At 34.2% G+C, this 57,671-nt stretch carries 47 protein-coding genes and 1 tRNA gene (1 of these 48 only partly in view); 14 read left to right on the top strand and 34 right to left on the bottom strand.

The window, feature by feature from the left end; all coding sequences use genetic code 11:
• Positions 1–397: 397 nt before the first annotated feature.
• The 3 genes from VB796_RS00450 to VB796_RS00440 all read right to left on the bottom strand — a co-directional run bounded on the left by VB796_RS00450 (position 398) and on the right by VB796_RS00440 (position 3,733).
• Complete coding sequence (locus VB796_RS00450) at positions 398–2,209, bottom strand: hypothetical protein (RefSeq protein WP_323344538.1); 1,812 nt, start codon at positions 2,207–2,209, stop codon at positions 398–400.
• A gap of 63 nt (positions 2,210–2,272) precedes the next feature.
• Positions 2,273–2,356 (bottom strand) — tRNA-Leu (locus tag VB796_RS00445).
• Positions 2,357–2,491: 135 nt separating this feature from the next.
• The gene (locus VB796_RS00440) at positions 2,492–3,733 is read right to left on the bottom strand and encodes an ABC transporter permease (RefSeq protein ID WP_323344537.1); all 1,242 of its coding nucleotides are present in this window, start codon (positions 3,731–3,733) and stop codon (positions 2,492–2,494) included.
• A 213-nt stretch (positions 3,734–3,946) separates the two neighbouring features.
• On the opposite strand from VB796_RS00440, the gene VB796_RS00435 reads away from it, so the two are divergent.
• Entirely contained in the window at positions 3,947–5,212 is a 1,266-nt protein-coding gene (locus VB796_RS00435) for an asparagine synthetase B (protein ID WP_323344536.1), read from the top strand.
• A 40-nt stretch (positions 5,213–5,252) separates the two neighbouring features.
• Here the strand turns inward: VB796_RS00435 and VB796_RS00430 are convergent, their stop codons facing one another.
• The 13 genes from VB796_RS00430 to VB796_RS00370 form a co-directional block, all read right to left on the bottom strand.
• Positions 5,253–6,224, bottom strand: a complete 972-nt coding sequence (locus VB796_RS00430) for a glycosyltransferase family 2 protein (RefSeq protein ID WP_323344535.1) — start codon at positions 6,222–6,224, stop codon at positions 5,253–5,255.
• A gap of 6 nt (positions 6,225–6,230) precedes the next feature.
• Complete coding sequence (locus VB796_RS00425) at positions 6,231–7,091, bottom strand: alpha/beta hydrolase (protein WP_323344534.1); 861 nt, start codon at positions 7,089–7,091, stop codon at positions 6,231–6,233.
• Between the two features lie 186 nt (positions 7,092–7,277).
• The gene (locus tag VB796_RS00420) at positions 7,278–8,093 is read right to left on the bottom strand and encodes a phytanoyl-CoA dioxygenase family protein (protein WP_323344533.1); all 816 of its coding nucleotides are present in this window, start codon (positions 8,091–8,093) and stop codon (positions 7,278–7,280) included.
• A gap of 81 nt (positions 8,094–8,174) precedes the next feature.
• Positions 8,175–9,107, bottom strand: coding sequence for a hypothetical protein (locus tag VB796_RS00415; RefSeq protein WP_323344532.1), 933 nt, complete (start codon positions 9,105–9,107; stop codon positions 8,175–8,177).
• A 68-nt stretch (positions 9,108–9,175) separates the two neighbouring features.
• The gene (locus VB796_RS00410) at positions 9,176–10,045 is read right to left on the bottom strand and encodes a class I SAM-dependent methyltransferase (RefSeq protein WP_323344531.1); all 870 of its coding nucleotides are present in this window, start codon (positions 10,043–10,045) and stop codon (positions 9,176–9,178) included.
• Positions 10,046–10,079: 34 nt separating this feature from the next.
• A complete protein-coding gene (locus VB796_RS00405) occupies positions 10,080–10,739 on the bottom strand; it encodes an acetyltransferase (protein WP_323344530.1) in 660 nt (219 codons plus the stop codon).
• Between the two features lie 31 nt (positions 10,740–10,770).
• Positions 10,771–11,469 carry a WbqC family protein gene (locus VB796_RS00400; protein ID WP_323344529.1) on the bottom strand — a complete coding sequence of 233 codons (699 nt, stop codon included), beginning with the start codon at positions 11,467–11,469 and terminating at the stop codon, positions 10,771–10,773.
• 36 nt (positions 11,470–11,505) lie between these two features.
• Complete coding sequence (locus tag VB796_RS00395) at positions 11,506–13,620, bottom strand: hypothetical protein (RefSeq protein ID WP_323344528.1); 2,115 nt, start codon at positions 13,618–13,620, stop codon at positions 11,506–11,508.
• 48 nt (positions 13,621–13,668) lie between these two features.
• Positions 13,669–14,742 carry a DegT/DnrJ/EryC1/StrS family aminotransferase gene (locus VB796_RS00390; protein ID WP_323344527.1) on the bottom strand — a complete coding sequence of 358 codons (1,074 nt, stop codon included), beginning with the start codon at positions 14,740–14,742 and terminating at the stop codon, positions 13,669–13,671.
• Between the two features lie 71 nt (positions 14,743–14,813).
• Complete coding sequence (locus tag VB796_RS00385) at positions 14,814–16,070, bottom strand: ABC transporter ATP-binding protein (protein WP_323344526.1); 1,257 nt, start codon at positions 16,068–16,070, stop codon at positions 14,814–14,816.
• A 68-nt stretch (positions 16,071–16,138) separates the two neighbouring features.
• A complete protein-coding gene (locus VB796_RS00380) occupies positions 16,139–16,966 on the bottom strand; it encodes an ABC transporter permease (RefSeq protein ID WP_323344525.1) in 828 nt (275 codons plus the stop codon).
• A 14-nt stretch (positions 16,967–16,980) separates the two neighbouring features.
• Entirely contained in the window at positions 16,981–18,063 is a 1,083-nt protein-coding gene (locus VB796_RS00375; protein WP_323344524.1) for a hypothetical protein, read from the bottom strand.
• 22 nt (positions 18,064–18,085) lie between these two features.
• Positions 18,086–20,632, bottom strand: coding sequence for a polysaccharide biosynthesis/export family protein (locus VB796_RS00370; protein ID WP_323344523.1), 2,547 nt, complete (start codon positions 20,630–20,632; stop codon positions 18,086–18,088).
• A gap of 339 nt (positions 20,633–20,971) precedes the next feature.
• Between VB796_RS00370 and VB796_RS00365 the strand changes: the two genes are divergently transcribed.
• Both VB796_RS00365 and pheA read left to right on the top strand, forming a co-directional pair.
• On the top strand, positions 20,972–22,846 hold the full coding sequence (locus VB796_RS00365) for a DNA topoisomerase IV subunit B (protein WP_323344522.1): 1,875 nt from the start codon (positions 20,972–20,974) through the stop codon (positions 22,844–22,846).
• A 181-nt stretch (positions 22,847–23,027) separates the two neighbouring features.
• Positions 23,028–24,104, top strand: coding sequence for a prephenate dehydratase (gene pheA, locus VB796_RS00360; protein WP_323344521.1), 1,077 nt, complete (start codon positions 23,028–23,030; stop codon positions 24,102–24,104).
• Here the strand turns inward: pheA and VB796_RS00355 are convergent, their stop codons facing one another.
• The 5 genes from VB796_RS00355 to VB796_RS00340 form a co-directional block, all read right to left on the bottom strand.
• The gene (locus VB796_RS00355) at positions 24,105–25,031 is read right to left on the bottom strand and encodes a bifunctional riboflavin kinase/FAD synthetase (RefSeq protein ID WP_323344520.1); all 927 of its coding nucleotides are present in this window, start codon (positions 25,029–25,031) and stop codon (positions 24,105–24,107) included.
• A gap of 30 nt (positions 25,032–25,061) precedes the next feature.
• Positions 25,062–25,778: a tRNA pseudouridine(55) synthase TruB gene (truB, locus tag VB796_RS00350; RefSeq protein WP_323344519.1), complete on the bottom strand. Its 717-nt coding sequence runs from the start codon at positions 25,776–25,778 to the stop codon at positions 25,062–25,064.
• A gap of 3 nt (positions 25,779–25,781) precedes the next feature.
• On the bottom strand, positions 25,782–26,570 hold the full coding sequence (locus VB796_RS00345; protein ID WP_323344518.1) for an undecaprenyl-diphosphate phosphatase: 789 nt from the start codon (positions 26,568–26,570) through the stop codon (positions 25,782–25,784).
• Between the two features lie 24 nt (positions 26,571–26,594).
• A complete protein-coding gene (locus VB796_RS23760) occupies positions 26,595–26,705 on the bottom strand; it encodes a T9SS type A sorting domain-containing protein (protein ID WP_416233505.1) in 111 nt (36 codons plus the stop codon).
• A 161-nt stretch (positions 26,706–26,866) separates the two neighbouring features.
• Positions 26,867–28,351, bottom strand: a complete 1,485-nt coding sequence (locus VB796_RS00340; protein ID WP_323344517.1) for a xylulokinase — start codon at positions 28,349–28,351, stop codon at positions 26,867–26,869.
• A 226-nt stretch (positions 28,352–28,577) separates the two neighbouring features.
• On the opposite strand from VB796_RS00340, the gene VB796_RS00335 reads away from it, so the two are divergent.
• Positions 28,578–29,348: an ABC transporter ATP-binding protein gene (locus VB796_RS00335; RefSeq protein ID WP_323344516.1), complete on the top strand. Its 771-nt coding sequence runs from the start codon at positions 28,578–28,580 to the stop codon at positions 29,346–29,348.
• Between the two features lie 76 nt (positions 29,349–29,424).
• On the opposite strand, the gene VB796_RS00330 is transcribed toward VB796_RS00335, so the two are convergent.
• From VB796_RS00330 to VB796_RS00305, 6 genes are all read right to left on the bottom strand, one after another.
• Complete coding sequence (locus VB796_RS00330) at positions 29,425–30,120, bottom strand: SanA/YdcF family protein (RefSeq protein WP_323344515.1); 696 nt, start codon at positions 30,118–30,120, stop codon at positions 29,425–29,427.
• Positions 30,121–30,190: 70 nt separating this feature from the next.
• Positions 30,191–32,857 carry a DNA gyrase/topoisomerase IV subunit A gene (locus VB796_RS00325; protein ID WP_323344514.1) on the bottom strand — a complete coding sequence of 889 codons (2,667 nt, stop codon included), beginning with the start codon at positions 32,855–32,857 and terminating at the stop codon, positions 30,191–30,193.
• Positions 32,858–33,028: 171 nt separating this feature from the next.
• On the bottom strand, positions 33,029–34,747 hold the full coding sequence (locus tag VB796_RS00320) for a hypothetical protein (RefSeq protein WP_323344513.1): 1,719 nt from the start codon (positions 34,745–34,747) through the stop codon (positions 33,029–33,031).
• Between the two features lie 93 nt (positions 34,748–34,840).
• A complete protein-coding gene (locus VB796_RS00315; RefSeq protein ID WP_323344512.1) occupies positions 34,841–35,473 on the bottom strand; it encodes a CoA pyrophosphatase in 633 nt (210 codons plus the stop codon).
• Between the two features lie 57 nt (positions 35,474–35,530).
• A complete protein-coding gene (locus VB796_RS00310; protein WP_323344511.1) occupies positions 35,531–37,099 on the bottom strand; it encodes an NAD(P)/FAD-dependent oxidoreductase in 1,569 nt (522 codons plus the stop codon).
• A gap of 68 nt (positions 37,100–37,167) precedes the next feature.
• Positions 37,168–37,611: a hypothetical protein gene (locus VB796_RS00305; RefSeq protein WP_323344510.1), complete on the bottom strand. Its 444-nt coding sequence runs from the start codon at positions 37,609–37,611 to the stop codon at positions 37,168–37,170.
• 198 nt (positions 37,612–37,809) lie between these two features.
• Between VB796_RS00305 and VB796_RS00300 the strand changes: the two genes are divergently transcribed.
• Positions 37,810–39,345, top strand: coding sequence for a T9SS type A sorting domain-containing protein (locus tag VB796_RS00300; RefSeq protein WP_323344509.1), 1,536 nt, complete (start codon positions 37,810–37,812; stop codon positions 39,343–39,345).
• A 227-nt stretch (positions 39,346–39,572) separates the two neighbouring features.
• On the opposite strand, the gene VB796_RS00295 is transcribed toward VB796_RS00300, so the two are convergent.
• The gene (locus tag VB796_RS00295) at positions 39,573–40,901 is read right to left on the bottom strand and encodes a DEAD/DEAH box helicase (RefSeq protein WP_323344508.1); all 1,329 of its coding nucleotides are present in this window, start codon (positions 40,899–40,901) and stop codon (positions 39,573–39,575) included.
• Between the two features lie 145 nt (positions 40,902–41,046).
• On the opposite strand from VB796_RS00295, the gene VB796_RS00290 reads away from it, so the two are divergent.
• Both VB796_RS00290 and VB796_RS00285 read left to right on the top strand, forming a co-directional pair.
• On the top strand, positions 41,047–42,063 hold the full coding sequence (locus VB796_RS00290; protein WP_323344507.1) for a hypothetical protein: 1,017 nt from the start codon (positions 41,047–41,049) through the stop codon (positions 42,061–42,063).
• A gap of 4 nt (positions 42,064–42,067) precedes the next feature.
• On the top strand, positions 42,068–44,416 hold the full coding sequence (locus VB796_RS00285; protein ID WP_323344506.1) for a hypothetical protein: 2,349 nt from the start codon (positions 42,068–42,070) through the stop codon (positions 44,414–44,416).
• A 103-nt stretch (positions 44,417–44,519) separates the two neighbouring features.
• Here VB796_RS00285 and VB796_RS00280 read toward each other — a convergent pair whose 3' ends face one another.
• Complete coding sequence (locus tag VB796_RS00280; RefSeq protein ID WP_323344505.1) at positions 44,520–45,398, bottom strand: pirin family protein; 879 nt, start codon at positions 45,396–45,398, stop codon at positions 44,520–44,522.
• 231 nt (positions 45,399–45,629) lie between these two features.
• Complete coding sequence (locus VB796_RS00275; protein ID WP_323344504.1) at positions 45,630–46,019, bottom strand: DUF1398 domain-containing protein; 390 nt, start codon at positions 46,017–46,019, stop codon at positions 45,630–45,632.
• A 153-nt stretch (positions 46,020–46,172) separates the two neighbouring features.
• Here VB796_RS00275 and VB796_RS00270 point away from each other — a divergent pair, with 153 nt between their 5' ends.
• Positions 46,173–48,137 (top strand): thioredoxin domain-containing protein, encoded by a 1,965-nt coding sequence (locus VB796_RS00270; protein ID WP_323344503.1) that lies wholly within the window; start codon positions 46,173–46,175, stop codon positions 48,135–48,137.
• A 49-nt stretch (positions 48,138–48,186) separates the two neighbouring features.
• Here the strand turns inward: VB796_RS00270 and VB796_RS00265 are convergent, their stop codons facing one another.
• Positions 48,187–49,440 (bottom strand): hypothetical protein, encoded by a 1,254-nt coding sequence (locus VB796_RS00265; RefSeq protein WP_323344502.1) that lies wholly within the window; start codon positions 49,438–49,440, stop codon positions 48,187–48,189.
• A gap of 109 nt (positions 49,441–49,549) precedes the next feature.
• Complete coding sequence (gene ruvC / locus VB796_RS00260) at positions 49,550–50,113, bottom strand: crossover junction endodeoxyribonuclease RuvC (RefSeq protein ID WP_323344501.1); 564 nt, start codon at positions 50,111–50,113, stop codon at positions 49,550–49,552.
• A 1-nt stretch (position 50,114) separates the two neighbouring features.
• Here ruvC and VB796_RS00255 point away from each other — a divergent pair, with 1 nt between their 5' ends.
• The 6 genes from VB796_RS00255 (at position 50,115) to VB796_RS00230 (ending at position 56,155) form a co-directional block, all read left to right on the top strand.
• Complete coding sequence (locus tag VB796_RS00255; protein ID WP_323344500.1) at positions 50,115–51,092, top strand: lysylphosphatidylglycerol synthase transmembrane domain-containing protein; 978 nt, start codon at positions 50,115–50,117, stop codon at positions 51,090–51,092.
• A 72-nt stretch (positions 51,093–51,164) separates the two neighbouring features.
• Complete coding sequence (locus VB796_RS00250; protein WP_323344499.1) at positions 51,165–52,262, top strand: glycosyltransferase family 2 protein; 1,098 nt, start codon at positions 51,165–51,167, stop codon at positions 52,260–52,262.
• A 30-nt stretch (positions 52,263–52,292) separates the two neighbouring features.
• A complete protein-coding gene (locus VB796_RS00245; protein ID WP_323344498.1) occupies positions 52,293–52,892 on the top strand; it encodes a polysaccharide deacetylase family protein in 600 nt (199 codons plus the stop codon).
• Between the two features lie 46 nt (positions 52,893–52,938).
• A complete protein-coding gene (locus tag VB796_RS00240; protein WP_323344497.1) occupies positions 52,939–53,937 on the top strand; it encodes a glycosyltransferase in 999 nt (332 codons plus the stop codon).
• Positions 53,938–54,199: 262 nt separating this feature from the next.
• Positions 54,200–54,970 (top strand): TatD family hydrolase, encoded by a 771-nt coding sequence (locus VB796_RS00235; RefSeq protein ID WP_323344496.1) that lies wholly within the window; start codon positions 54,200–54,202, stop codon positions 54,968–54,970.
• A 123-nt stretch (positions 54,971–55,093) separates the two neighbouring features.
• On the top strand, positions 55,094–56,155 hold the full coding sequence (locus VB796_RS00230) for an asparaginase (RefSeq protein WP_323344495.1): 1,062 nt from the start codon (positions 55,094–55,096) through the stop codon (positions 56,153–56,155).
• Positions 56,156–56,185: 30 nt separating this feature from the next.
• Here the strand turns inward: VB796_RS00230 and VB796_RS00225 are convergent, their stop codons facing one another.
• Positions 56,186–57,019 (bottom strand): flavin reductase family protein, encoded by an 834-nt coding sequence (locus tag VB796_RS00225; protein ID WP_323344494.1) that lies wholly within the window; start codon positions 57,017–57,019, stop codon positions 56,186–56,188.
• Positions 57,020–57,030: 11 nt separating this feature from the next.
• Positions 57,031–57,671, bottom strand: partial view of a fumarylacetoacetase gene (gene fahA, locus VB796_RS00220; protein ID WP_323344493.1) — the 3' portion only. The gene runs 616 nt beyond the window's last position; 641 of the gene's 1,257 nt are visible here — the last part of the coding sequence; the start codon falls outside the window, past its right edge; the stop codon is at positions 57,031–57,033.

Below are 57,671 nucleotides of genomic sequence, written 5' to 3'. Positions count from 1 at the left end.
ATTTATTATTGTATAGTTAGGTATAAGGTTTCGGAAGTATGTACTTAATGTCGCAAAACCTCACCCCCGACCCCTCTCCATCGGAGAGGGGAGAAAAATGGGGTCGAATGCTCCCCTCTCCATCGGAGAGGGGTTGGGGGTGAGGTTTTTTCGACTCAAATTTAACTTGCGACATTAAGTATATATGATGGCGGTGGTTCATAAACTTTTAAAACAAGTTTTTGCCGTTGTCAAAAATGAAGTACCATTTGATAATTTATATGCAATAGCGAAATAATATTTGGTCTAAAATTAGTTTTTTAACACAGTTCATTCCGTAAGGTTTAATAAATACTTAGTAGTCAAAAGGTTATAAAAAAGGCTTCTCAATTTTTTGAGAAGCCTTTTTTATAACCTTTTAAAGTTGAATTATCTTATTACTAAATTTAGCTTTGTATGAATGCCTTTCCTCACTGATTAGCCAAATTTCGTACCTTTCGGAAGGTATTTTACCTTGCCATATATCATAATAAAATTTAGAACTATAATAAGATTGAGTTATTAAACAATCTTGAATATTATTTGGAATCGATATGACAGGGAAAATAAACGAATTTGTTGCTGATTTTAGACCAATATATTTAACAACTTGACTATTTTGCGAATTTACTCCGACAAACGAAACTCTTGGTCTTTTCTCCAAAGAAATTGTAGTACCAATTGACATAACCGTATCTATTGTCCCTTCAAAAAGTTCTGATTTATGAGTAGAAGAGTTTTTCAAAATAGTAAATATTGGATTAATCTCCTTGTCTGAAAGTTTATATATGCCTAAGGAATCTACATTTTTAATAATATTTATCTGATAAGTTGGGTGATTGTAACCAAATTTTTCTTTGTATTTTTCTCCGAAGCTAAGAAGCATCGTATCTTTTTTCCAAAAATGTCCATCCAATCTTAACTCTTGTTGTTGGCGGTAAATACTTGGAATACTTTTGTAATAACTATTTATGTTTATGAAAACACCCATTGTAAGGAATGTATGAAATCCCCAATTGAGTTTTTGTGTTTTTTGTTGAATAAGGTATAAATAAGATAAATATCCAACACACGCAAAAGCGGCTCCAAATATCATATATCGCCTTGATAGGAATTCGCCTCCGTGATAGGTTTTTATCTCCAATGGACGGCTCAGCATGAGCATTAAACCTGTAATTGCTAAAAAACCTAACCAGCCGAATAATTGTAAAGTTTGAGGTTTAGGTTTTTCTTTCATTTCTTGAAATAACTTCCACAAAACACCTATTATAATTGTAAAGAGAAAGCATCCCAAAAGGATACAAGCTACGATATCTCCATAAATAGGAATTACGTATGGATGAGGAATATTTTGAAAGAAAACATTTCCAAAAAACGTTAGTAAAAATAGAATATTTAAGAGAGGATGTTTTATCAAAAAAGACCTGTCGCTTTGTATAATTGTATAGTCAAAATAGAAATAGAATATTATTAAAAATATGGCAAAAGATGACCATATTAATAATTCTTTTTTGCGATTTTGTAAGACTAAAATAGTTAATCCTATTGGCCAAATTGATAAACCATTTCCTGAAGTAAACATGGTTAATGTTGCGGTAGCAATGGCAAAATAAAATGGAATAGAGAATGGTTTTGAAAGTAGATAGACCGTTAAGAAAGAAAAAAAGATTATTGGTGTATTTTGAATTGCCGCTATTCCCCAGTTTGCATTTTCAAAGTAGGTTAAATTAAATAATAGTAGAGGAATGGGCGTAAAATATATAATAGATAAGTTTAACTTCTTGAAAAAGTGAAACAATAGAAAAGCTATTCCGAGTAGAAAGCAATCACCCAAAATTATTTGAGCCTTAATATTTTCATTTCCCCAAATTTCATCAATAATAATAAAAACGATTCTTTCAAATCCAAAACGATGTTGATTTACTTGGAGAAAAAATGCTTTGCAAAACTCAGAAAAACTTGATGCTACTTTTATTTGATACAGCGAATCCAACAAAACCCAATCATCCTGAAAGGGAATATTATCGGTATGTGTATAAATTATAAAGAAAAAAAATAAAATTGGTAGGCAAATAATCAAGTACGATAAGGTCGATTGACCTATGGATTTTTTTTTATTCTTAAAAATTAAAGATAAAGTACTTAATAGTACAATGATTTCCGCATAAATGACGGGTTGATGTATATTCATAAAAGCAGTAGAATTTTAAAGCAAAAACCCTACAATTAAAAAAATAATTGTAGGGTTTAAATGTACCCGGAGCCGGAGTCGAACCGGCATGCCAGTGAAGACACTGGTGTTTGAGACCAGCGCGTCTACCAATTCCGCCATCCGGGCATTTGTTTTTCTCAAACTTGATGCAAATATAGAGGATAGAATTGGACTACACAACCTCAATTTGGTAAAAAAATGAACTTTTATTTTACAAATCTTCTAATCTTCTGATAACTAAGGAGTTCTAAAAAAAATAATTTATTCATAACGTAAAGATTCTATTGGGTCGAGCTTGGATGCTTTATAAGCTGGGTAAATTCCTGAAAATAATCCGACTGCTACACAAACTGTTATTCCCAATGTCATCCAAACCCAAGAAATAATAAAACTGGCAGAATCTCCCATGATGATTTTAGAAAATAAGTTGCCGATGATGATGGCAAAAATTATTCCTCCAAAACCACCTAATAAACAAATTACAATGGCTTCCATTAGAAATTGTAATCTTATTAAAAATGGTGTAGCTCCTAATGATTTACGAATACCAATTTCTTGTGTTCTTTCGGTTACTGAAACAAGCATAATATTCATCAAAGCAATTGCTGCACCCAGTAGGGTGATAAATCCTATGCCAAAGCCTGCCATTCTGAGAATATCGGTAATACTTTCTGATTGTTTAGCTAATGAATCTGAGCGTTCGATTGAAAATGAATCGGGAAAGCCAAGTTCATCTTGTCTTACTGTTCTCATAACTCCTCTTGCTTCTTCTACCACGTTCTCAATATCTTTTATATTTGGAACAGATGTGACGATATCGTACGTTAAGTTTCTGCCAACTGCCATTTTTCGGCCTGCTTCTAAGGGAACAAAAATAACTCGGTCATCACCGCCACCCATCATGCTTCCTTTTTTCTCTAAAAGACCGATAACTTTCATTTTTTGACCCAAAATCGTAATCTCCTTATCAAGAGGGTTGGTATTTTTATCAAATAATTGACTTATTACATCTACGCCGATAATACAAACATTCGTGCCTTTTTCGAGGTCACTGTTTGAAAATACTCTACCAGAATTAATTTTAAAGCCTTTTATATCAAAAAAGTTCTCATCGGTACCCATAACTCGTGTATTTGGGTTTGTCTGTTTAGACTCATATTTTACTTCTGCATTGAAGGTTACATTAATCTTTAGACCAATAATGGCAGACCTTCCAAATTTTTCTTTATAAAGTTTTGCTTCTCTGTAATCAATATTTGGGTATCTTTTCTCTTTTTCGCCTTGTTTTCTGATTTTATAAATATCTCTATTTCTAACATCGAAAGCATTGGCTCCAAGACCTGCAAAGCTATTATTCACGGAGCTTTGAATACCGTCAATTACCGTCAGACAGCCAACTAATGCCGTTACACCAATGGCAATAATTAGAGCCGTCAGGATAGTTCTTAACAGATTGCCTTTAATTGAACGGAGAGCTTCTCTTGTATTTTCTAATATATTCATTGCTTTGTGATTTGTAATGCTTGGTCTTGAAACTTATAATCCACGAACATTTGCAAGATAATCCAATACTTCATGTGGCTTCGATGAAGTTTTGCACTATTTTTGTTTTACATTCGTTAATCTATTTAATATTATTGAGCGAAGATTTGTGTGGCTTCATTAGCCTATATTTTGTTAACAAATTTAATTGAGTTCTTAAAAATTACTACTCCAATGAAAAGGTTAATCTTTCCGTTTATCATATTTTTCCTAATGTCTGGGCGTTTGTGGGCTTCACAAATACTAATTCCAATGGATGAATCACAAAAAAATCACCTAAAGTCTTATGGAATAGCCTATTGGATTTTAAAGAATAATGATACAGAAGTCGAATGGCTTTTAAATTATAGAGGAGGGGCATTTATGTTTCCTCAAACTCAGAAATTTGAGAATGAATTAGTCATTAGAGGGGTTAGTTATCAGGTAATATCTGAGGGTGAGGCTGCTCAAATTAGAGTTGAAGTAAGTAGCCCTGATGTTAATATGGACGTTGTGAAGTTGCAAAAACCACCGAGAATTGCCGTATATTCTCCCAAAACGCTTCAACCTTGGGACGATGCAGTAACCTTAGCAATGACTTACGCCGAGATTCCTTATGATTTGGTGTTTGATGAGGAAGTTATGAATAGTAAATTGCCAGAATATGATTGGTTACACCTTCATCATGAGGACTTTACAGGGCAAATGGGTAAATTTTGGAACCAAAGTTCACAGCCTTGGTATCAAGCACAACTACGAGAAGATAAGAAAAATGCGGCAAAATTTGGTTTCGATAAAGTGTCTAAACTAAAATTAGGGGTTGCTAAAAAGATTAAAGAGTTTGTAGCAGGTGGTGGATATATGTTTGCTATGTGTACTGCTACGGATACGTATGATATTGCTTTAGCAGCTGAGGGTCACGATATTGTGGATGCTTATTATGATGGCGATGGTTACGATAATGCAGCAGATTCTAAATTAGATTTTTCTAATACATTTGCTTTTCAAAACTTTAATTTAATTTATCATCCACAAGTTATTGAGTTTTCAAATATTGAGGCTTATCCAAATGAATCAAGACCAGTGCAAGAGGAGAATGATTTTTTTAATCTCTTTCAATTTTCTGCTAAGTGGGACCCCATTCCAACAATGTTAACTCAGAATCACGAGACGACAATTCATGGTTTTATGGGACAAACTACTTCGTTCAAAAAACAGGTGTTGAAACCCGAAGTGACGGTATTAGGTGAAAATCGTTCTTTGAATGAAGCTCGATATATTCATGGTACATTTTTGAAAGGATTTTTTAGCTTTTATGCAGGACATGACCCAGAAGATTATCGACATTTTGTAAATGAAGAACCTACTGATTTGAATCTTCATCCTAATTCTCCTGGTTATCGTTTAATTCTCAATAACGTACTTTTCCCAGCCGCTAAAAAGAAGAAACAAAAAACCTAACAAAAAAGGCTCTCAAAGTTATTTTGAGAGCCTTTTTTGTTTAAAATATTTTTTCAATTTGCCATTTCACATTGGCATATATTTTCATGAAACTTTTAGGAATTATATATTGCTGTAATACTTCTTTCAGATGATTATTGGCATTTGGTCTTGAAAGATACAATGATTTTAGTGCGTAAAAACGACTTAGAAAGAAATTATCTCCGTATTGAATAGAATTGGCGAGCATTAAATAATATCGTGCGATATTTTTATTAAGTGTTTTATGAAACCTAAAGTTCAATTCACCATCAATTCCTCTGTACATTCCAATTCTATTGAAAAGAAAATCTGCATCTTGTTTTCCATCGGTGAAACTCATTCCGCCACCATTTTTACGATAGACTGACATTACCTCATCAATGTAATAGAAATTTCCGTGTTTTCCCAAAAGGATATATCTCGGAATATCACCACTCTTAGATTCATGAAACCATTTTGGATAATGTGTCATAATTCCGTTTCTGAACATCACGGCAGAGGTTGCCATGTACCAAACTTCGTCTTCGCCAACTAAATCTTCAATACTCGTAACAACCCGTTGGTTTTCATCATTTACATAGGAATCTGGATGAGAGCCGTCTTCAAAGTGAATAAGAGCATTATGAAAACAAGCCACAAAATCAGGATTTTTATCCAAAAAATCTACCTGTTTTTGTAATTTATGAGGGTTTATCCAATAATCGTCACCATCCATTGCAGCAATGTATTGTCCTTTACAAACAGAAAGTGTTGCTAATGTATTATTTTTCCCAAAACCTCCTAAATTTTTAGGATGAAGCATAGGTTTGATAATTTCTGGAAATTTTTGTTGATACTCTTTAATAATTTGAGGTGTCGAATCGGGAGAAGCATCATCGCCAACAATTACTTCATATTCAAAATTAACTTCCTGATTTAGAATGCTATCCAATGTTTGACGAATGAAGTTTTCATGGTTATATGTGTGTACAATTACGCTAACTTTAATCATTTTGGGCTATAAGTTTTTTTCTGCAAATTTAATAATTTTATCAATTGGTTCGTTCCAATTATTCCATTCATGTGGTTGTTCAGCATAAAAATTGAATTCACTTTTTGCTCTGCTTGATGAAAGAACCTGCTTGCATAAATTGGCTTGTTCTACTGGAACGGTTTCGTCTTTACCACCAAAAAATACAATTGTTGGTGGACTTGCAAGATTATATTGAAAGATTGGACTTGCTTTAATATATTCATTGGGTGCTTCTGCATAAGTTTTGCCAATCAATTTTGTAATATCTGTGCCAATATTACCTTCTCTCATTGTTTTGGACGATAGATTTATTGGAGGTACAATTCCTGCCACACCTTTTGCCAATTTATTACCTAATGGACTATTTCCATATAGCATAGCCAAATGTCCTCCTGCACTCAAGCCAACGATAAAAAAGTTGGTTGAAATTTTAAGTGTTTTAGCTTCTCGTTTTATTTTTAGTAGTAAAGTATTGATGTCTTCTAATTGTTCAACATAAGTAACTCCTGCGGTAGATGTCAGACGGTAATTCATATTGACAATGGCACAATTCACACGTTTGCTAATGAGGGATTTTACGATTGAATTTACAAAAGTTTTATCGCCTATTCTCCATGCTCCTGGATGTAGGAGAATGATTACAGGGTTTCGTTCATTTCGTGTATTAGGCAGATACAAATCATAATTTTGAGATAGACTTTTGCCATAAGCTATATCAAGTTTTTCTTCATAAACTAAAGGAACATCATTGACAATACCGGGAGGAGTTTCAGGAACAATAAGTTCAATTTCGTTTTTACAGGAAATGATAGTAAACCACACAATTAGCAAGGATAGATATTTCATTTGAAGATTTTAGGGTCTATTTAATGGTCAAATTTTTATTGTATTTACGTAGAAAACTATGCCAAAGTTTTCATGATTGTATAAACGGTAGATTTATGAGAATATTGAAGTGTTTTTAATAAAACTAAAATAAAAAGACCTACAAGGTGGCTTGTAGGTCTGTAAAGATACTGAATATTGTATTGTTTATGCAAAAACTTGTTCTAACTGTTCCTTTTGTGGGAAGTTAGGAGTTACCAAATTTTCTTCTGGTTTATAAATATATGGCATTGGAAAACCTCTTTCTCTGAAAGTTGATTCGGCAATGTTATTATATCTCAACTGAATCGACCAACGAATATTTTTTGTGATATTTTCTCCTGACCTATGAATCAAAAATGCCGAGAATATTAATAAATCTCCAACTTCAAATTCTGTTTGTACATATTTTTCTTCTTCGATTTCTTCTTGGATACTTCCTGTATAGCCAGAAGTATCTGCTTTCATCAAACCGTCTGTATGACTTGCAGGAATAATTTGTAATGAACCCAATTCTGCTTTGCATTCAACCAGTGGGAACCATAAAACAACGCTATCTAACGAACCTTGTCCAGTTCTCCAGTCTTGGTGAGCTCCTAATTTCCAATGACTTCCACCTTTAGAAAGGTATCGGCTATTAAACTGCATGGCGGGTCTTACTGCAATAGTTGGGAACTCGTAACCGAGGTCTTTCAACAAAGAAATAATATGTTCGTCAGTACCCAAGCGATGCATCGAAATAAGATGTTGCGTTTGTTTTCCTGTGTTTACAAAAGCCGTGAAATCTTTCTCAAAGAATTCAAACATAGCTTGTTCAAATTCGTCTTTGTTATTAATATCAACGTCTTTACCTAAAATCTGCTTGATTTGAATAGCAAATAATTGACGAGCATCAGTGTAAATTTTTTGTATTTCTTCTTGGTTAAAGAAGTTTTTCAATATCAGAAATCCATCTTTATTGAATTGTTCTTTTGAGTATCCCATAAATAAATTGATTAACGTTTATAATTGTTAAAGGTAGGTAACTATAAAACGCTGTTAAATGATAATTATCAGCTTGATTTATTATCTTTCCCACTTAGCATAAGCAAAGCCAGATGTACCAAAACCATTTCCGTTATACAACAAATATTTATCACCATTATGTTCATAATTATGAGCATAATTAATCATTTGGTAGTCAAAATCAGCAGGATTCTCTGATTTTGCGATACCTACTAAGTTATCCTTACGCTCCCAATCAAGGCCATCTTTTGACTCGGCATAGCCTAATCTGTAACTCTGATTACGGTCAGTACGGTAATCTACCGTATGACGATATGAGTAGTACATTTTGTAAATACCATCTTCTTTATATACACTCGGGCGACCAACTGCATGAAGAAAATCATCAAAAGGCAATACGGGTTTATCACTTGATACCCAATGAATTCCATCTTTTGATTCCGCATAACGGCAATCATAAAATGGTTCTGGAATACCGTTGATATATTCGCATTTTTGTCCAGAAATGTGCCACATTCTCCAAACGCCATTATCGTACATCACCGAAGGTTGAGCTGCCCAAATAGGATTATAAATTGACCTATCCATAATTGGCCCTCTAAACATTTTTTTGAATGTCAAACCGCCATCTGTGCTTACAGAAAGTCCCATTGAAAGTCTATACGAATTGTGACTTCTGTTCCAGCCTGTGTAGTACAACCAAATGTCTCCATTGGGCATATCCACAAACCATGCAGGCATAGCACCTGTTTCGTCATATTCACCAGGTCCGCCCAATTCTAAAACGGGTTTATCGTGAACGTATAATATTTTTGTAGGGTCTTCGTAATCAACATCAATAAATGTTGGGCGTGATTGTCCCTGTGCGTCTCTCGACGAAAAATATACTCTTAAAAAATCTTTGTGTTTGTAAGCAAATGGTACTTGTGCGTGCGAAATACTATGTGCCAACGAACCATCTGGTTTATAAACTACTCCTTTTTTAACCCACATTTTTTTTAACTTTATGCTAAAAGTGATGAGTTTAACTTTTACATTATCACTTACCACTCAAAAGCTATTTATTTCTTCTCTGCTCTTAAACGCCAGTTATCTTCAAAATCCTTTCCTGGAATTTGTAAATTAACATCAACTTCAGGTTTTGCTTCAGTTTTTTTATATGCCATAACGTAATACCCAAAACCAAAAATCCAGTGTAATTCAAAGTTATTGATGTTTTTTGGTAAATCTTGTAAAGGCACTTCGTCAGCAAACATTGGGTTTGCCTTCATCAATGTTTTGTAAGTTGGTTCTTCTCTCAACCATGCAGGAACACTTTCGTCGCCGACAACAATTCTTGCACCTACTTTCGCAACACGATTAAATTCTTCAAATGCTTCTTTACGTTCAGCAAAAGTGTTGATTCCTCCGAAGTGAAAAACGGCATCAAAAGTATTGTCTTCAAAAGGTAAATACGTTCCGTTGGCAATGAAATAATTAACCGTTACTCCATCTGGTTGAAGACGCTGTTTTGCTAATTGCAACATTTTTGGCGATAAATCTGAAAGGAAAGCTTCTCCGTTTGGTGCAATTCCTTTAATAATTAATTCAGAATCTTTACCTGTACCCGCACCAACTTCCAAAACCTTCATACCTGGTTTTAGATTTAAGAGAGAACACATTTTCTCACGGTTCTCTTGTTCATCTGCATTTAATGACTCAAAAACCCAAGTTACCCCTCGGTCATATCTCTGGAAAGCGTCATCGTATGCAACACGTTCTTTTCTGTCTTGTTCAAAAAGCTCTTTAGGGAATGTCAAATCAACAATTTCGTCGATTTCATAACTAAGAGGTTCTGACTCTGAGGTATTTGTTAACATTTTGCCATCTTCTGATAAAACAAGTTTAGTTTTTGTTTTAGGGCAAATAAAATTTTGTTCGTAATTATTCATTTTTATTCACGATTTTTTGTTTCGTGTTATGTTTTTACAAATTAATATCTTTACTTGAAATTTTGGCTTTTTCGGCTGGATTACCTTTATAGATACTCCATTCATCGGATTTTTTACCTGTGAAGTTTGTTCCCATTGCAATTAATGTACCTTCTGCCAAATGTACCCCGTCTCTGATGGTTGCATTTACACCGATAAAACAGTAGGGTTCAACGATACAACGACCCGATAAAACGATATGGGAGGTAAAATAAACGTGGTCTTTAATAACACTATGGTGTCCGATATGATTACCCGACCAAAGTACCACATCGTTGCCAATCGTTACAAAAGGTTGAATGGTATTATCTTCTAAAATGAAACAATTTTCTCCAATTTTATCAGTTAAAACGGTTGCTTTCGAACTGATATATGAGATAAATTCGTAGCCTTTATCCTTTGCTTCTTGATAAACTTTTGCTCGTACTTGATTCATTTTTCGTTCTGAAAGTGGAGCGAAAAATTTATATTCAGTAGGAGGGAAGAGCGTGGTAACTTCTTCAAAAGGAACAACTTGAATCCCACAAAAAGTAGGTTCTTTTATATATTCTTGATTGACTGTAAAAGCAACGATTTCATGTTCTGAATCATTGGTCAGATAATAATGTGCTAATTCAGCAACTAATTCGGTTCCGAATACTACTACTTTTGCCATTTTATTGAAATTTTAGCTTTAATCTGTTGTACTAAACGAGTTCGTACTCATTTAAAAATCCTTGTATTGTTTCTTTAGAATTAAACATCAAAACGTCAATCATCGAAAGCCAAGGCACAAATTCATTTTTGAATTGTGGATAAAAAATGGGCTTTGCTTTGATGAAATTGAGTTTCAAATCTTTCGATTCAAAATAAGATTTATCATATAATTCTAAACCGCCAATTGGATTAATATAATGATTGGCTTTTTCTTGTAAACAAATATCTAAAATCCTTTCTTGAGCCTTTAAATCTGTATTTTGATAAATGGCTGAAGAAGGAATAAGCTCAGTTGTGATGTCTAAATATTCGCAAATGACTTTTAAATTATTGAAAATAACATTTGAAGTATTAAGGTCTTCGATATTGAGCGTTTTTTCTATGATTTCAAGTCCTTCTTTGTAAAATGGAGCTTTTTTATAGCTTTGTTCAATGGTTTTTAGGAATTTATTTTTCCAAGCTGCATCCCAATTTATATCAATTTCATTTATCAATTTATTCTGACTTGCATCTTTCAATGGAATGGTAAATAAGCTATCTTTTCCATTGACTAAAATTCTATTTCTGTTTATCCAACCTCTATTAATAAAATTCACATCGTCGTATATCACAAATTTATCAACGGCATTGATTAATTGAAAATACCCAATATACGGAAAAATATAGGGTTGCATAATGGCAAGTTTCATAGATTTCAACTCGATTTCGGAGAATCGAAGAACTTTTTAGTTTAATTTTCTTAAATAATAATCTTCACCTTTCACAATTAGATTAGTTAGTGTTGTATCTGTTCCTAATCGAATATCCCCTTTTAACGGTTTGATTACACTTTTTGCAAAAAACAAATATTGTGTATTTTTAGGCATTGGTTGCACACCCTTTTCAAAAGGATTAACTACGATTAATTTACGAGTCAATTTATTTCCCCAAAGCGGATATTCGTAGTCATCGTTAATAGTCGCAACTGCTACTGTGGCATTTTGAGGCACAATCTCATTAAATTTCTGATAAGCAGGCGTAATATCTGGTCTTGCCCATGTTTGGAATGCCACTCTTTCAGTGTCAAAGGCTGCAGTTCTACCCATTGCTGCGAGTGGCAAACAACGTTCATTGAGATAAACGGCCAATATTGCAGAGAGTGTTCCTACAAAAACAACAATCCCAACGTAAACTTTTTGGAAACTAAATTTTAAACTGGAAAAATTCCAATTGGTAAACAATAAGGATAAAAAAGGAACAGCATATACGGCGGTACTAATCATATAGCGACCTTTCCAGGGGTCATAAGCTGCGGTGAAAGAAAGGGCAAGGAAGTGTAATAAAAATGCAATTCCTAAAATGTAATACCCAATTCCTTTACGGATAAAACCAATTAGCACTAAAAAAATCAAGGGTAGTATAAAAGCAAATCCAAATACTCCCCATGAAGGATTCGCATTGAAAAATTCAAATCGTTTGTGGTAAGTAAATGGAATTATTGTAAAATCTGTTGTTTCTTCTAATCTCAAGGGCGTTTTTTTCTCTAATTTAATGAGAGGTTTTTTCATTAAATCGTTAATTGCTTCGCCTGTATTCCAGTTTCTTAAACCATCTAAATTAACTATGTCGATAGTATAACGAATGACATTTCTTGAACCTTGAATGATTAAATTTTTTATTGTTCCTGCTCGTTCAACTGATTGATGCTTCAATGCTGTTGGAGGGCCAATTGGATGTTTGTAAACTTGAATGTTTTTCAAATAACCCGTTGGAAGTGTGAATAAACAAACTCCAATCAATAAACCAACAAAAAGGTGTTTGAAACGAGCAAATATCAACCAAAATATAGAAGTGTTATCAGTAATTTTTACGTATTGTTTCTGCGGATTAAAACTTGGGTTCTTAATATTGATGACTTTATTCCAATTTTCTTCATAAAATACGGTATAAAGTACAATAAAAAACAGTGGAGGAAAGGAAAATAAGAACGTGATTTTATGTCCCAAAGCAATACCAAAGGTCATCCCTGCTAAATATAAATATCTTCGCCAAAGTTTTTCTCGGTACGTAAACAAAAAGTAAACCAAACAAGTTAGATATGACGCTAATACAATATCAGTTTCGGTCGTTACAGATTGCATTAATACGTTTGGAAGAAGCCAAATTACCAATGCACAAAATACACCTGCCGAAAAATTATTACTTAAACTTCGAGCAATTCCGAAAGCTCCAAAACCAACAATTAAATAAGCAGAATGATGAATGGCTTTAAACCAGTTCTCAATTTTACCAGACATCAAATAATTATAAATCTGGATGGTACAAATGCTTTTCGGATAGGTGTCGATGTTCCAGTTTGTTCCTCCAAAATGAGCCATTGTACCATGGTCTAAGTAATATAAAAGGCGGTTCAAATGCCCTGTCATACTATCCCATTCGTTAGGAGGTGTATAAAATATTAATAATAAATTTGTTATCTCAACAATGGCAAATGTTAAGAATAATCCTCCAAAAACGAATTTCAAGAATAATGAAAGTCCCCCAAACCAATTCCAAACTAATTGTATTCTACTACCAATTATTTCAAAGAACGTGAAATTTTCTCGCCTATCTCTGGCAAAAAACTTGGCAAACAAAATATAAAATATAAATGTTGGAATAAATACACCCCACGCCCAAAAGCGTCTATCATTAATTTTGTTGACTTCAGAAAGTACAAAACCAGTAAAAATGACACTTCCACAAAACACAACGTATGCGGTAATAATGATATCAATTAACGATTTTTTGCATACCCGAGCAGCAACACGGATAACAAAACCGATAAATATTAAGAAAATTATTGGATAGAAAAATACCATTTATTGTATAATGCTGAATATTTATGAGTTAGCTAATTTGAGAAGAGATTACAAACAATCATTGACAATGCCAGCAATTATTCTAACATCTTCGTGACTCAAATCATAGTATAAAGGAAGAGCTAAGGCTCTTTTTGCGTAATCGTCAGAAATGGGACAGTTACTTTCTTCTGTAACAAATTTTAGACTACTCAAAGATGGATAGAAGTATCTTCGTGGAAAGATGTCTTTAGCTTCTAAATTTGATTTTACTTTTAATAGCGTAGTTTCTGAATCAAAAAATATTGGATAGTAAGCATAGTTTGTTTCGGTTGGTATTGAAACAACTGGTTTTACTAATTTCGACCAATTAAGTAAAGAATCATAAAGAGCAAAAATTTGACGACGTGCTTCAATAATTTCGCCAACTCTTGGAAGAACACATAAACCCATTGCTGCATGAAACTCTGAGTTTTTACCGTTAATTCCGATTGTCAAATAATTGTCGCCGATATGTCCAAAACTTCTATAACGGTCAATTAAATAGGCATAATCGTCATTATCTGTAAAAATTGCACCCCCTTCTGTACTATGAAAAACTTTAGTTGAGTGGAAACTACACGTACTTATATCTCCATAATTAAAAATCGAAGTTCCATTAACATTTACACCAAAACAATGAGCAGCGTCATAAATAAGTTTTAAATTATTATCGTCTGCAATTTTGGCTAATTTGTCAACATCACAAGGATTTCCATATACGTGAGTGGCTAAAATGGCTTGAGTATTCTCCGTTATTTGCTCTTTTACCTTCTCTGGGTCAATACAAAAATCTGATGTAAGAATGTCTGCAAAAACTGGAGTACAGTTTTCCCAAATCAAAGAATGGGTAGTTGCACAATAAGAGAAAGGCGTAGTAATAACTTCTTTAGAAATTCCTAAAACCTTCAATGCTATCTGAATGGCAATAGTACCGTTGCTAACGAACAAACAATGTTTAACTCCCAAAAAGTCTTTTAGTTTTTGTTCTAATTCTTTCACCATCGGGCCATTATTGGTCAGTTGGTTGCTTTTAAAGATTTTCTCAACATACTGTTGAAATTCAGCTAAGGGAGGTAAATATGTTTTAGTTACGTTTATCATTAGATGTTTAGTCAGATTGTGAAGTATTCTATTTTGGCAAAATATTCCCAAAACACCATATTAATCATCTTCTAACTAATACTTTCAAGTTCAAGTTGAGTAATAGGGAAATTGATTTTTGGTCTAACATAACCAGGCCATTTGCCATACCATGCAGTTCCTTCACGATAATCTTCAATTTCAAAAATAAGTGATTCTTCAAAGTTATAGACGGCAGATGCAGTATCCTTTACTACCATAAACGAAATAGCATAAGATCCATCGTTTAAGAAATCAGCAGGAATTTCACATTCAGCATAAACGATACCTTTGTCAAATGCTTTTGATTCTGTTCCAATATTGAAAATACACTCGCCTGTTAGTGAATTGAGGTGGAGACTAACGTTTAGGTTAGCATTTTCCATCATATTCCAAAACTCAATTTTGATTTTGAAAGATGTCCTTACATCAAGGTGCTTTTGATTATCTAAATAATTGGGAACTAATTTTATGCTTTTTAAACGAACCCTATCATTTCCTGGTGCTTCTTCTGGAGTATCCCACCAAGATTCTAAAGCTGTTTTTTGAACGTGACTCAAATAGGTTGCCAATACTTGATTGGTTTCTCCCATCTCAATCAATTGTCCCTTTTGCATGAACATCGCTTTATTACAAAGCCCTTGCACAGCAGTAAGGTTATGACTTACAAAAAGAATTGTTCTACCAGAAGTAGAAGCATCTTTCATTTTTCCTAAACATTTTCTTTGGAAATCGGCATCACCTACGGCTAATACCTCATCGACAATCAAAATTTCTGGTTCAAGGTGAGCAGAAATAGCAAATCCTAAACGGACGTACATTCCCGAAGAATATCTTTTTACGGGCGTATCTAAAAACTTTTCAACCCCTGCAAAATCAACGATGGCATCAAATTGATTTTTAATATCTTGACGTTTCATACCCAAGACTGCACCATTCAAGAAAATGTTTTCACGTCCAGATAATTCAGGGTGAAAACCTGTGCCAACTTCTAATAAACTGGCAACTCTACCTTTTATGGTGATTTTGCCTTCTGTTGGTTCAGTAATTCTACTTAATACTTTCAGCAGGGTTGACTTTCCAGCACCATTTGAGCCAATAATACCAACTCTATCACCTTGGTTAATATTAAAACTTACGCCTTTTAATGCCCAAAAATCTTCGTGACTTACTTGATTATCATCTTTTTTGGTAAAAAGGTTTTTTAGGTTATCAGTTACAATTTCACGAAGTGTATTTCCTTTCGCATTGCCTTTAATATGGTCAATGATATACCTTTTACTTATATTTTCTGCTTCAATTACTGTCATTTTACAAAGGAGTTGTCCTCCATTTCTTCAATTTTGTTAATATGAATTTTATAACAAAAACAATTTAATTAAATGTAATCCACAAATGAATTTTCTTTTTTACGGAAGAATATTACAGATAAAATAGTCGTGATTGTTACAAATATTACTGATGGAATAATGGTATCCCATTGGAAATATTGGTAATTAGGAATTAAACACCATCTGAAACCTTCAATAATTCCAGCTAATGGATTTATCCATTGATAAATCGGATACCATGATAATTCTTGAATGGTTGCTATTGGATAAGCGATAGGACAAACAAAAAATCCGTACTGAACAATCAATGGTGCGATTTGTTGAAAATCTCTAAATTGAACATTAAGGGATGCAAAAATTACACCTAAACTAAATGCTGCAAAAAAAGCTAATACCAAAAAGAAAGGAACAAATAAAATATTAAATGTAGGAGTATAACCCATATATATTAAAAATGGAATCATGACCACAAACCCTACTAAAAAGTCTAATAATGGTACTGCTACTGAACTTAATGGCATTAATAGTCTTGGAAAATATACTTTTGAAACCAAGTTGGCATTTCCTGTTATACTATTACTTACTTGTTGGAAAGACATGGCAAAGAAATTCCAAAAAATTACGCCTGTGAAAATAATTATTTGTAACGGAATATCTGATTTATTCTCAATTTTAGCAACTTTGTCAAATGCAAATACAAAAACGGCTACTGTTAAAACGGGACGGAAAATTGCCCAAGCTACTCCTACAAATGTTTGCTTATATTTTACGGTAATATCACGAATTGCCAAAATGAATAACAATTCTTTAAATCTCCACAAGTCTTGCCAATAATACTTTTCTGACCTTCCTGACTCAATGACTGTTTCGTGCATAAATTTATCTTTTACTAATTTGTTTTGATTTCACTTAGGGTCTCTTTAAAAGCCACGTAAATGATTGCTAATAATAAACCAAGAATTGAACCGATGACAAGCCCTTTCTTTGTTGGGTCTGGTTCTGGAGAAATTGGTAATTCAGCGTCATCAATGCGTGTTAATAATGGTGTTTCTTTAGCCATTGAAAAATTAAGGTTATCTAAGTTTTTCAATGCTTCAAAATACATACCTTGCAATTGACCACTATTTGTTTGCAGTCTCTGTTGCTGAATTAATCCTTCTTGAACAATGATTTGCTGATTTTGGTCAGCGTAACGTGCCGCTGCATTTTGGGTATAATAAAGCTCTTTTTTTAACGAATCTACACGATGTTTAATCAAGTCTCTTAATTCACGAGTTTTTTGAGTTTTAGTCTCTTTGTAAAAATCGGTTACTACTTTTAAATACAGATTTGCCCAAATATATGACAACGTATCATTGCGACTTGTTACAGCAAGCGTTAAGAATGACGCTTTTTTACTATCATTTGCTACAACCGTGTTAGGCATCAAGTAAGCTTGAACAAGTCTTACTCTGGATTTTTCGTTTGGGGTAGCAGTTTCATAACTATCGTGCTCAAACTTAAACGTCTGGATTGCTTGGTCGTTTTCTAATTCTTCTTCTAAAATGCCGCTCTTTTTGAGGTAATAATTCCCGAAAATTACATTTTTTCCATTAACATTTACTTTCGTCAAAACTGCACGATTGTACAAGTTTTTAGTTTTCAATAATTCAAGAAAGTTATCTCCGCTAAATAAGTTTGCTCCTGATGAACTTCCTGCACTAATTCCAAAAGCACTTGCTAAATCTTGAAGACCTCCTCCGCCTCCTCCGCCTCCTCCATTTTCCATATTGAAAACAATTTTGGCAATGTATAGGGGTGGCTCTTTTGTGAATTTTTCAAACAGGTATCCTGTACCTGTTCCTACAATAATCGCTAAAATAAGGATTTTCCAATTTCGTAATATTAAATCCTTAAAAGAAACCAATTTTAGAACAATATCTTTGAATGAAAATTGGTCTTCTGGTAATATATTATGTTGATTGTCTGACATTCTAATTAATATGAGTTGATTCTTATTGGAATTGACGAATTGTTACTAACATCAAACTTAAACTTGATACAATACCTGTTATCATTTGAATCGAAGCAAGTGTTTTTTGAGAAAGAGCTTCTTTGGCATTCATGCGTGGAATAACGATTTCAGAGCCTGGTTCTACTTTAGGATAGATATTAAAAACGCCTAATAACTTACGTGTTCTATCAACTGAACCATTTGCATAAATTACGTATGAACGTTTTCTGGCTGATAGTTCTGTAAATCCACCTGCTTCAGAGATATAATGTTTGAAATTCATTCCATTTAAGAAACGAGTTGAAGTCGGGTATAAAACTTCTCCTTGCATTCTTACTGTTTGTGGTTCTTTCGGAATTCTAATAATATCTCCATCTTGCAAAAGCATATCAGCAATACTACCAGGCGACTCTATCGCTTTCGCCAAATCAATTCCTATAGATTCTTCTGTTTCTTCTTTTACCTCTTGAACTTTAACAGAAACTCCCGTGCTATTATCGCTTAGGTCATTTAATTGAGATCTTTTTCTGTCAGCTTCTTGTTTTGAAATTTTAAACTTACGAATTAAAGTGGCACCTCTTGGATAAGCTTGTGCATTTAACCCACCAACTCTTTTTAAAATTTCAGAAATTTTTTCATCTTTTCTTTCTAAAGCATAAACACCTGGAAAAATCACTTGACCTTCAATTGAAACAAATTGTTGTTTCTCATAATTTGGTGAAGAACGAACAAATACTTCATCGAATGGTTCAAGAATGAACTTAGAAGCACTTTCGTTGATTGATAAATTATTGTTTATCGAGAAATTGAATTTTTCTCCAATCGTTGAAGTAATTTGAGAAGGGTCATCTTTCCCGATATTCTTCTTTCTTCTAATAACTTCAATTCTACCTGTTGCCGCCGATTCTTTCAAACCACCTGCTTTTTGAATCAAATCTTCAACGGTCATATTCTTTATATAAGGAAATGAACCCATTGGAGTTTCACTGGCTGCCGTTGTTTTTGGAGTTTCGGATACACCTGTGCTTCCCGAAGTTGCTACTGGTGCAAGAGGTGCAGTTCCTTTGAGATTAATTTCACCCTGAATACGTACTGTGTAGGTTTCCATTAAGTCAAGAACTGAATAAACGGTAATAATATCTTCTCGTTGAAGAACAATATCAGGTGTTTTTCCTGAGGTAATATCATTGTAATTGACAGAGATATTTTCTTTTGTTAAATCGTCTCTCAATCTTGTAATAGAGATTCTATTTAAAAAAGCATCTTGCTTGAAGCCTTCTGCACGCTTGATTAACTTCGTCAATGTCGGATTGTCACTGATTGAATATTTACCGCCTCTAAAAACTGCTCCATCCAAAGTAACAGCATTTTCAATACGGTTTGTCAAGATTTGTTCAACTGTAATTACATCACCTGATTTTGGATAAAAAGATGATAATAAATCAGTATTAAGATCAATTAATTTGATTTCTTTATCTGTAAAACGTTGAACTTTTAGAACTTGACGATAGGCATCAGGAAGGAATCCATTACCATATTCTGCAATAATTCTTTCTAAACTTTCATTGGGGAGGTTTTCGAAAATTGAAGGCTTTTTGATTTGTCCTTTGATTTCTACTCTTGACTTGTAAGGACCAACTTGAATAATATCTTGGTCTTGCAAAGAAACATTTTGACGAAGATTGCCAGTCGTTAATAAATCGTACAAATCAACTTGTGCAATTAACTTTTTATCTCTGATGACTTTAATTTCACGGAAAGTACCATTCTCATTTGGTCCGCCAGATAGATAAAGAGCATTCATCACTCTTGATAATGATGAAAGAGAATAGGTACCTGGAGCAACCACATCTCCTAAGATAGAAACTCTGATAGTTCTGATGCTTCCTAACGAAACTGTAGCAGTTGTATTTGGTGCTGAACCATTGTATGACCTTAGACCAACATAGATTTTTGATAATCTATCAACAATTCTTCTTTTGGCTTCCTCAATAGTGATGCCACTGACGAATATATTACCAACCTTAGGTACTTTGATATAACCTTCTGAGGTAATAGGGAGGTTATAATGTTCCTCAGAGAATCCATTGATGTCAATCAACAGTTCGTCATCTGTTCCAAGAACGTAATTTTTGGGAGTAGGTATTTTCAAAGAGGTCTCGAAAGTAATATTCGGATTGTTGAAAATATTGAATCCATAAAGCTTTTTACGAATTGACAGTGCTGACGAATCAACTGTAGGAGCAATTGAACTCGCCGAACGAGCTGACCTAATAGAATCGCTAACCGATTGCTCTCTCCCGCTTTCAACTACTTTTCTTGCTGTCGTTGTCGGAGCAGAAGACGATGCCGTAGAAGTTCTCGGCATTTGAGTTGGTAATGTCAGATTCTGAAGTGAACCAAGAGAAAATCCTTGTGAAAGTACATTTTCATTTGGCAAAATAGTTGCGAAAATAAACAGAAGTACCAATAACTTTTTAGTAGGTGTAAAATGAGTTAAACTGTTCATTTCTTTACAATAACGAATTGCTAATGTGATTTTTGACATATTAAATCTTAGCCTTTGGGTTTAAAAAAAGGGTTTCTTTTCAAAGTTCGGACGAACCAAATTATATATTCGGCTTATTTCAAAACACAAAGTAAATCAACTTTTAGTGAATTCGCACGACCATTTGATAGTTTAATTACACTGATAACAATTAAATCTTGCTAATTTTATAAAATCTTAATGTTTTTTGTAGTTTTGTCTCTTTAATGACGACTAATAATTTCAAATGGTTGTTCTTATTGCAAAGAGTTTTGGTAATTTTAGGCATTTATTCTGGATGTCAGCAATTATTGATACTCAAATCACTTAATCTATAAAAATCCTTTCTTTAAGTTTAATATGTCCACAATACCTGAAAATGTAAAATATACCGAAGATAATATTCGGTCACTTGATTGGAAAGAACACATCCGTCTTCGTCCTGGTATGTACATTGGTAAATTAGGAGATGGTTCTTCTGCCGATGACGGTATCTATGTATTAGTAAAAGAAATCATGGATAACTCGATTGATGAACACATGATGGGGAATGGGAAAACAATTGAGATAAAAATTTCGGATCACCGTGTTGAAGTTCGTGACTATGGGCGTGGTATTCCATTGGGAAAAGTTATTGATTGTGTTTCAAAAATTAATACAGGGGGAAAGTACGATTCTGGTGCTTTTCAAAAATCAGTAGGTTTAAACGGGGTTGGTACAAAAGCAACAAATGCGTTGGCTTCTTACTTTAAGGTACAATCTTTTCGTGAGGGCAAAACCAAATGGGCAGAATTTCGTCAGGGAGAGTTGATAAATGAATCTCCTGACGGTGCAGATTCTAATGCAAGAAACGGTACGCACGTAATTTTTGAACCCGATAATACCATATTCAAAAACTATCATTATATCCCTCAATTTTTAGAAAACCTCATTTGGAATTATGCCTATTTGAATGCTGGTTTGACTATCAATTTCAATGGTCAAAAGTATTTTTCTCAAAATGGTCTTTTTGATTTATTGAATAAATACTCTGCCGAAGATGAAAGACGTTATCCTATTATTCATTTAAAAGGGAACGATATCGAAATGGCTATTACGCACGGAAATCAATATGGTGAGGAATACTACTCTTTTGTGAATGGTCAGAATACTACTCAAGGTGGTACACATTTACAAGCATTTCGTGAAGCGATTGTAAGAACAGTTCGAGAATTTTATAAGAAAGATTATGCTCCAGAAGACGTTCGGACAAGTATCGTTGGAGCTATTGCGGTAAGGGTGCAAGAACCTGTTTTTGAATCTCAAACAAAAACTAAATTAGGTTCAAGTAACGTTTCTCCAGACCCTAATTCACAATCTATTAGGAGTTTTATCGGGGATTTTGTCAAAACCAATCTTGATAACTACTTACATAAAAATCCTACTATTGCAGATGCTATCAAAAAGAGAATTGAGCAGTCTGAACGTGAGCGTAAGGATATGGCAGGCATCAAAAAACTTGCGAATGATAGAGCGAAAAAGGCGAATTTACATAATAAAAAATTAAGAGATTGCCGTGTTCATTTGACGGATGAAAAATCTGATGATAGATACGAAACGCAGCTTTTCATCACCGAAGGTGATTCTGCGAGTGGTTCTATCACGAAATCCCGTAATGTTCAGACGCAAGCCGTATTCAGTTTGAGAGGTAAACCTTTGAACTGTTTTGGACTGACTAAGAAAATTGTTTATGAAAATGAAGAATTTAACCTTTTACAACACGCTTTAAATATTGAAGAAGGATTAGAGGGTTTACGTTATCATAAAATCATTATTTCTACCGATGCCGATGTCGATGGAATGCACATTCGTCTATTAATGATGACGTTTTTCTTACAGTTCTTCCCTGATTTAGTAAGAAACGGACACCTTTATATTTTAGAAACACCGTTGTTTCGAGTAAGAAATAAGAAAGAAACGATTTATTGTTATACAGAGGAGGAACGCCAAAATGCCATTGCAAAATTGAGTCCTAAGCCAGAAATTACTCGATTCAAAGGTTTAGGAGAGATTTCTCCTGAAGAGTTTGGCAAGTTTATCAATGACGATATTCGTCTTGAGCCTGTTATTCTCACTAAGGATACCACCATTCCTAAAATTTTGACTTATTTCATGGGTAAAAATACGCCCGACCGTCAGAAGTTTATTATTGAAAATCTAATCATTGAAAAAGACCCTGCTGAATTAGCAGCATAAATTGCAGTTAGCAGTTAACAGTTAACAGTTAAACAGTTAGCAGTTAACAGTTAAACAGTTGGCAGTTATCATTAAACAATTATCTTAAGGAGATGAAGTTTGCTGATAACTGATTAATGTTTACTGACAACTATTTACTGATTACTGTTAACTGTTAACTGATAGCTGTTTACTGAAAATCATGTCCCTCGAAGAATTAAGAAATCAGATTGATTCACTTGACAACCAAATGCTTGAAATTTTGAATAAGCGTATGGAAGTCGTAAAACACGTTGGTGAATTAAAAAAGAGTACGCAAACCGTTATTTATCGCCCAGAAAGAGAAAAACAGATTGTTGATAGATTAGATTCTATGAACAATGGACTTCTAAATCGGGCAGCAATTGAAGCTATTTATTTGGAGATTTTTGCGGTTTCAAGAAATCTTGAATTACCAGAAAGAATTGCTTATTTAGGGCCTGAGGGCAGTTTTACACATCAAGCAGCCGAAAGTAGATTTGGTGCAATGAGTGATTATTTGGCTTTACCGAATATTCGTTCAGTGTTTGAGAGCATTGATACAGGGCGTGCAAGGTTTGGGGTAGTGCCAATTGAGAATAATTTGGAAGGAATTGTCAAAGAAACAATAGATTTACTCAATGAAACGGACTTGAAAATTGTGGCGGAGGTTGCGATTTCTGTTCATTTTACATTTGCAACTAAAGCTGAGAAACTTTCTGACATCAAGAAAATTTATTCTAAAGATATTGCTTTTGGGCAGTGTGAAAAATTCTTGAATGACTATTTTGGAGGTAAAGAAGAGGACTTTTTTATTGAAGTTGACTCAACTTCAAAGGCAGCGAGATTAGCTGCCCAAGACCCTCATTCAGCAGCAATTTGTTCCCACATTGCTGCTAAGTTATTTGACGTGCCTATTTTGTTTGATAATATCCAAGATTCAGCTCAAAATCGTACCCGCTTTTTTATCATCGGAAAAGATTTTATCAATCAAAAAAGTGATAATGATAAAACGACTATTATTGCTCGTTTGCCTGAAGATGGGAAACCTGGAACACTGATGAAGTTCTTGCAGGAGTTTGAGAGTAGAGGTATCAACTTATTAAAAATAGAAAGTCGCCCCGTGAAAGAAGGCGACCAGTTTAATTTTTGGTTTTTAATGGAATTTGATGGCTATTTTTTAGATGCAAGCGTCCAAGAAATTATGGCAAAACACGCATCTGAAATCAAATGGTTAGGTAGTTACGTTAAAACAATTTAGTTATTTGAGAATTTCAGTACAAGTGATTTTATCTTTCGCAATTTGTGCTTTTAATTCGTCTAATCCATTGAATTTCTGTTCGTTACGAATCTTCTGAATAAATTCGACTGTGAGATTTTCTCCATAAATTTCACGGTCGAATTCAAATATATTTACTTCAATAGTTTGAAACGTTCCATCAACCGTGGGTCTATTTCCAATATTTAGCATTCCCTTTAATTGATTTTCCTTATAACCAACTTTAACGGCATAAACGCCAGTTGTTGGAATTAGTTTTGCTATTTCACGCACTTGAATATTGGCAGTTGGAAAGCCAATGGTTCTTCCTAATTGTTTTCCTTTGACAATAACGCCTGACAAAGAATAATTTCTACCCAAAAAATGGTCAGCCAATTGAATATCACCATCTTGTAAAGCTTTTCTGATTTTGGAAGAACTCACTCCAATATTTTCAATGTCTTGACGAGAAATTTCCTCAATTTCAAAGCCATAATTTGCTTTATGTGCTTTTAAGTATTCAAAACTTCCTTCTCTATTTTTACCAAAACGATGGTCAAAGCCAATGACAAGTGTTTTGGTGCCAATGGTTTGAATTAATATTTTTTGGATAAATTCTTCGGAACTTAATTCGGAAAACTCTCTGGTAAATGGAATAATTACCAAGTGTTGAATACCACTTTTTTCTAACAACTCAATTTTTTCATCGAGTGTAGAAAGTAGATTAACAACTTTGTTATCTGGCGAAATTACGGTTCTTGGATGAGGGTAAAAAGTGATAACAACACTTTCTCCATTGGTTTGCTGAGCAACTTCAATCAGACGGTTTAAAATCTTACGATGACCTAAATGAACTCCATCAAATGTGCCACTGGTTACAACCGCATTGTCTAATTTTTTAAATTCTTCTAATCCGTAATATACGTTCATATTGTGAGTGGAGCTTTGGGGAATCACAAATTAACTTTGTAATTCAGCCAATGAGCTATTTTTCTTTTCAATAAATTGTTCAATGGTTAGAGCATCTTTCACATGATAGTCTCCAATTCTCTCACGTCTAAGCACTTTTAAATATGCTCCCGACTGACAAGCAGTTCCAAAATCTCTCACCAAACTTCTTACGTAAGTACCTTTTGAACAGACAATTAAAAAACTGATTTCTGGAAAATTACTGGTATGAATCTCAAATTTTTTTACTTCAACTTCACGTGATTTTATTTCAACGTCAGCATCAGTTTTCCCTTTTCTTGCTAATTCGTAAAGCCTTTTTCCATTAACTTGAATGGCTGAGTAAATAGGTGGAATTTGCAAGATTTTTCCCGTCAATGTCTTTATTGCTTCTTGCATAATTTCTTCACTAATATGGTCTGTGGGAAATTCTGCGTCAAATTCTGTTTCTAAATCGACTGATGGCGTTGTTTTACCTAAGACTAAAACACCTGAGTATTCTTTTTCTTGAGCTTGATAACTATCAATTTGTTTCGTCATTTTACCTGTACATAAAATGAGTAAACCAGTTGCTAATGGGTCGAGCGTACCTGCGTGACCAATTTTTTTAAATTTACCCGCAAATTTTAGCTTTTTGGTAACATCAAAAGAAGTCCAAGTAAGTGGTTTATCAATCAAAATTACTTCTCCAGGGTCTGGAACGGGTTGTATATTTTTTTTATCTTCCATTATTTATTTTCCGATTGCCAACAAAATCAAAATGCCTAAACCAACTACAATTCGGTAAATTCCAAAATACTTGAAGCCATATTTATTCAAAATACTGATGAAAAATTTGATGGCTAAAACGGCAACGATAAATGCCACTACATTTCCAATTCCCAATAGTTTGATTTGTTCTCCTGAAATACTACCTTCTTCTTTAATGAATTTTAGTAATTTATAGCCAGTTGCTGCTGCCATTGTTGGTACTGCTAAAAAAAATGAAAATTCAGCCGCCAAACTTCTTGATAATCTTTGTTGCATTCCGCCGATAATGGTTGCTGCACTACGACTTAAACCTGGAAACATAACTGCTAAACATTGGTAACAACCGATTTTTATCGCCGTTAGATTATTAATTTCTGGTTCTTCGTGAATGATTGGATTTTTGAACCATTTATCAACAAAAAGAAGGATAATCCCCCCGATAAGTAAAACGGTTGCGATGAAAGCGGGATTACCTAAATGTTCATCAATTAAATCATCGAAAAGTTTTCCGAAAATTAGTGCTGGGATAACTGCAAAAAGTAATTTTACATAAAATTGCCATTTAGAAAAGTCGAAAAACTTTTTCCAATACAAGGCAACAACGGCTAAAATTGCTCCTAATTGAATACATACTTCAAAGAGTTTAGTGAACTTGTCGTCTTCAATTCCAAGAAATGAACTCATCAAAACCATGTGACCAGTTGACGAAATAGGTAGAAATTCAGTAATTCCTTCGATAATGGCAAGGAGAATAGCTTGTATAATTGACATTTTATATGATTTAGGGATTTTGTATTATTCTATAATAATTTTCTGACTGTAAAGTTCTTGATTGCTACTGATTATAACAAGATAAATGCCTTTTTTCAACGAAGAAACATCAATTAATAGGTTTTTGGGTTTCACTATTTGATACTCAAGAATATTTTTCCAATTAAATTCAATGTATAAAATCTTCCTTTTCAGGGTTCTACAAATGCGATATTTAATCCACTGTTCATAAAACACAAAATAGCCACCAATTAGTTAAATTGGTGGCTATTGTAAATTTATTCTTTCCGAAACTCCTACAAACTCTTCTCTAAAATAGCTTTCCAGTCGGCATAAATTTCTTTGTAACTGTCTGATTTTGATGTTTCTGGTTCAACTGTTCCGATTTTTTCCATATTCACGAAAGCTTCTTTTGGATTTGTAAAGTAAGAATTTCCAATTCCTGCCCCTAAAGCAGCTCCTTTTGCTCCGTCGGTATCGTACAATTCAACGCCTACGCCTGTAACATTTACGAGTGATTGTGAGAAAATATCACTCAAAAACATATTGGCTTTTCCTGCACGGATTACAGAAGGTTTTGTGCCATTTTCTGCCATAATATCCATGCCATATTTCAATGAAAAGGCAATTCCTTCTTGTGCCGCCCGAATAATGTGTGCATTGGTATGAACGTTAAAGTTGATGCCTTGTAAAACCGAACCAACTGTTTTATTTTCTAAAACACGTTCAGCTCCATTGCCAAAAGGTAAAATTCTTAATCCGTTTGCACCTTCGCTTACTTTGCTGGCTAAAGCGTTCATTTCTTGATAACTCAAACCGCTTGCAACATTGTCACGAACCCAACGATTCAAGATTCCTGTGCCATTAATACAAAGCAAAGTTCCCAATCTATTTTCATTATTTAATTGGTGATTTACGTGTGCAAAAGTATTTACACGTGATTTTGGGTCGTAACTAACTTTATCCGAAACTGAATAAATAACGCCAGAAGTTCCTGCCGTAGCAGCAACTTCACCTGGGTCCAACACATTGAGAGACAAAGCGTTGTTGGGTTGGTCGCCTGCTTTATAAGTTACTGGCGTTTCTGCTTGTAAACCTAATAAATCAGCCATTGAACTACTTAATCCTCCGTGATTTGAGAATACAGGACGAACTTCGGGTAAAATATTGGAAGAAAAACCATAATGTTTCATTACATCAGTAGAAATGTCGTTTGTTTGAAAATCCCAAAAAATACCTTCTGACAGTGATGAGTTTGAACTCGTAATTTCACCTGTCAATTTCATCGAAATGAAATCTCCAGGGAGCATGATTGTATAAACTGAACCATAAACTTTGGGTTCATTTTCTTTTACCCAAGCTAATTTTGAAGCCGTAAAATTACCAGGGGAATTCAGTAAATGAGAAAAACATTGTTCTGCTCCGATAGCTTGAAAAGCTTTATTTCCAATTTCAACGGCACGACTATCACACCAAATAATAGATGGACGCAAAACGCTCAAATTTCTATCAACCATTACTAATCCGTGCATTTGGTACGAAATCCCGATAGCTTTAATGTCTTTAGGATTATATTTTCCTGTAGCATTACATCGCTGAATGGCATTTTTAACGCAATCCCACCACATTTCGGGATCTTGTTCTGCCCAACCTTCTTTTGGTGATGAAATGGTATTTTCAACTTCGGGATATTGTGCTGAAGAAACTAATTTACCAGTTGAACCATCAACTACGGATGCTTTGATGGAAGAAGTGCCTAAGTCTAAGCCTAAAAGTAGCATTGAATAACGTTTTAGAATGTTTTTGTATGACACAAATGTATGAGAAAATGATGAATTGTTCTATACAGTTCTATGTTTAATTTTATAGATTAATTTGTATGTTTGTGAGATTTATGAAACAGGAAAAAGATTGATTCATTTATCAATCAGTGATTTTGAAATTCAATAGCCATTATTTTATTTTCTGAATATCGGAAAATTATATGGGAAAAATTCAGAAAATAGAATGCTTAATTTAAAAAATATTATTCATAAGTATCAAGATAAATTTGCCGTAAATGATGTTTCTTTGGAAGTTAAATCGGGTGAAATTTTAGCGATTGTAGGAGAAAGTGGCTCTGGAAAAACGACTTTATTAAATATTATTTCGGGAAATATTATGCCAGAAAATGGTGTATTAAGCATTGATAATGAGGTGATTGATATTTATTTCAATCGTTTGATAAAAGAATTACCAAATATCAAACTTGTACCGCAAGATTATCGACTAAAACCCGATTATACCATTTATGAAAATATCGACCTTGCCCTTACGAAATATACCCACCAATACAGACGTGAAAGAGTAACTGAGTTAATGGTTTTATGTGGTATTTCAGAAATAAAAAATAAAAAACCACGTGAAGTGTCGGGAGGGGAGAAGCAACGTACCGCCATTGCAAGAGCCATTGCGGAAGAACCATTGGTTTTACTTTTGGATGAACCTTTTAGCAATTTAGATTCTATTAATCGTACCCATTTACGGTCAAAGATTGTTGAAATTATTCGTCAGGAGGAAATTGCGTGTATTTTGGTAACCCACGATTTACTTGATGCTTTTTTGGTTGCGGACAGGATTGCTATTATGCAGAAAGGGAAAGTTTTAATGATTGATACTCCTTTAAATATCTTGCAAGAATTTGAAAATCAATATATTAAGGATTTTGTAAGCAGTGCCGTTCAGCCAATTAAAGATTTTATGGAAGGTTTTGGGAAAAATATGAATTTTGATGTTTGATGTCGTTCTCTGATGTTTATTTGTAATTAAAGCGTTTTTATGCCAAGTATCGAAAGGCGAGATATGCACATCGATATTATCGTTTTTCTTCTTTTACATCAATACCTTTTTTGGAAGAATATTTAGAACGGTCAAGCAAATAAACATCAAGAATGGCTTTGGGGCGTGCTAAATATTCTCGAAGATAGGTTTTATAACCCGCAGGAACGTCTTGAGCCGCAAAAGCCACTGCATCAACGCCAAGTTCATGAGCGAGAAATAAGGCACGTGCATTGTGAGTTGGTTGTGAAATAATGGTAAACTTTTGCTGATTAAAAACCTCTTTACATCGAATGATTGAGTCATAAGTTCTGAAACCTGCGAAGTCTAAAGTCATTACATTTTCGGGTACACCCAATGACATTAAAGCCTTTTTCATATCATTTGGTTCATTATAAAAAACCGAATCATGATTGCCACTCAATATCAAAAACTTTACTTTTCCTTCTTTATATAACCGAGCGGCGGCTTCCATTCTGTATTTAAAAAACTTATTTTCTTTACCTCCTATAATAGCTTTACTTGTTCCCAAAACTAATCCTACATCATTGGAGGGCATTTTTTGTAGATTATAAAAGTTGTTTTTTTCGGTAGAAAGTACAATCCAAATATTTGCCAACAGAACTCCCAATAGCAAAAAGAAACCTAATGCTATTAGACCTTTTATAGAATTTTTGAGGTATCTCATCCATTCCAAAGGCTGTTCAATTGATATTTCGAGTGTGTTTTTCATTCATTATATTTTGATATATGATTTGCTAATTTTAAGAAATTAGCAAATCATATATATCAACAAGACTCTCCTAAAATAAACCTAACTGTTCTCCCGTTCCTACGTCGGTCAATTCAGGAAATTCAATTTCTTCTGGCTCAATCAACTTTTTAGGTAGTTCAATTTCAACAACATTCTCCGTATTTTCTTGTACTTCAATTGCTTCCACCTCAACAATACGTGATTCTAAGGGCTTGATTGATTGAACTTTAAAGGTAGTCAATTTTGCTCCCATTGCTTTCCAACCTCTAATGTCTGTTAATTCATCAAGATTGATTTCTTCCACCACTGCTGGCGAAGAATTATCCTTTTTGTAAGATAACTCAATTCGTGGGTAAACATCTACCGACGCTAAGGTCAACTTTGAGCCTTTTTCATCCGAAATAAACAAAAACTTCTTGTCAATCGTAGTGGTTTCTATCCTGAAGCGTTTTACATAATACAATTTAGAGCCTCCATCATAATACACTACTGTAATTATACTATCTGGAATAAATTTTGTCAGCACCATCACATCTTTTGTTTCATAACGATTGGTGAGTTCAAAATTGGTTAGTTCGTACTGACCGTCATTATAAATTACTAAAATGTTATCTTTTGCATCAAAATTGCCTAAATATTTACCGTGTTCGTCACGATTCAGTCTTCCAACATTTTCGTCATAATAAATATCTACGCCTCCTAAAGTGGAAACTCCTGCTGATTTTTGAATGATTTTTCTTACGGGATATTTGGTTAAAACATTCCCCATAGAATCACGACCTTTAATCAAAAGTGTTTTGAAATCATATTCAAATTGCTTAACACGGGCAGTACAAGATGCTGTTAGGTTCACCTGTATGGTTTCGGCCTCACCATTTTCATTAGCGGTAAAGTACAATATTTTTGATTTAGGATTTCCTGCTGTTAAATCGTATTCACGGTCACGAGTTACTGCGGTTACTTTAAAACGCTTCACATAAGAAACCCCTGATTTTGCGTCAAAATAAACTAAATTATAAACTTTTCTGTCATCATTTTTCTTGAATACAGAAACATAAATTATATCTTTTCCGACAAAAACTTTTTCTTGAACCTTAGTTACAACGCACTTTCCATCTTGGCGAAATACAATTATGTCGTCAATATCAGAGCAATCCATTACAAATTCTTCTTTTTTCAAACCATAACCAATAAAACCTCCTACACGGTCAACGTATAATTTTTGATTATTGGCAGCTACAACGGCAGCAGAAATAGTATTGAAGTTACGAATTTCAGTTTTACGTTCACGACCTTTTCCGTGTTTCTTCAAAATTTCTTTGAAATATTCAATTGAATATCGAATGATATTTGCCAGATTGTCAAGCACTTCTGCTAATTCATCCTGCAAACGTTTCATTAGTTCATCTGCTTTGAAGGCATCATATTTTGAAATTCTTTTGATTCTTATTTCTAATAATCTTAAAATATCTTCTTCAACAATTTCACGATAAAATTGTGGTTTATAAGGTTCTAAACCCTTATCTACCGTTGCGATTACATCTTCAAAAGTTTCACATTCTTCAATCTCACGATAAATTCTATTTTCGATAAAGATTTTTTCAAGTGAACTAAAAAGAAGTTTCTCCATCAATTCATCTCGACGTATTTCTAATTCTCTTTCTAATAATCTTACGGTCTGTTGTGTACACGTTTTTAGAATTTCAGAAACACCCACAAAGTGTGGTCTGTCTGCAATAATAACACAAGCATTTGGAGAAATAGAAATTTCACAATCTGTGAAGGCATAGAGTGCATCAATGGTTACATCTGGAGAAACGCCAGCCGCCAATTGTACTTGAATCTCAACGTCTTTTGCCGTATTGTCAATTACCTTTTTAATTTTGATTTTACCTGCATCATTGGCTTTAATGATGGATTCAATCAAATTGGTAGTGGTGGTTGAGAAAGGAATGTCTTTAATAAGAAGTGTTTTTTTATCAAATTCCTCAATTCTTGCTCTTACTCTAATTTTTCCGCCACGGTGTCCATCTTGATAATTTGAAATGTCCACAGAACCACCCGTCAAAAAGTCTGGATACAGCTCAAAAGGCTTGTTTTTTAATACAGAAATAGAAGCTTCAATAAGTTCTACGAAGTTATGAGGCATAATTTTGGTGGATAGTCCAACCGCAATACCTTCTACACCATGAGCCAATAAAAGTGGGAATTTGACAGGAAGAGCAACAGGTTCTTTTTTTCTACCATCATACGAAAGTTGCCATTCAGTAGTTTGTGGATTAAAAATAACATCTAAAGCAAACTTTGATAAACGTACTTCAATATAACGAGCTGCGGCTGCACCGTCACCAGTACGATAGTCTCCCCAGTTTCCTTGACAGTCAAAAACTAAATCTTTCTGACCTAAATTCACCATTGCATCATTAATCGAAGCATCGCCGTGCGGGTGATACTGCATCGTTTGTCCAATTACATTAGCAGCCTTATTAAAGCGACCGTCGTCCATTTCTTTTAGGGCATGAAGAATACGACGTTGAACAGGTTTCAATCCATCTTCAACAGCAGGAACTGCACGTTCAAGAATTACATAAGAGGCATACTCTAAGAACCAGTTTTCATATAGACCAGCTACGGCAACTTGTTCTTGCAGAGCGTCTTTCGGGGTTAAATCGACATTATTTTCTTCTAAATTTTCAGGCAGGTTTTCGTTTTCCATCGACAATTTAATTCCTTCTTTTGGTTTGTTTCGTATTGACTTTGCTTGTTTTAGAATTTACAATTGAAACTTTAATAAGGTTTCTTAGAATTGATAAATTCTTCTCATACACACAATAAGACCCTAATTTACGCAAAAAATACGAATGAAAAAAGTTGAAAAACCGAAACGTTACTGATTCAGAATTTTATATTTTGTGGGGTAGTAAATGAAATGATTATTATTTTTTTGTAAAATTCCAATTGTGTATTCATTTGCGGGCATTGCATCTGTCATTATTGTAGAGTAAAAACCATTATTAAAATATTGCCCTGTTAGTAGTAGGCTTTTTTTACTGTTTCGGAGATGAGTTGTTGCACCAACGAAAAGATTTTTATCAGATTTGAAAATCACAAAGACATCACCGTTGAAGGGTAGTGTAAGGTTTTGGAGATGAAAAATTCTTCGATAATTTGACCCCGCAATACTAAACGTTAAGGAAGAATCTTTTTGAATTTTGATGGGTAATGCTATCCCATTTTTTGACACTAATTTATCAAGATTTTGAATGGCTGAGGTTAATGAACTTTCAGGAAAAACGCTTACTCCATCATTGAATGATTGCTTTAAAATATCTGAAATATTAGCATTAAAAGATTTGTCATTTACCAACGAAAGTCCATTCATTTGGTAATTAATGGCGTCGGCTTCTTGAGTATCCTTTTGATATGAAAGTATCTCTAACTTGGTGTACCAAGCGAAAATACTGTACAAAACTCCTAAAACCAAGAACGTGATTCCGATAAATTTGGTGAATATTTTTGATTTTATTACTAAAATCGATAGATACAATAACAATAAGGTAATCACAGAATTGTGCAAATATCTATTTTGAAATCCTGCCTCTATTGAACTCCATGAACGACTCAATGATACCAATCCAGATGTAATAGCAAAAAAAGCAAATACGGCTAAAATAAAAAGTTTTTCTTTAGAGATTATCGTTGAGTGGTCAAATATTTTTTTCTTGAAAAATACATTCCAAAGAAAAATAAGATTCAAGATTAATAATGAACCAAATATTATCAACCCAATCGAAATTGCGAAGTAAATACCTGAATTTGATTTGAAAAACTCACGTATGAAACTGCCCCAAAAACCACCAAAACAGCCAATTAATTGTAAAGGGTTGCTCAAACTTCCTATAATATTTGAATTTTGAGCAGTGTAATAACCCCAAAAATAGGCGATGGAAATTACTAATATTAAAATGCACCAAGCCAATAATTCTTTATGTCGCTTTTGGATAAATAATAGTACCCCAACTACACCCAATGCAAATAAACCATTGCCATGTGTGAAGGTAAGTATTAGGGCAATAATAATAGAAAACCAAAAATATTTGGGTGGGAAATACACAATACTATAAAACAAAAGCATAGACCAAAAGATATTTCCTACTTGTTGTAATATAGAAATTGTCCAATAAAAATTTTGTTGAGACGAAGGTTGAAATATGAAAAAAGCGATTGGAAGGGCATACCAAATAGGTAAGTTTATTTTTTTGATAATCTGATAAAAAAAAACAAAAATGCCAAAGTAATAAAATGCTGCAATGGTGTTTAACACTTTCCAATCGATATGTCCTTGAATATAAAAATCAAGTAGAACAATGAGTCGTGGAAAGACAATTCGGTGTTCATTGTGTAGATTCCACAGTGCTTTAAGTTTTTCACTTAAACTTAATGAACTGTCTTGGGTGAGTGTAACGTATCTGAGGAGATGAAAATCGTCTTCGAAAAAGAAATTATAGGCAAAGTGATAACAAGCGATATAAAATACCCCAATTAATATAATAATGGTTACGCCAGAAAGTGAATTTAGAAATGAATTAAGTTTAGTGTGTGTCATTATACAATTTTGTAGCGAAACTTTCCAAATACAAAACTAAGAGATAGGTAGAATTTGATTATTCAGAAATGGGTTAATTTATTTAACGGTATTTTATTTGGAAGTTTCTAAGATGGTTAAAAGTTCGGATATCATCATGGCAGTAGCACCCCATACCGTATGGTTTTGAATATTATAAAAGGGTGCATATATCTCTACACCTCTGACATTCAGCATTTTACGACTTATAATATTGGGGTCGGTAATTTCAGCTAAAGGAATTTCCACCACTTTATCAACTTCTCTTGGGTCTGGATAAAATTCTGGTTTATGCGTAAGGTAGCCAACGACTGGTTGAACATAAAAATTAGAAGGAGGAATGTACAATTTTGTCAATTCGCCTAATATTTTCACATCAGTTAGCCTTACTCCAATTTCTTCTTGAGCTTCTCGCATGGCAGTTCTGATAAGATTTTCATCTTCTTTTTCGGCTCTTCCTCCTGGAAATGCCATTTGTCCGCCGTGAACACCATCATATTCTGGACGTAGAATTAAGGGTAGAAATATTTGATTATCAGAAGGATAGAATAAAATAAGCACAGCACTCTCACGTGTCCTTTCATTTGGAGAGGGCATTTTCAATTTTAATCTTGACTCCGATGCCATTTTTTCATGAGCAACTTTTCCAGGTAGTGGTTCTTGAAGTCTGGCGGTCAATTTTTCAATAAAAGAGTTAAAGTGCTTCATATATTCAAACGGTTAAGTTTTTCTTTAGGAATAGAATCGCCTTCAAAAAATCATTCCTCAACAATAATATTCTACCAATTTTTCGGCACAACGTTCACCATCCATTGCTGCTGACATAATTCCGCCCGCATATCCCGCCCCTTCACCACAAGGAAAAAGACGTTTAATTTCAAGATGTTCTAAACTATCTCTATCTCTCGGAATCCTCACAGGTGAAGAAGTTCTGCTTTCTATTCCAATAATTTGGGCTTGATTTGAAGCGTAATATTTCATTTTTTGCCCAAATTGTTTTAATCCTTCTTGTAATGGTCTTGCGATAAAATCAGGCAAAACGGCACTCATATCTGAGGAAATTAAACCTGGTTGATAGGATGTATCTAATAAATTTTTCGAAACTTTATTTTTGATAAAATCGTCAACTAATTGAGCAGGAGCAGTTTGTCCTCCGCCAGCCATTTGACAGGCTTTTTGCTCTAATTCTTTTTGTAATTGTAAACCTGCTAATGCCCCAAACTGTTTGTAAGGTTGTAAATCCACCTCATTGATAGCGACAACCATGCCCGAATTAGCAAATTTTGAATCTCTACGAGAAGGAGACATTCCATTGACCACTAATTCTCCTGGAGCTGTGGCGGAGGGAACAATAAATCCTCCTGGACACATACAAAAAGAAAAAACGCCTCTTTGAATACCCTTAAAAAAAGTTTGCCCCACCAAACTATAAGACGCAGCGGGTAAATATTTTCCCCTTTCTGGACGATGATACTGTAACGAATCTATCAGACTTTGTTGATGTTCAATCCGAACTCCCATTGCATAAGGTTTCGCCTCAATTAACACATCACGTTTTTGGCATAATTCAAAAATATCTCTTGCCGAATGTCCAGTAGCTAAAATAACTCCTAAGCCTGATATTTCATTACCATTTTCTAAAATAACACCTTTTATTTCTTTATTTTGAAGGATAAAATCAGTCACTTTCGTGTTGAAATGAACTTCTCCGCCTGCCGACAAAATACTTTCACGTAGTTCTGCGACCAATTGAGGCAATTTATTAGTGCCAATATGGGGGTGAGCATCCACTAAAATTTCTTCCGTTGCTCCATGTGCTACAAATATTTCTTGAACACGACGAATATCGCCACGTTTTTTACTTCTCGTATATAATTTACCATCCGAGTAAGTTCCTGCACCACCTTCGCCAAAGCAATAATTGGATTCTGGATTAACAATATGGTCTTTATTGATAGCCGCTAAGTCTCGTCTTCTTGTTCTAACGTCTTTACCTCGTTCAATAAGAATTGGTTTTATGCCTAATTCAATTAAACGAAGTGCCGCAAATAATCCTGCTGGGCCTGCTCCGACAATAATGGCTTGTCGAGCGTTTGATACATTTTGATATTTTTTTTGAAAAGCAATGACAGGTGTAGGCGTTTCATCAACAAATACTTCTGCTGAAACATTTACTTTTACTTGCCTTCCACGTGCATCAATTGAACGTTTCAGAGGACGAATAAATGATGGAGCATTTTCTGGTAAGCTAAGAAGTTGATGAAGATGTGTTCTGAAATTTTCTTGGTCAAATGCAATTTCAGGTTCTAAGACAAGGGAAAATTGTTTGTGCATAATGAGTAACACAGACTTCAGTCTGTACAAAGATTAAATTAACAGACTTAAAGTCTGTGTTACTAAAACTATTTCAATGGTAAGAAAACCATATTCACAGGGATTTCTGTATTATTGTATTTTATATTGTTTCTCAAAATCATTTTTTGTTTTGATAATTCAATTACACCAAATGTTCCCTTAAAACCTTGAATATTGATGTCTAATTTGGTATCATTTTCAGAAAGTCCCCATGTGCCATAAGACGCAGGTTGTTTAGAAATTTTGTCGTAAGAACGAACAATGCCCGTATTTTCAAAAATATAGGTCAATTGATTGATAAATTTAGCATCTCCCGCAAACAAAGCAGGGTCTATCGGAGTATTGTCAGCCAATGTGAAACCATCCACAATCCATTCGGTTGATTTTATGGCATCGGTTTTGGTAACTGCTGGGTCAGTTGTTGAGTCTTTAGCACAAGAAAAAATACTTAGACTTAAGATTAAAATAAATAATAATTTGATGCGTGTCATATCGTTATGGAGTTATAATTTCGAAATATTAAAATTATACGATTAAAATTAAATTGTCGTATGATGAACAATGAATACAAATTTAAAAATTTTAATTGATGAATGTTTGACATTTATCCAGTAAACGTGATAAAAAAGGGTTTTATTTTTTTGTTTTTTATTCTGACGAATCAAGTTTTGGGACAAACTGATTGTCAAATGTCTTTTTCATACACTCGTTCCACGAATAATGGTGTTGTTAATTGGCAACAATTTCCTGAGTTTTCTCTTCCATTCAAGATAGTTTATAATGGGCCAAGATTTGGCGATTCTTTGCAATTACCTTTAAAACACGGCTTTACTCATTTAGCCAATTTTAATCGTCATGATGGTAATTTACCCTTAAAGAATAGAGCGATTTTGTGGGGCGGTGTTGCCAGTTTAGTAGGGCAACCGTGGTATGAAATCGAGAGTCCTTGGGCAAATGATTTGACAAAATATCAAGAAAAATGGAATACTGATATGCGAGCAATGGCAGGAATGTTTAATGATACGCAGGGGCAAGCAATGCCAAATTTAGATATTTTATTGTTAGATGTTGAGCGTGAAATTCCCACCGATGCTGCCATTCGTTTCTTGAAATCAGATACTACTTTGCCTGCTCAATACCGTAAATTATCAGATGTTGATTTTACGGAAAGATACAAATTAGATTTGTCTAAATTATATGCAGAACCTATTAAGTATTTGAAAGCCAATGGAATATCAAATGCTACCAACTTTGCTTCATATTCTGATGCTCCTGTCAAAAACTCAGAATTTCCGCTGAATTATACATGGCAGGAATGGCAAACTTCTGACAAAGTGTTGAATTATTACATGGTGGATTCGGTCAGTAAAAAAGTAGGAGGGGAGTTTTATCAACAGAATACGTTTTTAGCACCTTCAGCATATTTTTGTTACGAATATAGTTTATTGAAAGAATATCCCAATATTGCTTATCAGCTTTTCCAGATTGAAGCTAATGCTGCAAGAAGCGAGAAAGAAATTATGCTTTTTCAATGGCTTACTTATAATAAGTGTCAGGCAAATTCAACTTATCGCTATAACATCGCTATCAAAGATTATTTAATTGAGGCTCAGGCTATTTTTCCCTATTTCTCAGGGGCAAAAGGTGTTTGGCTCTGGGAAGGCCCCATTACTCCTGATACCCTTAACTATTCTACTTACGAAACTTACATAAACTCATTGTATCGCCTTTCGCAGTTTAAAGATTTTTTCGTAGGAAATCATCGCTTAGTTATTCCAAAATCAGCTTATCAGCATTTTCAAGACCGTGACCCCGTTTGGCGTGGCGTGGTAAAAGGAAATGAAATTTTGATTGCAGCTATTAATGAATTTGCCAATGATAATGAAACGACGGAACTGTTGGTGAGTTACGGCGGATGGTCGCAAAAAATTCAATTAAAGGGCAAGCAGACATTTTTGTGTAAATTCCCTTTGCCCGATTTGCAAACCAATTATTTACTGTACCCAAATCCGTCAAAAGGAACATTTACTTTTGAATATTTTGGGGATACATTCTTGACTGGAAATCTTAAAATTGTTGATATTTTAGGAAGAGAAGTTCTAAATCAACATTTGTCTGGCAATAGTAGAAAACAATCGTTTGATTTGAAATTAGCCTCTGGAAGCTATTTTTTGCAGTATGTGGAGGGTGAAAAAACTCTGACGAAGAAGATTGTTATTGAGTAGTTCTAAACCCTTCCCGAAAATTCTGAAACTTTCGGGAAGGGTTTTAAGTGATTTTAAAATCGGAACTATCTACAATTTGTCGCAGAATAAAATTAGCCCACAGATTGTACTGATTCAACTGATTTACACGGATAAATTTAAAGAAAAATCAGTGTAAATCTGTTTTATCTGTTCTATCCGTGGTCTAATTTTGTCTTGCGACAAATAGTAGATAATTCCGTTTAAAATTAATCTTTATTTCTTTTTTCATAAGAGCGACCGTACTTTTTCTTCATTTCATCGGCGTGGTTTCTTCTTACATTTACTTTCTTATTTTTATCCGACTTTTCGTGGAATGCTTCGCCAGCTCCTTCTCTTTTTGGGGCTTTTACTTCGGTTGCTTTGGTATAAACTTTAGGTATTTCGTCTAATAAAGTTTGGGCTGAAATCTGAACGTTTTCAGGAAGTTCCAATTTAGGAATTTCATAATTCATCAGTTTCTCAATTTCTGCCAAATATTCCATTTCTCTTTCAATCACGAATGACATCGCAACTCCTTTTCGTTCAACTCTACCTGTACGACCGATGCGGTGAACATAATTTTCGGGAGCATTGGGTAGGTCAAAGTTGATAACGTGCGTAACTCCCGCCACGTCTAAACCACGAGCGATGACATCAGTGGCAATTAAGAATCTTATTTTACCTTCTTGAAAATCATTTACCGAAGCAAATCTATGATTTTGAGCCTTATTTGAGTGAATAACACTCATTGAATCGGCAAATTCTTCCGTTAATTCTTCAAAAACAAGGTCGGCCAAATGCTTCGTTGACACAAAAACCAAAACTTTACTCATGTCTGGATTTTCGTTTAATAGCAATTTTAAGAAGTTGATTTTCGTGAAGAAGTTGGGAACGGAGTAGTAAGATTGGGCAATATTATCTAAAGGTGTTCCAACGGGCGTTGCTTCAATTCTTAATAAATCATTGAAATAATCTTCAATCAGAATTTCTACTTCGTGATTTAAGGTTGCCGAAAACATCAAATTTTGTCTTTTTTCGGGTAAACGGTCGAAGATATTTTTTAGTTGAGCTCTAAAACCCAAATTGAGCATTTCGTCAAATTCATCGATGACTAATTTTTTAATCCCTTTTGGTTTTAAAACACCCGTCGCCAATAAATCAACAATTCGTCCAGGAGTACCTACCAACATATCTAAACCTTGTGCAACCTCCGCTGCTTGTGGTCTTAAATTGACACCGCCGTAAACACCTACAACGTTCATACTCAAATATTTACTTAATTTTTGAACTTCTTCAACCACTTGAATTACTAATTCACGAGTGGGAACAATGATCAAAAACTGAGGGTTTTTCTCTTTTGAAAATTTGAATTGACGGAGACACGGTAATAAATAGGCAAATGTTTTACCAGTACCCGTTTGGGCTATTCCACAAACATCCCTGCCTGACATTACGGCGGAAAATACTTTTTCTTGAATAGGCGTTGGCGATGAAATACCAAGGTCTTCGAGGGCATTTAATAGTTGTTTGTTGAGATTTAATTCGTTGAAAGTCATAACGTTTGTAATAATTTTGTCACAAAGGTACGCTTAAAGATTAGGAAAGATAAATGAATGAGTACAATTTATCTTTTATGTCAATTCTCACAAAAAGAATGTTATCTCAATCCTATTTTGTCTCTGATTATTTACTTTTGCCTTCATGAAATTAAATTTATTACTCTTTATTTTGATTCTTACAGGTTGCCAAAAATCGCAACCCAAAGAAATTGATACTGCTTTTTATTTTTGGAAATCTAACTTTCAATTGCTTGAAAATGAAAAGTTTACGCTCAAAGAAAATGGCGTAAATAAACTGTATATCAAGTTCTTTGATATTTCGTGGAATGAAGGAAAACATACTTTTCAAAAAGATGCTCCAATTCGTTTTTCTGAAAAATTACCCGATTCCTGTCAGATAATTCCAGTGGTTTTTATTACGAATCAAACACTTAAAAATATTCCCCAAAATGAAGTTGATTCTTTGGCAAATTTCATTTTAAAGGGCATTTCAAAATTATCCCCCAAAGTTTATCAAGCTATTCAAATTGATTGTGATTGGACGCTTTCCACGAAACAAAAGTATTTTTCATTGTTGAAAACGCTCCAAAAATCAGACTTACATTTATCTGCTACAATTCGATTGCATCAAGTGAAATTTTATGAAAAAACAGGTATTCCGCCCGTAGAACGTGGCATGTTGATGTGCTATAATATGAGCGATTGGCGAAGTTCTATTACGTTAAATTCGATATATTCTCCCAAACTTTTAAAGCAATATACCGAACGATTGGCTCAATATCCCTTACCACTTGATGTCGTAATGCCCATTTTTCATTGGACAGTCGTGTTTAGAAATAATCGGTTTTTGTATTTTGTCAATAATTTGAGTGCCAAAACATTGAATGAAAATGAGAATTTTGTTCAAATAGCAGATAAACAGCAATTTACGGTAAAAAATGATGCTCAATTTCAAGGAATTTCAATCCGAAAAGGTGATATTTTTAGGTGTGAAGATGCTCCTTTTGAAGATATTTTGAAGGGTTCTCGCAACATTTTGGAAAAAATACCAAACCAAAAACTTACATTTGCTTTGTATCATCTTGACTCCCAAAGTATTTCTTATTATTCCCATGAACAAATTAATGAACTCCTTCACATTAACAAAACGCTCTATTAAAATTTTGGCTATTTTCACTCTCCTTGCTTGTGGCCCTGGCATGGTAGATGTGGACGAATTTATGAGTTTTTTTATGCCAGAAAGCACCAATGCAACGGCTAAAAATCAAAAATATAATTACACCAGTAGCTTTTTTTACGGAATGAATGGATTTGGAAACGAAGAAGACACCATTGACCTCTGCAAAATTGAAAACATGGCTGCTTGGCAAAAATATTGCAACAATAAAGTTTCTGGGAACGAAATAGCAAAGGGAATTTATGGGAAATTTGGTAGCTCAGTTTTGCAAAAATATTTGACTCAAAATAAAAATGAATTGGCGAAAAACTACATCATTTTAGCCAAAGAAATTGACATAGATTTTGAAAAAACAGTCAATTCTTATGAAGGTGAAGAAAATAAATATGTTTCCCAAGCGGATGTTTTAGAACAAAAAACTTTAGCATTAATCAATATTGCCAAGCAAAATAAAGATAGTTTTATTGAGGAACGTGTTGCTTTTCAGTTAGTTAAGTTTTCGGCATTGAAAAAGAATTATGAAGAAACAGTAAGTCGTTACACAAAATTGATAGAACCTATTTCACCAAAAACTTTCATTTCAGATTGGGCTTTAATGCGAAAAGCAGAAGCAGAAACCAGTTTGGGAAACAAAGCGGAGGCGTACTATGATTTTGCTCAAGTTTTTGACCGTAGTGAGTCGCACCGCAACCAAGCGGATATTGTGGTACGAGCCAGAATTGACAGTTTGGTAATTGATGATTCAGTTTTGAAATTCTGTAAAAATGACCATGAAAAATCGGCTGTTTATGCTTTTGCAGGCATTAAACCTGCAATGGATGCTTTGCCAATGTTGGAACAAATGGTAGCAATTGAACCCCAGAATCCGATGATTGAGTTAATTATGGCTCGTGAAATCAATAAAAACGAAGCTTATTATTATCGTCAAATAGAGTGGGAATATGTGGAAGATTCAACCGAGAATAAAAATAAACAACAAATTGCTTCGGATTATTGGTCAAAATTGAAAGAATTTTCGGTGAAATGTGCTGAAAACCAAAAGCTTCCTAAAACGGGGTTTTGGCAAATTGCTTCGGCTTATATGGAATATATTGAAGGAGATTTGGCAAAATCAGAGGAGTTTTTAACTCAAGCAAAATCGGTTAATTCTCAAAATAATGGCTTGAAAAATCAGATACTTATCCAAGAATTATTACTAACAAGTAAGAAAGCCAAAGAAATTACGCCCGAAGTTGAAATGGCTTATTTGCCACTGTTAGAGCAGATTGGTAAGCCTAAAGGTTTTAGAATGAGTAATGCCGTTTTAGAATCGTGCAATATCTTAGCTTCAAAATATCGTGGCGTTCAACCTGTTGCGAGTAATGAGACAAAAGGAGGTTTTCTTTCAAGTTGTTCTGGAAAGAAATCGTCGGAAAATGTGGTAGTATCTGTGCCAAATGCCATTGCAAAAGCATATTTATTGACGATGCTTACGACGTATCAAATAAATAGTGGTGAAGAATACGGTGGCTATATGTCGCAAAGAGATATGTTTCCAATAGAAGATACGACTTCATTACAAACAGTTGAAAAATTGGTTCAATATTATACAGAACCCAATAAATCTGATTTTGATAAAGGTTTACAAAAATTAGTCGGGTTTTCAAATGATCAACTTTATACGCTCATGGGCAGACGAGCAATGGACGAACACAATTACGTAAAAGCAGCGGAGGCTTTTGGAAAAGTGAATCCTAAGGTTTGGAAAGAAGAAATTTGGACTACCATGTTCAACGAAGACCCATTTTATATTTCGCCAAAATTTGGTGATGAAAAGCCAAATACGAGCTATTCGCCTTATACTTTTGCCCAAAAAATGGCTGAATTAGAAGTTAAATTAAAGGCAAATCCCAATGATGGTGAAAGTGCTTATTTATTGGGTTGCGGAGCATTTAATACCACAACGCACGGAAATTCATGGATTTTGAGACGGCACGGCTGGAGTGGTTCGGAAGTAAATTCTTACAACGGGAAAAGTTATCAAAATGATTATTATCAAGCGAATAAAGCAAAAGAATATTTTGAAATAGCCATGAAATCTGCTAATTCCGAAATTGCGGCAAAAGCTTGTTTTGGGGCAGCACAATGTGAAAGAGTGGCTTTTGATGTTTTTGTTTCGAGCCAAGATACTAATAACGAGGAAGATATGAATAAATTTACGAAGCGAATGGAAAAGGAGAGGATTGCTAAGTTTTCAACGTACTTCAAGCTCTTGAAATCGAAATACCAAAATACGGCTTATCAAAAACAGGTATTAGAAGAATGTGCGGATTATTCGGTTTTTGTGAGTGAGTAGGGACTTTCAATAATAATGGTCTGAACTATGATTTTTAGGATTTTATTTAATCTCAAAGTTTCTCAAATCTTAAAAATCATCGTTCAGACAAACAATATCATCATTAATCTGCCAAATGACCAAATTTACCATTATTAAAATCGTCAAAAGCTTCCATTAATTCTGCTCTGGTATTCATAACAAAAGGCCCATGTGCGGCAATTGGCTCATCAATTGGTTCACCACTGAGAATTAAAACGACTGAATCTTCTTTGGCTTCTACTACAAATTCTTCGCCTTCGTTGCTGAACAAAACAAAATTATCGGTTGGGACATTTTCGATACCATTTACCAAAACACTTCCTTCAATTACCAATAAACACGTATTAAAATGGGCAGGAAATGAAAAATCTGCTTTTGCTCCGCTTTTTATTTTAGCATTGAGCATATTAATGGGTGTAAATGTTGAAGCCATTCCTTCAATATTTTTATATTGACCTGCAATTACTTCAATTTCACCACCGTTATTTTCTAATTGATAACGCTCAATTTCACTATTTTTAATGGCTTGATATTTCGGTGTTGACATTTTGTCTTTGGCTGGTAAATTCACCCAAAGCTGAACCATTTGAAATTCTCCACCCGTTTTACTGAAATTTTCTTCGTGATATTCTTTATGTAAAACGCCCGAAGCCGCCGTCATCCATTGAATATCGCCTTCGCCGATAATGCCGCCGCCACCACTACTATCATGATGGGCAACTTTTCCTTTATAAGCAATAGTTACCGTTTCAAATCCACGATGTGGGTGAACACCAACACCTTTCGGTTCTTTACTTGGTGGAAAATAAAACTTTGAATTATAATCCATCATAATAAACGGACTCATGCGTTGCATATCCAAACCTCTTACGCTTGGAATAAAATTATGTACTCTAAAACCATCACCCACAAAGTGTGGTTCTCTTGGGGTTAAAACTGATTCTACTTTTTTCGTTGTCATGAAGGTAACACAGGATTCTAACCTGTCATTTTATTTTGTAACACAGGTTTCCAACCTGTCATTTTATTTTGTAGCACAGGTTTCTAACCTGTCATTTTATTTTGTAACACAGGTTTCTAACCTGTCATTTTATTTTGTAACACAGGTTTCCAACCTGTCATTTTATTTTGTAACACAGGTTTCCAACCTGTCATTTTGGTTTGTTATACAGGTTGAAAACCTGTGCTACAGTTATTGAGGAATTTGCTCGACCAAAATTTCCTGATTGGCTTTGTCAAAATACGTACAAGTCATTTTATCCAAATCAACAATCCATTTTTCCACGCCTGTTTCAGCACAATCTTTACAAAAAGTGAAATAATCGGTTTCTCCCTTTTGGTGGTTTTTTAGTTTTGAAATGAATAATTCACCACTACTTTCTTCAGCAATCGTTAGATTTTCATATTGAGCATTTGACGAAGTATTGAAATCGTCATCACCAAAATATTCGGTATGACTATCAAAGACCCACGTTTCAAAACTCTTTACGCCCAAAAGGATAATTTCTTGAATATACTTTGGAAAATCTGCTCCAGATTTTACTTTTGAATGAGCAAGTTCTATTTGTTCTACGGTAAACATAATGGGTGAATGGATAAAGTTAACAGCTATTATTTTAACATGAGTCTCTCTCAAAAGATTCACAACATACCGATTTGTAAGTATATTTGCTACCCAAAATTGAGATTAAGGCTTCATTTATTTTGCTGATTTAATCGCACCAACCCCAATATTATGAATCGTTTAGCAAAAGAAACTTCCCCCTATTTATTACAACACGCTCAAAACCCTGTGGATTGGTTTCCTTGGGGAGAGGAGGCTCTGGCGAAAGCAAAAGCTGAAAATAAGCCTATTTTGGTCAGTATTGGCTATTCAGCTTGTCATTGGTGCCATGTAATGGAGCATGAAAGTTTTGAAAAAGACGATGTTGCGGAGGTGATGAATAAACATTTTGTCAGTATTAAAATTGACCGAGAAGAACGCCCCGATATTGACGCAATTTACATGGATGCTGTGCAAGCAATGGGCGTACAAGGTGGCTGGCCTTTAAATGTTTTTTTAATGCCCGACGGAAAACCATTTTACGGAGGTACGTATTTTCCGAAACAAAACTGGATTAAATTGCTGGAAGCAGTCAACAATGGTTTTGCCAATAATCAAGAAGAACTGCAAAAATCGGCAGAAGGTTTTACCGAAAATATGCTTTTTAGAGAAACTGATAGATACGGTTTAATCTTTGAAAATCAGGATTTTGTACAAGCCGATTTAGATATGATGTACAAAAAACTGACCAATACCTTTGATGAAGAATGGGGCGGATTTCAAAGAAGTCCCAAGTTTCCGATGCCTTCCATTTGGATGTTTTTGTTGAGATATGCCAAAACGTCTCCCGAAGGATTAGCTCATTTAAAATTTACCCTCAATAAAATTGCGATTGGTGGAATTTACGACCAATTAGGCGGTGGTTTTGCCCGCTATTCTGTTGATAGTGAGTGGTTTTGTCCGCATTTCGAGAAAATGCTTTATGATAATGGGCAATTGGTCAGTTTATATTCCGAAGCTTATACACTCACGCAAGAAGAACTTTACAAAGAAACTGTTTACGAAACTATTGGCTGGCTAAAAAGAGAAATGGCCAGTCCCGAAGGTGGTTTTTATTCCGCTTTAGATGCCGATTCGGAAGGAGTGGAGGGGAAATATTACGTTTGGTACAAAGCCGAAATTGATGAGATTTTAGGAACAGATTCCGAAGCTTTCTGCAAAGATTATCAAGTTACAGAATATGGAAATTGGGAGCATGGCGTAAATATTCTTTGGAAAAATGATACAGTTTTAAACTCAAAATATAAAGAACAGATTGAGAAATTAAATCAAGAACGAAATAAACGTATTCGTCCAGGATTAGACGATAAAATTCTTTGTTCTTGGAATGGCTTGATGCTCAAAGGGTTGGTAGATGGCTATCGTGCTTTTGGTGAAGCAGAATTTTTGGAATTAGCTTTACAAAATGCTCATTTTATCAAAGATAAATTCTTGAAAGACAACATTTTGTCGCATAGTTATAAAAATGGAGAAATCAAAATTAAAGGCTTTCTCGAAGACTACGCCGCCGTAATTGATGCTTATACGAGTTTGTATCAAGCTACTTTTGAAGAAATTTGGTTGCATTTAGCCGAAAAATTAACGCTTTATGTTTGTCAGAATTTTTGGGATGAAGAAGACCAATTATTTTATTTTACCGACAAAGATGCGGAGGCACTAATTGCTCGTAAAAAAGAGATTTTTGACAATGTAATTCCGTGTTCAAATTCTATGATGGCTCGGAATCTTTATACTTTAGGCTTGTTATTGGACAGAGAAGATTTTAAGGGTTTATCTAAATTAATGCTCTGTAAAATGAAAGACTTATTGCTCAAAAATGTAGATTATTTAACCAATTGGGCGTGTTTAGCAACGCAAATGGTTTTGCCGACGGTGGAGTTTGCCATTGTTGGGAACAATGCCGACAAGTTTAGAAAAGAAATAGATTTAAGATTCCATCCCAATAAAGTTATATCTGGAACAAAAACTCAAAGTGAATTGCCTTTGTTGGAAAATCGTACTGCAAAAGCGGATGAAACCTTAGTTTTTGTCTGTTATAATAAAACGTGCCAATTACCTGTAAAGTCGGTTGAGGAGGCGTTTTTACAAATTCGGTAGATAATTTAACGCAGACGGTGGTTTTTTGTCCCGTCTGCGGTTTTGAAAATTAATACATAAATTCAATCCCTTCTGACTCCTTTTTATCGGCATACAAAATAATTTCCTGCATTTTTCCATTCAGCATAAATCGGATTGCACTGGTATTTGCTCCTTCTTTTCCTGTATTGTGGGCAAAAACGGTCAGTACATTTTGTTGATTTGGAAGAAATTTGAGAGTCAAAACTTTAGATTTTAGCGTAAGAGTATGTTTTTCGAGGAGATATTGACCATTAAAACAGACTGAAACTACATCTCCATCTTCATTTTCATGGTCAAAAAGTTGAATTTGTAATTCATTCTTGGTGATTTTATAATGATGTTTTACGATAACCTTACGTTCCATTTCACAATAAATTTTTTCAGCTTTCTGAACTTTGGCAGTAGGTTTTTGCAGTTGCATTAAAGGCAAATGATACGACATTTGAAAACCGATATACGCCCCATTTTCAAGAATATTATTTGCTCCCGTTGCTTGATTATTGTTGTAACCCGTAAAAGTATTTGAAACAAAACTTCCCGTAGGAATACCGATACGAATACCCATATCTAAGGAACGCATATCGTCGGCTCGTCGCCAGTAGGTTTTGCCAAGTTCCAGAAAGAAGAGGAAAGATTTTTGATTGACAACTTCACTTTCAATTTTAAAACCTTTGCCATTAAAAATCCATTCTTCTTGATTTTCAGCCGATTTGCCTAAATAATTCATCGTTCTGATACCCAATTGAACGTAATTTCGAGCTTCTCCCCAACTACGCCTTCCAAGTGATTTTGTGGTATATGTTGCACTTGCCGATAATCCTGAATAACGCATGGTGTTTTGCCATAAACTTGCCGTTTTATTATTCACAAAGAATCGGAAATCGTTTCCAATCGAATAACTATGCGGAATACAGGCATAATATACACCAGCTTCGCCTCTGAAAATTCGGTCGTTTTTTAATAATTTAGAAATATTTAAGCCTAAATCAAACGACCCGATTAGTCCAGTTAATTCAGTTTTCCCCGCTCGATTTACGCTTGAATTAATGGGGAAAGCAGTAAATGGAAACGGAAAATAACTAAAAACCCCTTGTTGAAAACCACTTGGAATGGTTGAAGATTGTGGCAAACCAAAAGTGAATATTGTACCAGAAGGATGAATAGAAATTGAACTAATGCCTTGTTTATTAGATAATTGAGCGTTGCAGTTTAAAGTTAGCACTAAACAGTTAACAGTAATTAATAGGAGAAGAAACTTGTATGTGCGTTGTCCAATATTCATTCTAAATTTTTAGTTTAATTGTAGTACACGGCAAACTGAAAACCACATTAACTTTTCAACTCATAATACTTACCGCTTTAACCCCATTCGCCATCACCTTTTAACTCCTTTACTTTATTCTCTCAGGATTTTCATTTACAAAAGCACCCCAACCTTTTTTCGTTCCTTTCATGGTAGCCATAATACTTGTTCCGTGAAAGTGGTGACAAACCGCAATGCCCAAAGCATCCGTTGCATCAAACATTTTAGCATCTAATTTCATCTTCAAAAGGTTATCAAGCATTGCTGCCACTTGTTCTTTTGAGGCATTTCCGTTGCCTGTCACCGATTGTTTTACGGTTTTGGGAGAATACTCAACAATTGGAATTTCACGAGAAAGTGCTGCTGCCATCACCACACCTTGAGCCCTGCCCAATTTTAGCATAGATTGTACATTTACCCCAAAAAATGGTGCTTCAATTGCCATCTCATCAGGCAAAAATTCTTCAATGATACCAATAATACGCTCGTAAATTTTCTTTAATTTCATTCCTTGCGTTGTATATTTGCTTACGTTTATGACTCCATACTGCAAAACTTTCATAGAATCACCTTGCGTCAAAATTACACCATAACCCATAAAACGAGTGCCTGGGTCAACTCCTAAAATTATTTTTTCTTTTATTTCAGCCATAATGCAAAATACCCAAGAAACGCCACCCAAAACAAGCATTTTATCCGAAAAACTATTTCTGATAATTAAATGGGTAGTTTTTGCATTAATATTTATCATTCTTTTCAAAACTCTCCAACAAAAACAAGAAAATATTTATAGTTTAATTCGGGAATTTCAAGGGATTTCTATTCAAGAAAATTTGCATTACTTGGTTTTCATTATTGGATTAATAATTCTTAATTGGGGTTTTGAAGCTAAAAAATGGCAAATCTTAGCCCGAAAAATTGAAAATATTACTTTTATAGACGCATACCAATCTGTTTTGGTTGGCTTGACATTAGGTTTTATTTCGCCTGCCAATTTGGGCGATTTTGCAGGACGATTAATGAAATTGAAAAGCAAAAACCGTTCGGAAGGTATCGGCTCAATTTTATTAGGAAATGGCATTCAATTTTATGTTTCAATCATCTTTGGCGTGATAGCCTATGGTGTCATTAGCTCAAAAAATATTTCAATTTTCGACCAAATAATCTTTTGTTTGTTGATTTTTATCTTGATTTTAGGGGTTTTTGTGTTCCTTTTCCGTCAGAGAATAACCTTATTTTTAAGTGATTTTCAATGGGTAAAAAGATACGAAAATCACCTGAAAGCTATCACAGAATTTGATTTAAGAGAATTTAGAACCGTTTTCTTCTGGTCGGTTTTACGTTATCTAACCTTTTCAATACAGTTTGTCTTCGTGCTTATTATTTTTCAAATAGATATTTCTTTGTTTGAATTATGGGCGATTTCATGTTTAGTTTTACTGTTCAAAACCATTATTCCACCCATCAATTTTTTGAGTGATTTAGGTGTGAGGGAGTTTTCTGCATTGCATTTTTTTAGTTTATATTCAGTTCAAACGTCTTCAGTTGTTACGGCTACATTTTTTTTGTGGTTGATTAATATTTTACTTCCTGTTATCGTAGGGGGATTTTTATTTTTTAAATCTAAATAGCACAGGAATTTTCCTATTAATTGGGTAAGACACTTTTGGGTAAGATTCCCATGTTACATAAAACGTAAATCAATGCTTTTCTTTTTGATTATCAATATTTTGTACGCACTTTTCAACCTTGTACTGGTATTTACATGGTTGAAAATGAATCGTGAAAAAGTTTCAATAATAAGTGAAAAAAATACAAAATTAACTGTCGTTATTCCTGTGAGAAATGAGGAGGATAATATTGTAAAAATTTTACAAGACCTTGATAGTCAGAATTATCCATTTGGAAATTTTGAGGTAATTATAGCAAACGACGGTTCGACGGACAACACGGAGAATTTGGTTTTGGCATTTCAAGAAAAAGCAAAATATACCTTGAAATTGCTTAATGTTTTTGATGATAAAAGTGCTTCACCCAAAAAGCGGGCAATTCAAAAAAGTATTGAAATATCTTCGGGAGAATTAATCATTACAACCGATGGCGATTGTAGGGTTTCTGAAAATTGGTTGGTTTCCATTGAACAAATTTTTAAGGCCACAAACGCCAAATTGGTCAGTTCTCCTGTCTCTTTCATAAATGAAGAAAGTTTTTGGAATACTGCTCAGATAATTGAGTTTGCCAGTTTAATAGGCTCTGGAGCTTGTGCCATGTACCTGAAAAAGCCCAATATGTGCAATGGAGCGAATATTGCATATACCCGTGATGTTTTTGAGGAAGTCGGAGGGTTTTCGGGAAATGAACATTTAGCTTCGGGCGACGATGAGTTTTTAATGCACAAAATTGCTCATAAATATCCCGATAAAGTGGTTTTTAATTCTAATAAAGATGCCATTGTACTCACAAATGCTCAACCCAATTGGCAACATTTTTACCAACAACGCCGACGATGGGCGAGCAAATGGAAATATTATAAAGATTGGAAGGTTTCGGCTTTAGCAATCTTTATTTTTATTGTAAATTTGGGTGTTATTTACAGTCTGGCGACTTTGAATTATACAAATTTATTAGTTAAGTTTTCATCTGAATTTGTTTTTTTATCGCTGATAATCAGGTTTTTAGGGCATCATGGTAAAATTAAATATATTCCAATTATTCAAATTTTCTATCCATTTTACGTGGTCTTTTTTGGGTTAATTGCCCAAGGAAAAGGTTATACTTGGAAAGGTAGAAAATTGTCGTAAAATATGGTTATTCACAAAACAAATTTTTTAATGCGGGCTTTATATCCCGATTTTCTTTGGCGAATTCCGACTAAAGAAAAGGAAATTTATTTGACTTTTGACGATGGCCCAATTCCAGAAGTTACTGAATTTGTCATGGAAGAATTGGCAAAATTTAACGCAAAAGCTACCTTTTTTTGCATTGGAGATAATATTGCCAAACATTCAGAGGTATTTCAACAGGTTGTAAATCAGGGTCATACCGTTGGGAATCATACTTTTAATCATTTGAAAGGTTGGAACACTGAACAGAATGTATATTTGAACAACTTTGATTTATGTCAGGCTGAAATAGAAAATAAGTCGAAGCAATCAACGAATTTTTTTAGACCACCTTATGGCAGAATAAAACGAAATCAAGCAAAAGAAATACTGAAAACTCACCAAATTGTGATGTGGGATGTGCTGACGGCTGATTACGACCAAAATATAAACAAAGAACAAGTTTTGAAGAAAACGTTACAATATACAGATGATGGTTCAATTGTACTTTTTCATGATAGCATAAAGGCAAGTAAAAATATGATGTATGCCTTGCCACGGATGTTAGAATATTTTTCAGAACAAGGCTATGCCTTTAAAAAAATGTAGTGTTCGGCAGATGCGGAATACTGATGAAACCTCTTAAAAATCACTTATGAATTACCCCAAAATAACAATATGGATTGCGGCACGAAATGAGGAAGATAATATAATTAATTGTCTTCATTCAATCGAACGATTGGATTATCCCAAAGATTGTTTGCAGGTATTAATTGGAAATGATAGCTCAGAAGATAATACAAAATGGTTTGTAATTGATTTCATAAAAGGAAAAGATAGTTTTCAATTAATTGATATTCAAAAGGTTATTAATAATCAGAGAGGTAAAGCAAATGTTTTAGCCAATCTTTATGAATATTCTACTGGTAAATATTTCTTGATTTGTGATGCCGATGTAACCGTTAATCCTGATTGGGCAAAAGGGATGATTACTAATTTTGAGAAGGATTCAAGAGTTGGTCATCAAGTAGGAATTACGTCTATTCGTGGGCATAAAATGTGGCATCATTTTCAATCAATAGATTGGCTTCATGCTCTGAGCTTACTGAAATTTGCAGCCGATTTAAAAATCCCTTTGACGGGTTTAGGGAATAATTCTGCGGTTAGTCGTGAGGCTTATGAAAGTACGGGTGGTTATGCAAAAATCCCTTTTTCTATAACCGAAGATTTTGCATTATTCCACGAAGTTGTGCAAAAAAGGTTCTCTTTCAAAAATACCATTAATCAGGAAGTTTTTAATCAAACCTTACCGATGTTCAACCTTCGGGAGTTTTTGCATCAACGAAAACGCTGGATGGTTGGAGCTTTGCAATGTCCTTGGTGGATTGTTGGCTTGTTGTTTTTTCAAGCACTATTTTTACCAATTTTAATAATCATCGGATTAACTTTTTCATGGAAATTAGCGGGAATTTTATGGTTATTGAAGTGGATAAATCAAACGATTACGGTTTTACCGACAATTATAAAATTGAAAGAATATCATCTCATTAAACACCTATTTTTGTACGAATTTTACGCTAATTGGTGGCAAATAACAATGATTTTCTTCTATTATTCACCCGTTAAAGTAGATTGGAAAGGGAGAGTTTATTAGATAGAGGATAGAGTTTAGAGGATAGATTTCAGAGGATAGAGATTAGAAGATAGATGTTAGATTATAGAGAATAGAGGATAGATGTTAGATTATAGAGAATAGAGGATAGATTTCATTCAAGTCCGTCAAAAAAAAATGAAATATTAGATTTGAATTGGAACTATCAATATGAATTAAGCATTGCCTCTAATCTCTAATCTCTAATCTCTAATCTCTAATCTCTAATCTCTAATCTCTAATCTCTAAAAAAATATTAACAAAAATGAATTTAAGTATTATTGAAACGCACGCTCATATTTATGATGAGGTTTTTGCAGAAGACCGTGCCATTATGTTAGAAAAGGCTTTTTCGGAAGGAGTTTCTGAAATTTGGATGCCCAATTGTGCCTCTGAAACAATTGAAGGTATGATGGCTTTAGCAGAACAATATCCAACCAAATGTTTACCCATGATGGGTTTGCATCCTTGCTATGTGAAGGAGGATTTTGAGAAAGAATTATACATTGTTGAAGAATGGTTGAATAAATATAAATTCTTGGCGATTGGTGAAATTGGTATGGATTTATATTGGGATAAAACCTTTCAAAAACAGCAGGAAGAGGCTTTTTTAACACAGTGCCAATTGGCAAAAAAACATAATTTATGGATTGATATTCACTCAAGAAATGCGTTTTGGGAAACGGTTGAACTCATAGAAAAGAATGCCGACCCGAATTTAAAAGGAATTTTCCATTGCTTTAGTGGAGATTTAGCAGATGCTCAAAAAGCTATTGAATTAGGCTTTTTATTGGGAATTGGTGGCGTTGTAACTTTCAAAAATGGTGGTTTGGATAAAATTTTACCACACATCAGTTTAGAAAATATCGTTTTGGAAACTGACGCTCCTTATCTCGCTCCTGTTCCGTATCGTGGCAAAAGAAATGAACCTGCTTATCTCACTATCATTGCTCAGAAAGTTGCTGATACGATGGAAGTTAGTGTTGAGCAAGTGATTGAACAGACAACTTTGAATGCGAAGAGTCTTAGGTATTGAGTATTAAGTACAAAGTCTTAGGTATTAAGTACAAGTATAATGAAATCTTAATACCATTGGCACTTCTTAGGACTTAATACTCAAGACTTAATACTCAAGACAATACACAAAAAAACTTCATCAATGAAAACGATAAAAATAAAAACAAAAGCCGATGGCAATAACGATGTAAAAGTGCTTGTCATTTACACAGGAGGCACTTTAGGAATGGTTTATGATGCTAAAACGGATAGTTTAGTGCCTTTTGATTTTGCTCAAATTCCAGATAATTTGCCCGAAATGGCTCGTTTAGATTTCGAAATTTCAGTGCTTACTTTTGACAATCTGTTGGATTCTTCTAATATGAATCCGCAAGTTTGGGTACAATTAGCCGAAATTATTAAAGAAAATTATACTCAATACGACTCTTTTGTGGTTCTGCACGGAACGGATACAATGGCTTACTCGGCCTCTGCCTTGAGTTATTTATTGGAAAATTTGAATAAACCTGTCATTTTTACAGGAGCTCAATTACCCATTGGAGTTGCTCGTACTGATGCGAAGGAAAATTTCATTACAGCTCTGGAAATTGCGGCTGCTCAAACCCATAATCGCCCGATTATTTCAGAGGTTTGTATTTACTTTAACTCGCTTTTATTGCGTGGAAATCGGGCAAGGAAAAACGAAAGTGTTCAGTTTAATGCCTTTAAATCAGAGAATTACCCTGTTTTAGCCGAAGCAGGAATTAAAATCGAATACAATAAGCCCTATTTGAAAAGCTATGAACAAAATGCCGAATTGCAGGTTCATCATACTTTTGATGATAATGTTCTTATCTTAAAATTATTCCCAGGCATTACGGACAAAGTTGTTCGTAATGTATTAGAAATTAAAGGTTTACGTGGTGTTATTTTGGAAACTTATGGTTCGGGCAATGCTCCAACTGATGAATGGTTTTTGAAATTGATGAAAGAATTTATTGACAAGGGCATAATTATTTTTAATGTTTCACAGTGTAACGGCGGTCGTGTTACGCAAGGACGATACCAAACGAGTCATTTTTTGCAAGAAATTGGCGTGGTGAGTGGTGCAGACATTACCACCGAGGCTGCGATTACGAAATTGATGTTTGCATTGGGACAAAGCGATGATATTCAGGAAGTTAGAGCAATGCTCAAACGGTCAATTGCGGGAGAAATGTCCTAACGATATTTGGGGATTTTGGGAAAGATGACATCAACTGAGTAACAGACAAATGGCTTCATAAACAAGATTTTTGCCTAATAGAGACTTTGCTTTTGAAAATCTTTCTTCTTGTGTAATGTCTTGATTTAAAGCAAATTGTTGTAATTCTTCTTCAGTAGGTAAAGACTCTAAATTGCCTAATTTCCCTAAATCGTTTCCAGATAATTGAGTAGAATATTTTATAAAATCAGGCAATTTATCAATGCCTATGCCTTGTTTTGTACTTGGTTTGGGAACTTTGAATAAGGTTTCTGGACTAATTCTGGCGTACCAATCTCCTCCTAAACGAGCTACCCAATCTGTTTTTAATTGGTCAATTTTTCTATTTTCGTCTAAAATATGTTCTGCAAAATGAGCCATTAAAATCTCACAAACCACAATGTTTGCTGTTCCGTATTCTTTGATTTCCAATACTTTACATTCAAATTGCACAGGCGATTCTTTTACTCTTGGTGGTTGAACGAGTAATGATTTTTCTTCTGTAAAACCCGCTTTCATAAATTCATTTACACCTTTGGGATATTCGCAACTGGTTAGAGACATTTGTTGAACCATTGAATAATCCACCAAATTGATTACTACTTCTGGAACTTCGTGCAAATTTTCAGTTGTATTTTTCTGACTGCCATCTTTGCCTCGTCTATTCGGTGAAAAAACGAGTATTGGAGGATTTATACCTACAAAATTGAAAAAACTGAAAGGACTCAAATTTACATTTCCGTTTAAATCAATGGTCGAAGCAAAAGCAATTGGACGGGGTGCAATTGCAGATGTAGCGTATGTATAAAATTCTCTTGAATCAATATTTTTAGGGTCAATAGTCATGTTTTATTTGCTTATAAATTTGCCAAAACTGTTCCTTTTACTTCTCCAAATCCAATTCTGATGTCATTTTTTTCAGAGAATCCTCGAATAATTACAGTGTCCTTATCTTCCAAAAATGTACGTTTTGAACCATCTTTTAGCATCAATTCAATTTTCCCATTGGCAGTTAATTCTAATAATGAACCGAACGTACCGATTTCTGAACCCGAAATTGTTCCAGATGCCAAAACGTCTCCTGTATTCAAATTACAACCGTTTACGGTATGATGAGCAATTTGTTGAGCGACATTCCAGTACATTTTTTTAAAATTTGTTCGGCAGATTTCAGTTTCTTCTGAATTTCCATTTTGAATTGATACGCTTAATTCTATGTCAAAATTCCGTAATCCTTCTGTTTTTAAATAATCAAAAACGGCTGGATTTTGTTCTGGAGACGCTACTCTGAATGGTTGTAATGCTTCAATACTGACGACCCAAGGTGAAATTGATGAGAAAAAATTTTTTCCTAAAAATGGGCCAAGTGGCTGATATTCCCAACGTTGAATGTCTCGTGCCGACCAATCGTTGAAAAGTACAAAACCAAACACATAATCTTCTGCTTCTGAGGTAGAAATGGATTCCCCAATTTTAGAGCTTTTTCCGATAATGGTTG

It is taken from the genome of Arcicella sp. LKC2W, assembly GCF_034931005.1.
GTDB lineage: Bacteria > Bacteroidota > Bacteroidia > Cytophagales > Spirosomataceae > Arcicella.
Note: the sequence above shows the minus strand (reverse complement) of the source record. Positions and strands in the feature narration are given on the sequence as shown.

Excerpts from the sequence above, each read along its gene's own strand:
- VB796_RS00435 (WP_323344536.1), top strand. The coding sequence starts at position 3,947 with ATGAAAAGGTTAATCTTTCCGTTTATCATATTTTTCCTAATGTCTGGG.
- VB796_RS00295 (WP_323344508.1), bottom strand. The coding sequence starts at position 40,901 with ATGACTTTCAACGAATTAAATCTCAACAAACAACTATTAAATGCCCTC.
- VB796_RS00375 (WP_323344524.1), bottom strand. The coding sequence starts at position 18,063 with ATGTCAGACAATCAACATAATATATTACCAGAAGACCAATTTTCATTC.
- VB796_RS00355 (WP_323344520.1), bottom strand. The coding sequence starts at position 25,031 with ATGAACGTATATTACGGATTAGAAGAATTTAAAAAATTAGACAATGCG.
- VB796_RS00450 (WP_323344538.1), bottom strand. The coding sequence starts at position 2,209 with ATGAATATACATCAACCCGTCATTTATGCGGAAATCATTGTACTATTA.
- truB (WP_323344519.1), bottom strand. The coding sequence starts at position 25,778 with ATGGAAGATAAAAAAAATATACAACCCGTTCCAGACCCTGGAGAAGTA.
- VB796_RS00420 (WP_323344533.1), bottom strand. The coding sequence starts at position 8,093 with ATGGGATACTCAAAAGAACAATTCAATAAAGATGGATTTCTGATATTG.
- VB796_RS00385 (WP_323344526.1), bottom strand. The coding sequence starts at position 16,070 with ATGACAGTAATTGAAGCAGAAAATATAAGTAAAAGGTATATCATTGAC.
- VB796_RS00250 (WP_323344499.1), top strand. The coding sequence starts at position 51,165 with ATGCTTTTCTTTTTGATTATCAATATTTTGTACGCACTTTTCAACCTT.
- VB796_RS00335 (WP_323344516.1), top strand. The coding sequence starts at position 28,578 with ATGCTTAATTTAAAAAATATTATTCATAAGTATCAAGATAAATTTGCC.
- VB796_RS00280 (WP_323344505.1), bottom strand. The coding sequence starts at position 45,398 with ATGACAACGAAAAAAGTAGAATCAGTTTTAACCCCAAGAGAACCACAC.
- VB796_RS00310 (WP_323344511.1), bottom strand. The coding sequence starts at position 37,099 with ATGCACAAACAATTTTCCCTTGTCTTAGAACCTGAAATTGCATTTGAC.
- VB796_RS00275 (WP_323344504.1), bottom strand. The coding sequence starts at position 46,019 with ATGTTTACCGTAGAACAAATAGAACTTGCTCATTCAAAAGTAAAATCT.
- VB796_RS00315 (WP_323344512.1), bottom strand. The coding sequence starts at position 35,473 with ATGAAGCACTTTAACTCTTTTATTGAAAAATTGACCGCCAGACTTCAA.
- VB796_RS00305 (WP_323344510.1), bottom strand. The coding sequence starts at position 37,611 with ATGACACGCATCAAATTATTATTTATTTTAATCTTAAGTCTAAGTATT.
- VB796_RS00290 (WP_323344507.1), top strand. The coding sequence starts at position 41,047 with ATGAAATTAAATTTATTACTCTTTATTTTGATTCTTACAGGTTGCCAA.
- VB796_RS00405 (WP_323344530.1), bottom strand. The coding sequence starts at position 10,739 with ATGGCAAAAGTAGTAGTATTCGGAACCGAATTAGTTGCTGAATTAGCA.
- VB796_RS00425 (WP_323344534.1), bottom strand. The coding sequence starts at position 7,091 with ATGAAATATCTATCCTTGCTAATTGTGTGGTTTACTATCATTTCCTGT.
- VB796_RS00340 (WP_323344517.1), bottom strand. The coding sequence starts at position 28,351 with ATGCTACTTTTAGGCTTAGACTTAGGCACTTCTTCCATCAAAGCATCC.
- VB796_RS00240 (WP_323344497.1), top strand. The coding sequence starts at position 52,939 with ATGAATTACCCCAAAATAACAATATGGATTGCGGCACGAAATGAGGAA.
- VB796_RS00370 (WP_323344523.1), bottom strand. The coding sequence starts at position 20,632 with ATGTCAAAAATCACATTAGCAATTCGTTATTGTAAAGAAATGAACAGT.
- VB796_RS00440 (WP_323344537.1), bottom strand. The coding sequence starts at position 3,733 with ATGAATATATTAGAAAATACAAGAGAAGCTCTCCGTTCAATTAAAGGC.
- VB796_RS00390 (WP_323344527.1), bottom strand. The coding sequence starts at position 14,742 with ATGATAAACGTAACTAAAACATATTTACCTCCCTTAGCTGAATTTCAA.
- VB796_RS00230 (WP_323344495.1), top strand. The coding sequence starts at position 55,094 with ATGAAAACGATAAAAATAAAAACAAAAGCCGATGGCAATAACGATGTA.
- pheA (WP_323344521.1), top strand. The coding sequence starts at position 23,028 with ATGTCCCTCGAAGAATTAAGAAATCAGATTGATTCACTTGACAACCAA.
- VB796_RS00345 (WP_323344518.1), bottom strand. The coding sequence starts at position 26,570 with ATGTCAATTATACAAGCTATTCTCCTTGCCATTATCGAAGGAATTACT.
- VB796_RS00430 (WP_323344535.1), bottom strand. The coding sequence starts at position 6,224 with ATGATTAAAGTTAGCGTAATTGTACACACATATAACCATGAAAACTTC.
- VB796_RS00255 (WP_323344500.1), top strand. The coding sequence starts at position 50,115 with ATGCAAAATACCCAAGAAACGCCACCCAAAACAAGCATTTTATCCGAA.
- VB796_RS00395 (WP_323344528.1), bottom strand. The coding sequence starts at position 13,620 with ATGGTATTTTTCTATCCAATAATTTTCTTAATATTTATCGGTTTTGTT.
- VB796_RS00320 (WP_323344513.1), bottom strand. The coding sequence starts at position 34,747 with ATGACACACACTAAACTTAATTCATTTCTAAATTCACTTTCTGGCGTA.
- VB796_RS00270 (WP_323344503.1), top strand. The coding sequence starts at position 46,173 with ATGAATCGTTTAGCAAAAGAAACTTCCCCCTATTTATTACAACACGCT.
- VB796_RS00330 (WP_323344515.1), bottom strand. The coding sequence starts at position 30,120 with ATGAAAAACACACTCGAAATATCAATTGAACAGCCTTTGGAATGGATG.
- VB796_RS00245 (WP_323344498.1), top strand. The coding sequence starts at position 52,293 with ATGCGGGCTTTATATCCCGATTTTCTTTGGCGAATTCCGACTAAAGAA.
- VB796_RS00410 (WP_323344531.1), bottom strand. The coding sequence starts at position 10,045 with ATGAATAATTACGAACAAAATTTTATTTGCCCTAAAACAAAAACTAAA.
- VB796_RS00225 (WP_323344494.1), bottom strand. The coding sequence starts at position 57,019 with ATGACTATTGACCCTAAAAATATTGATTCAAGAGAATTTTATACATAC.
- VB796_RS00235 (WP_323344496.1), top strand. The coding sequence starts at position 54,200 with ATGAATTTAAGTATTATTGAAACGCACGCTCATATTTATGATGAGGTT.
- VB796_RS00415 (WP_323344532.1), bottom strand. The coding sequence starts at position 9,107 with ATGTGGGTTAAAAAAGGAGTAGTTTATAAACCAGATGGTTCGTTGGCA.
- VB796_RS00365 (WP_323344522.1), top strand. The coding sequence starts at position 20,972 with ATGTCCACAATACCTGAAAATGTAAAATATACCGAAGATAATATTCGG.
- ruvC (WP_323344501.1), bottom strand. The coding sequence starts at position 50,113 with ATGGCTGAAATAAAAGAAAAAATAATTTTAGGAGTTGACCCAGGCACT.
- VB796_RS00325 (WP_323344514.1), bottom strand. The coding sequence starts at position 32,857 with ATGGAAAACGAAAACCTGCCTGAAAATTTAGAAGAAAATAATGTCGAT.
- VB796_RS00265 (WP_323344502.1), bottom strand. The coding sequence starts at position 49,440 with ATGAATATTGGACAACGCACATACAAGTTTCTTCTCCTATTAATTACT.
- VB796_RS00300 (WP_323344509.1), top strand. The coding sequence starts at position 37,810 with ATGTCTTTTTCATACACTCGTTCCACGAATAATGGTGTTGTTAATTGG.
- VB796_RS00380 (WP_323344525.1), bottom strand. The coding sequence starts at position 16,966 with ATGCACGAAACAGTCATTGAGTCAGGAAGGTCAGAAAAGTATTATTGG.
- VB796_RS00400 (WP_323344529.1), bottom strand. The coding sequence starts at position 11,469 with ATGAAACTTGCCATTATGCAACCCTATATTTTTCCGTATATTGGGTAT.